The sequence below is a fragment of the Salinivibrio siamensis genome (genome assembly GCF_001996005.1).
GTDB classification, from domain to species: Bacteria; Pseudomonadota; Gammaproteobacteria; order Enterobacterales; family Vibrionaceae; genus Salinivibrio; species Salinivibrio siamensis.
This window is the reverse complement of the sequence record NZ_MUFB01000008.1, coordinates 56,546-114,216: the sequence shown is the minus strand read 5'-3', so window position 1 is coordinate 114,216 and position 57,671 is coordinate 56,546. Positions and strand designations below refer to the sequence as shown.

Annotated in this window: 56 protein-coding genes and 3 tRNA genes (2 of these 59 running past the window's edge); 33 read left to right on the top strand and 26 right to left on the bottom strand. The window is 50.0% G+C overall.

All coding sequences use genetic code 11. The features are described from left to right. Positions 1–1,042, top strand: partial view of a peptide MFS transporter gene (locus tag BZG73_RS06225; protein ID WP_077667847.1) — the 3' portion only. It extends 347 nt beyond the left edge of the window; 1,042 of the gene's 1,389 nt are visible here — the last part of the coding sequence; its start codon lies beyond the left edge, outside the window; its stop codon occupies positions 1,040–1,042. Between the two features lie 64 nt (positions 1,043–1,106). Here the strand turns inward: BZG73_RS06225 and BZG73_RS06220 are convergent, their stop codons facing one another. The 6 genes from BZG73_RS06220 to thrS form a co-directional block, all read right to left on the bottom strand. Next, a complete protein-coding gene (locus tag BZG73_RS06220) occupies positions 1,107–1,910 on the bottom strand; it encodes a PhzF family phenazine biosynthesis protein (protein WP_077667856.1) in 804 nt (267 codons plus the stop codon). Beyond that, positions 1,910–2,197, bottom strand: a complete 288-nt coding sequence (locus BZG73_RS06215) for a hypothetical protein (RefSeq protein ID WP_046073259.1) — start codon at positions 2,195–2,197, stop codon at positions 1,910–1,912. Before BZG73_RS06215 ends, BZG73_RS06220 begins: the two co-directional genes overlap by 1 nt. Before the next feature lie 168 nt (positions 2,198–2,365). Then, entirely contained in the window at positions 2,366–2,719 is a 354-nt protein-coding gene (gene rplT, locus BZG73_RS06210) for a 50S ribosomal protein L20 (protein ID WP_025673305.1), read from the bottom strand. 36 nt (positions 2,720–2,755) lie between these two features. Beyond that, complete coding sequence (rpmI, locus tag BZG73_RS06205) at positions 2,756–2,950, bottom strand: 50S ribosomal protein L35 (protein ID WP_025673304.1); 195 nt, start codon at positions 2,948–2,950, stop codon at positions 2,756–2,758. 96 nt (positions 2,951–3,046) lie between these two features. Beyond that, on the bottom strand, positions 3,047–3,592 hold the full coding sequence (gene infC / locus BZG73_RS06200) for a translation initiation factor IF-3 (RefSeq protein WP_077459463.1): 546 nt from the start codon (positions 3,590–3,592) through the stop codon (positions 3,047–3,049). Positions 3,593–3,595: 3 nt separating this feature from the next. Further along, positions 3,596–5,524 (bottom strand): threonine--tRNA ligase, encoded by a 1,929-nt coding sequence (gene thrS / locus BZG73_RS06195; protein ID WP_046073261.1) that lies wholly within the window; start codon positions 5,522–5,524, stop codon positions 3,596–3,598. Between the two features lie 253 nt (positions 5,525–5,777). Between thrS and hutC the strand changes: the two genes are divergently transcribed. From hutC to BZG73_RS06125, 14 genes are all read left to right on the top strand, one after another. Beyond that, entirely contained in the window at positions 5,778–6,482 is a 705-nt protein-coding gene (gene hutC / locus BZG73_RS06190; protein ID WP_077667846.1) for a histidine utilization repressor, read from the top strand. Positions 6,483–6,537: 55 nt separating this feature from the next. Continuing rightward, a complete protein-coding gene (locus BZG73_RS06185) occupies positions 6,538–7,329 on the top strand; it encodes a substrate-binding periplasmic protein (protein WP_077667845.1) in 792 nt (263 codons plus the stop codon). Positions 7,330–7,473: 144 nt separating this feature from the next. Further along, positions 7,474–8,697, top strand: coding sequence for an imidazolonepropionase (gene hutI, locus BZG73_RS06180; protein WP_077667844.1), 1,224 nt, complete (start codon positions 7,474–7,476; stop codon positions 8,695–8,697). Next, positions 8,694–9,704, top strand: coding sequence for a formimidoylglutamase (hutG, locus tag BZG73_RS06175; RefSeq protein WP_077667843.1), 1,011 nt, complete (start codon positions 8,694–8,696; stop codon positions 9,702–9,704). Before hutI ends, hutG begins: the two co-directional genes overlap by 4 nt. 2 nt (positions 9,705–9,706) lie before the next feature. Next, the gene (gene hutU / locus BZG73_RS06170) at positions 9,707–11,395 is read left to right on the top strand and encodes a urocanate hydratase (protein WP_046073266.1); all 1,689 of its coding nucleotides are present in this window, start codon (positions 9,707–9,709) and stop codon (positions 11,393–11,395) included. A gap of 10 nt (positions 11,396–11,405) precedes the next feature. Then, positions 11,406–12,950, top strand: coding sequence for a histidine ammonia-lyase (gene hutH / locus BZG73_RS06165; protein ID WP_077667842.1), 1,545 nt, complete (start codon positions 11,406–11,408; stop codon positions 12,948–12,950). 159 nt (positions 12,951–13,109) lie between these two features. After that, positions 13,110–13,979 (top strand): fructosamine kinase family protein, encoded by an 870-nt coding sequence (locus tag BZG73_RS06160; RefSeq protein WP_077667841.1) that lies wholly within the window; start codon positions 13,110–13,112, stop codon positions 13,977–13,979. Between the two features lie 35 nt (positions 13,980–14,014). Continuing rightward, a complete protein-coding gene (hxpB, locus tag BZG73_RS06155) occupies positions 14,015–14,668 on the top strand; it encodes a hexitol phosphatase HxpB (RefSeq protein ID WP_046073269.1) in 654 nt (217 codons plus the stop codon). A 172-nt stretch (positions 14,669–14,840) separates the two neighbouring features. Further along, positions 14,841–15,044 carry a CPXCG motif-containing cysteine-rich protein gene (locus BZG73_RS06150; protein WP_046073270.1) on the top strand — a complete coding sequence of 68 codons (204 nt, stop codon included), beginning with the start codon at positions 14,841–14,843 and terminating at the stop codon, positions 15,042–15,044. A gap of 162 nt (positions 15,045–15,206) precedes the next feature. Beyond that, positions 15,207–16,577, top strand: coding sequence for an MATE family efflux transporter (locus BZG73_RS06145; RefSeq protein WP_046073271.1), 1,371 nt, complete (start codon positions 15,207–15,209; stop codon positions 16,575–16,577). A gap of 119 nt (positions 16,578–16,696) precedes the next feature. Next, on the top strand, positions 16,697–17,701 hold the full coding sequence (locus BZG73_RS06140) for a DUF3080 domain-containing protein (protein WP_077667840.1): 1,005 nt from the start codon (positions 16,697–16,699) through the stop codon (positions 17,699–17,701). Positions 17,702–17,880: 179 nt separating this feature from the next. Further along, positions 17,881–17,957: transfer RNA gene (locus BZG73_RS06135), tRNA-Val, on the top strand. A 23-nt stretch (positions 17,958–17,980) separates the two neighbouring features. After that, positions 17,981–18,057: transfer RNA gene (locus BZG73_RS06130), tRNA-Val, on the top strand. 13 nt (positions 18,058–18,070) lie between these two features. Next, positions 18,071–18,147 (top strand) — tRNA-Val (locus tag BZG73_RS06125). Between the two features lie 169 nt (positions 18,148–18,316). Here BZG73_RS06125 and BZG73_RS06120 read toward each other — a convergent pair. From BZG73_RS06120 to BZG73_RS06105, 4 genes are all read right to left on the bottom strand, one after another. Next, positions 18,317–19,141 carry a Cof-type HAD-IIB family hydrolase gene (locus BZG73_RS06120; RefSeq protein WP_077667839.1) on the bottom strand — a complete coding sequence of 275 codons (825 nt, stop codon included), beginning with the start codon at positions 19,139–19,141 and terminating at the stop codon, positions 18,317–18,319. Positions 19,142–19,208: 67 nt separating this feature from the next. Next, positions 19,209–19,682 (bottom strand): NYN domain-containing protein, encoded by a 474-nt coding sequence (locus BZG73_RS06115; RefSeq protein ID WP_077667838.1) that lies wholly within the window; start codon positions 19,680–19,682, stop codon positions 19,209–19,211. 141 nt (positions 19,683–19,823) lie between these two features. Then, positions 19,824–21,572 carry a formate--tetrahydrofolate ligase gene (locus BZG73_RS06110; RefSeq protein WP_077667837.1) on the bottom strand — a complete coding sequence of 583 codons (1,749 nt, stop codon included), beginning with the start codon at positions 21,570–21,572 and terminating at the stop codon, positions 19,824–19,826. A gap of 155 nt (positions 21,573–21,727) precedes the next feature. After that, positions 21,728–23,392: a methyl-accepting chemotaxis protein gene (locus tag BZG73_RS06105; protein ID WP_197075719.1), complete on the bottom strand. Its 1,665-nt coding sequence runs from the start codon at positions 23,390–23,392 to the stop codon at positions 21,728–21,730. Between the two features lie 273 nt (positions 23,393–23,665). On the opposite strand from BZG73_RS06105, the gene BZG73_RS06100 reads away from it, so the two are divergent. Then, on the top strand, positions 23,666–25,006 hold the full coding sequence (locus BZG73_RS06100; protein ID WP_201247888.1) for an ABC1 kinase family protein: 1,341 nt from the start codon (positions 23,666–23,668) through the stop codon (positions 25,004–25,006). Positions 25,007–25,032: 26 nt separating this feature from the next. Here the strand turns inward: BZG73_RS06100 and BZG73_RS06095 are convergent, their stop codons facing one another. Continuing rightward, positions 25,033–25,974, bottom strand: a complete 942-nt coding sequence (locus BZG73_RS06095) for a Gfo/Idh/MocA family protein (RefSeq protein ID WP_046073278.1) — start codon at positions 25,972–25,974, stop codon at positions 25,033–25,035. Between the two features lie 100 nt (positions 25,975–26,074). On the opposite strand from BZG73_RS06095, the gene BZG73_RS06090 reads away from it, so the two are divergent. Together BZG73_RS06090 and BZG73_RS06085 are read left to right on the top strand one after the other, a co-directional pair. Next, positions 26,075–26,407: a DUF3392 domain-containing protein gene (locus BZG73_RS06090; RefSeq protein ID WP_046073279.1), complete on the top strand. Its 333-nt coding sequence runs from the start codon at positions 26,075–26,077 to the stop codon at positions 26,405–26,407. 157 nt (positions 26,408–26,564) lie between these two features. Then, the gene (locus BZG73_RS06085) at positions 26,565–27,842 is read left to right on the top strand and encodes a DASH family cryptochrome (protein WP_077606229.1); all 1,278 of its coding nucleotides are present in this window, start codon (positions 26,565–26,567) and stop codon (positions 27,840–27,842) included. An 18-nt stretch (positions 27,843–27,860) separates the two neighbouring features. Here the strand turns inward: BZG73_RS06085 and BZG73_RS06080 are convergent, their stop codons facing one another. The 3 genes from BZG73_RS06080 to BZG73_RS06070 all read right to left on the bottom strand — a co-directional run bounded on the left by BZG73_RS06080 (position 27,861) and on the right by BZG73_RS06070 (position 31,240). After that, the gene (locus BZG73_RS06080; protein WP_077577835.1) at positions 27,861–28,502 is read right to left on the bottom strand and encodes an esterase/lipase family protein; all 642 of its coding nucleotides are present in this window, start codon (positions 28,500–28,502) and stop codon (positions 27,861–27,863) included. 185 nt (positions 28,503–28,687) lie between these two features. After that, complete coding sequence (locus BZG73_RS06075; protein WP_227486463.1) at positions 28,688–30,058, bottom strand: YjiH family protein; 1,371 nt, start codon at positions 30,056–30,058, stop codon at positions 28,688–28,690. Positions 30,059–30,403: 345 nt separating this feature from the next. Next, positions 30,404–31,240, bottom strand: coding sequence for a hypothetical protein (locus BZG73_RS06070; protein WP_131826186.1), 837 nt, complete (start codon positions 31,238–31,240; stop codon positions 30,404–30,406). Positions 31,241–31,446: 206 nt separating this feature from the next. Here BZG73_RS06070 and BZG73_RS06065 point away from each other — a divergent pair, with 206 nt between their 5' ends. Next, positions 31,447–31,782 carry a DUF440 family protein gene (locus BZG73_RS06065; protein WP_046073283.1) on the top strand — a complete coding sequence of 112 codons (336 nt, stop codon included), beginning with the start codon at positions 31,447–31,449 and terminating at the stop codon, positions 31,780–31,782. An 89-nt stretch (positions 31,783–31,871) separates the two neighbouring features. On the opposite strand, the gene emrD is transcribed toward BZG73_RS06065, so the two are convergent. From emrD to BZG73_RS06040, 5 genes are all read right to left on the bottom strand, one after another. Beyond that, positions 31,872–33,080 carry a multidrug efflux MFS transporter EmrD gene (emrD, locus tag BZG73_RS06060; RefSeq protein WP_077577838.1) on the bottom strand — a complete coding sequence of 403 codons (1,209 nt, stop codon included), beginning with the start codon at positions 33,078–33,080 and terminating at the stop codon, positions 31,872–31,874. Positions 33,081–33,271: 191 nt separating this feature from the next. Further along, positions 33,272–33,733 (bottom strand): methyltransferase family protein, encoded by a 462-nt coding sequence (locus tag BZG73_RS06055; protein ID WP_046073285.1) that lies wholly within the window; start codon positions 33,731–33,733, stop codon positions 33,272–33,274. A 106-nt stretch (positions 33,734–33,839) separates the two neighbouring features. Further along, positions 33,840–34,445, bottom strand: coding sequence for a GTP cyclohydrolase II (locus BZG73_RS06050; RefSeq protein WP_046073286.1), 606 nt, complete (start codon positions 34,443–34,445; stop codon positions 33,840–33,842). A 157-nt stretch (positions 34,446–34,602) separates the two neighbouring features. Continuing rightward, positions 34,603–35,160, bottom strand: coding sequence for a sugar O-acetyltransferase (locus BZG73_RS06045; RefSeq protein ID WP_046073287.1), 558 nt, complete (start codon positions 35,158–35,160; stop codon positions 34,603–34,605). Positions 35,161–35,165: 5 nt separating this feature from the next. Next, positions 35,166–36,440: a patatin-like phospholipase family protein gene (locus BZG73_RS06040; protein ID WP_235606020.1), complete on the bottom strand. Its 1,275-nt coding sequence runs from the start codon at positions 36,438–36,440 to the stop codon at positions 35,166–35,168. Positions 36,441–37,193: 753 nt separating this feature from the next. On the opposite strand from BZG73_RS06040, the gene BZG73_RS06035 reads away from it, so the two are divergent. The 5 genes from BZG73_RS06035 to BZG73_RS06020 all read left to right on the top strand — a co-directional run bounded on the left by BZG73_RS06035 (position 37,194) and on the right by BZG73_RS06020 (position 42,261). After that, on the top strand, positions 37,194–38,462 hold the full coding sequence (locus tag BZG73_RS06035) for a sodium-dependent transporter (protein ID WP_077667834.1): 1,269 nt from the start codon (positions 37,194–37,196) through the stop codon (positions 38,460–38,462). Then, a complete protein-coding gene (locus BZG73_RS15950; RefSeq protein WP_100297978.1) occupies positions 38,459–38,560 on the top strand; it encodes a MetS family NSS transporter small subunit in 102 nt (33 codons plus the stop codon). The genes BZG73_RS06035 and BZG73_RS15950 overlap by 4 nt, the downstream gene beginning before the upstream one ends. A 269-nt stretch (positions 38,561–38,829) precedes the next feature. Continuing rightward, the gene (locus tag BZG73_RS06030; protein WP_046073289.1) at positions 38,830–39,549 is read left to right on the top strand and encodes a response regulator; all 720 of its coding nucleotides are present in this window, start codon (positions 38,830–38,832) and stop codon (positions 39,547–39,549) included. Beyond that, positions 39,539–40,987 (top strand): ATP-binding protein, encoded by a 1,449-nt coding sequence (locus BZG73_RS06025; RefSeq protein WP_046073290.1) that lies wholly within the window; start codon positions 39,539–39,541, stop codon positions 40,985–40,987. Before BZG73_RS06030 ends, BZG73_RS06025 begins: the two co-directional genes overlap by 11 nt. Continuing rightward, on the top strand, positions 40,987–42,261 hold the full coding sequence (locus BZG73_RS06020; protein WP_077667833.1) for an ABC transporter substrate-binding protein: 1,275 nt from the start codon (positions 40,987–40,989) through the stop codon (positions 42,259–42,261). The genes BZG73_RS06025 and BZG73_RS06020 overlap by 1 nt, the downstream gene beginning before the upstream one ends. A 47-nt stretch (positions 42,262–42,308) precedes the next feature. Here BZG73_RS06020 and BZG73_RS06015 read toward each other — a convergent pair whose 3' ends face one another. Together BZG73_RS06015 and BZG73_RS06010 are read right to left on the bottom strand one after the other, a co-directional pair. Next, the gene (locus BZG73_RS06015; RefSeq protein ID WP_077667832.1) at positions 42,309–43,112 is read right to left on the bottom strand and encodes a DeoR/GlpR family DNA-binding transcription regulator; all 804 of its coding nucleotides are present in this window, start codon (positions 43,110–43,112) and stop codon (positions 42,309–42,311) included. Between the two features lie 60 nt (positions 43,113–43,172). Beyond that, positions 43,173–43,907, bottom strand: coding sequence for a glycerophosphodiester phosphodiesterase family protein (locus BZG73_RS06010; protein WP_077667831.1), 735 nt, complete (start codon positions 43,905–43,907; stop codon positions 43,173–43,175). Positions 43,908–44,186: 279 nt separating this feature from the next. Here BZG73_RS06010 and ugpB point away from each other — a divergent pair, with 279 nt between their 5' ends. The 7 genes from ugpB (at position 44,187) to panP (ending at position 51,826) form a co-directional block, all read left to right on the top strand. Beyond that, positions 44,187–45,491 carry a sn-glycerol-3-phosphate ABC transporter substrate-binding protein UgpB gene (gene ugpB / locus BZG73_RS06005; protein WP_077667830.1) on the top strand — a complete coding sequence of 435 codons (1,305 nt, stop codon included), beginning with the start codon at positions 44,187–44,189 and terminating at the stop codon, positions 45,489–45,491. 79 nt (positions 45,492–45,570) lie between these two features. Next, on the top strand, positions 45,571–46,452 hold the full coding sequence (gene ugpA / locus BZG73_RS06000; RefSeq protein ID WP_046073295.1) for a sn-glycerol-3-phosphate ABC transporter permease UgpA: 882 nt from the start codon (positions 45,571–45,573) through the stop codon (positions 46,450–46,452). After that, positions 46,452–47,300, top strand: a complete 849-nt coding sequence (ugpE, locus tag BZG73_RS05995; protein WP_046073296.1) for a sn-glycerol-3-phosphate ABC transporter permease UgpE — start codon at positions 46,452–46,454, stop codon at positions 47,298–47,300. The genes ugpA and ugpE overlap by 1 nt, the downstream gene beginning before the upstream one ends. Beyond that, the gene (ugpC, locus tag BZG73_RS05990) at positions 47,301–48,404 is read left to right on the top strand and encodes a sn-glycerol-3-phosphate ABC transporter ATP-binding protein UgpC (protein ID WP_077667829.1); all 1,104 of its coding nucleotides are present in this window, start codon (positions 47,301–47,303) and stop codon (positions 48,402–48,404) included. It abuts the gene before it with no gap. 21 nt (positions 48,405–48,425) lie between these two features. Then, positions 48,426–49,247 carry an HAD family hydrolase gene (locus BZG73_RS05985; RefSeq protein WP_077577845.1) on the top strand — a complete coding sequence of 274 codons (822 nt, stop codon included), beginning with the start codon at positions 48,426–48,428 and terminating at the stop codon, positions 49,245–49,247. Between the two features lie 194 nt (positions 49,248–49,441). Next, positions 49,442–49,963, top strand: coding sequence for a hypothetical protein (locus BZG73_RS05980; protein WP_046073298.1), 522 nt, complete (start codon positions 49,442–49,444; stop codon positions 49,961–49,963). 216 nt (positions 49,964–50,179) lie between these two features. Then, positions 50,180–51,826: a pyridoxal-dependent aspartate 1-decarboxylase PanP gene (gene panP, locus BZG73_RS05975; protein WP_046073299.1), complete on the top strand. Its 1,647-nt coding sequence runs from the start codon at positions 50,180–50,182 to the stop codon at positions 51,824–51,826. Positions 51,827–51,917: 91 nt separating this feature from the next. Here panP and BZG73_RS05970 read toward each other — a convergent pair whose 3' ends face one another. The 5 genes from BZG73_RS05970 to BZG73_RS05950 form a co-directional block, all read right to left on the bottom strand. Beyond that, positions 51,918–52,361 (bottom strand): hypothetical protein, encoded by a 444-nt coding sequence (locus BZG73_RS05970; RefSeq protein ID WP_046073300.1) that lies wholly within the window; start codon positions 52,359–52,361, stop codon positions 51,918–51,920. A 145-nt stretch (positions 52,362–52,506) separates the two neighbouring features. Then, a complete protein-coding gene (locus tag BZG73_RS05965) occupies positions 52,507–52,977 on the bottom strand; it encodes a DUF2947 domain-containing protein (RefSeq protein WP_046073301.1) in 471 nt (156 codons plus the stop codon). Positions 52,978–53,114: 137 nt separating this feature from the next. Then, positions 53,115–53,684 (bottom strand): heme utilization protein HutZ, encoded by a 570-nt coding sequence (gene hutZ / locus BZG73_RS05960; RefSeq protein ID WP_046073302.1) that lies wholly within the window; start codon positions 53,682–53,684, stop codon positions 53,115–53,117. Between the two features lie 2 nt (positions 53,685–53,686). Further along, a complete protein-coding gene (gene hutX / locus BZG73_RS05955; protein WP_046073303.1) occupies positions 53,687–54,220 on the bottom strand; it encodes a heme utilization cystosolic carrier protein HutX in 534 nt (177 codons plus the stop codon). 76 nt (positions 54,221–54,296) lie between these two features. Then, on the bottom strand, positions 54,297–56,354 hold the full coding sequence (locus BZG73_RS05950) for a TonB-dependent hemoglobin/transferrin/lactoferrin family receptor (RefSeq protein ID WP_077667828.1): 2,058 nt from the start codon (positions 56,352–56,354) through the stop codon (positions 54,297–54,299). A gap of 200 nt (positions 56,355–56,554) precedes the next feature. On the opposite strand from BZG73_RS05950, the gene BZG73_RS05945 reads away from it, so the two are divergent. Both BZG73_RS05945 and BZG73_RS05940 read left to right on the top strand, forming a co-directional pair. After that, positions 56,555–57,397, top strand: coding sequence for a heme/hemin ABC transporter substrate-binding protein (locus BZG73_RS05945; protein ID WP_077667827.1), 843 nt, complete (start codon positions 56,555–56,557; stop codon positions 57,395–57,397). After that, positions 57,397–57,671, top strand: the 5' portion of a protein-coding gene (locus BZG73_RS05940; protein ID WP_077667826.1) for a FecCD family ABC transporter permease. It continues 760 nt past the right edge of the window; only the first 275 of its 1,035 coding nucleotides appear in the window; the start codon lies at positions 57,397–57,399; its stop codon lies beyond the right edge, outside the window. The genes BZG73_RS05945 and BZG73_RS05940 overlap by 1 nt, the downstream gene beginning before the upstream one ends.

The following is a 57,671-nucleotide window of genomic DNA, read 5'->3' as shown; positions in this document are numbered from 1 at the left end:
ATACGCCGGTCTCGCGTTGCTCATCACCGGTTGTGGCCTGCTAAAACCCAACATTTCGACGATGGTTGGTGACCTTTATGATGAAGGCGATCATCGTCGTGATGGTGCGTTTACCATCTTTTATATGGGCATCAACATTGGCTCATTGTTAGCAGGCTTCGTCTCGGGCTCTGTGACCAGCGCTTACGGCTGGCAATATGGCTTTTTCGCCGCCGGTGTAGGTATGGTGATCAGCCTGCTGATCCAGCTAACCATGGCCAACTCTTGGTTAGGTGAAATAGGTCGAGTCCCAGCCGCACAGCAAGCGCGAGACGCCAATCACTCCAAGACCAACGCTCCATTGACGAAGCAAGAAATCGATCGCCTTAAAGTCATCTTATTAATGGGTTTGTTTGTCATTATTTTCTGGGCTGGCTTTGAACAAGCCGGTGGCTTGATGAATATTTATACCCAAGAGTATACGGACCGTATGGTTGGTGGGTTTGAGATACCGGCGGCTTGGTTCCAATCACTTAATCCTTTCTTCATCATTGTCTGTGCACCCATCGCAGCCTCGCTGTGGGTACGCCTAGGCCCTAAAGAGCCCAGTTCGCCCGTGAAGTTCGCGATGGCGCTATTTATGTTGGCACTGGGGTTTGTGTGCATGATTGGCGCGGTGTTAGAGCAAGGTGGCGATACCACAGTGAAAACGTCAATGTTTTGGCTGGTGGGCGCGTTCTTCTTCCACACTTTAGGCGAACTTTGTCTCTCGCCTATCGGTTTATCCTTGGTCACTAAGCTCGCGCCGCTACGCTTGGCTTCATTGATGATGGGTGCATGGTTTGGCTTTAACGCGATTGCCAACTATGTGGCGGGTATCATAGGCTCGCATGTGGGTGATTATGGCGCTATGGCCATCTTCGGCGGTATCGCGGCAACCGCTGCGATTTCCGGTGTGATCTTACTCGCGCTATCCGGCACGCTGATTCGTTGGATGCATGGCGCTGAGTCCGGCGCCACACCAAGTGAAGAAATCGAACAACAACAAGTACAAGTTGCGTAATACACCCACTTCACTACTGAAAAAGAGGCCGTTTGGCCTCTTTTTTTAGTTGCGCTGATTATTGCTAGGTCTTACTTAAATCCAGCTTTCCGCTAAATACGGTTACTGCTTGGCCTTGTAGCAACACATGGTCTTCACTAAGCGTCATCTTGATACACCCACCGCGTGCGGATGCTTGATAACCGATAAGCTGCTTTTTACTCAACGCTTGTGACCAATACACTGCCAACGCGCAATGCGCCGAACCCGTCACAGGATCTTCATTCACCCCCACCCAAGGGGCGAAGTAGCGAGAGACAATATCGACCGTATTATCAGAGCTTGCCGCAGTCACCACCACGCCACGTCCAGGGTGCGTATTTAACGCGGCAAAATCAGGAGACAGCGCTTTTACAGCGTCTTCAGAATCAACCACCAATAGCTCTTTTTCGCCAAAAGAATAACTCGTGCGGATATCAGAGCCACGTAAACCTAAACCTTCTAGCCGCGATGGATTTGGCGTTATTTCTGTCAGCTCAGGAACAGGAAAGGCCATGGCTATACCCTCGCGTTGAATCGTCACATCAAGAGGCCCAGACTGCGTATAAAAAGTGACATTGTCACCTATTTTGACGTCACCACGCTCAGCTAAAATATGAGCTGTGGCGAGTGTGCCATGACCGCAGAGTGCGACTTCAACTTTCGGTGTAAACCAGCGTAAGGACATGGTATCTAAGGCAAGAAATGCGGTTTCAGAGACCGCCATTTCCTCGGCAATGGCCAACATGGTTGCTTCATCCAACATGGACGCCGAGATACACACCCCTGCCGGATTACCCTGAAACAATGACGCGCTAAAGGCATCAACTTGATAGATATCGACAATCATCATTTAGCTCCAAGACGACGACGCAGCGAATGATACATTTCCATAATAAAGGTCGTAAAGCCAACGGTAGGATCGTGCTGTATGTAATCTTCAATCGCATTGAGATTAATCTGACGAAATTTTTCAATCGCGGTCTCCGCACAATCAGCAACAATCACATCCCCTTCAATGATCATTCCCTGCTCTAACAATGTGCCTTTTTCAACAAGGTAGCTGGGGGCTTCCTTGACCAAGTAAGTAAACTGGTCACAGTGGTTAGGCTGACAAAAGAAGACGTATTGGTTCATCGTTATGTCCCTAATGGTATTTTCAGACACTATATCATGATACGAGTAATGGGTAGGCGTTAGCAGTGCACACTTTTGTATGCTCAGAACTAAATTACTTAGGCAGGGGTAAATAATAAAAAAGGAGAGCCGAAGCTCTCCTTTCTCAGCAATTCTTTACTGTAAAAATTACAGTGAAGCTTTCGCTTTTTCTACCAGCACAGAGAATGCTGCTTTGTCATATACCGCGATATCGGCAAGGATCTTACGATCGATTTCGATAGATGCCTTTTTAAGACCGTTAATCAGACGGCTGTATGACATACCGTTTTGGCGAGCCGCAGCGTTGATACGTGCGATCCACAGTTGACGGAATTGGCGTTTCTTGTTGCGACGGTCACGGTAAGCATATTGACCAGCTTTCGTTACCGCCTGAAAAGCTACGCGGTATACGCGTGAACGCGCACCATAGTAACCTTTCGCTTGCTTCATTACACTCTTGTGACGTGCACGAGCTTGTACACCACGTTTTACGCGAGCCATTGTCTCTCTCCTAAACTAAATAATAAAACTAAAAACTTATGCGTATGGCAGCATGCGAGCTACTTGCGCGTTTTCGCACGCAGGAAGAACCGCATTTGGACGAAGCTGACGCTTGTTCTTAGTAGTACGTTTAGTCAGGATATGACGCTTGGTTGCACGCTTGTACTTGAAGCCACCAGCTGTTTTTTTGAAACGCTTAGCAGCACCTTTGTTGGATTTCATCTTAGACATGATGAATAACTCCGCATTGTATTAATAACATAGCAATTTGGCGAACAAAGCGGCTGCACCCAACGGGCGCAGCCGCATGTTACTTGGAAGCCAGAATTACTTCTTCTTTGGGGCCAGAACCATGATCATCTGACGGCCTTCGATGCGTGAAGGGAAGCTTTCTACTGAAGCAATTTCAGCAGTGTCTTCTTTCAAGCGGTTCAGCACGTCAACACCGATGCTTTGGTGCGCCATTTCGCGACCGCGGAATCGGATAGTGACCTTGACCTTATTGCCCTCTTCAATGAAGCGAACCAGGTTGCGTAGTTTTACCTGGTAGTCGCCTACATCTGTGCCAGGACGGAATTTGACTTCCTTAACCTGAATAGTCTTTTGTTTTTTCTTCTGCTCTTTCGCAGCTTTACTCTTCTCGTAAAGGAATTTGCCGTAATCCATAATACGACAAACCGGCGGCTCAGCGTTCGGACTGATCTCTACCAAGTCAAGAGTCGCCTCTTCTGCTTTGGCGAGTGCTTCATCAAATGGGACAATACCCACTTGTTCACCGTCGGCGTCAGTCAGACGTACTTCCTTAACACCACGAATTTCGTTGTTTAGACGATGAGCGTTCTTCTTTGCCGGGGCTTTTCTTGCGCCTTTAATACCTTATTCCTCCACAATATTGAGTGTTCGATCTTGCACTTCTTGCTGCAACTGCGCTAAGAAGTCATCAATCTTCATTTTACCCAAATCTTTACCTTTACGGGTCCGTATTGCGACTTCGCCAGCTTCCATTTCCTGGTCACCACAAACCAACATATACGGAACACGCTTCAAAGTGTGTTCGCGGATTTTAAAGCCAATYTTCTCGTTTCTCAAGTCCGCAGAGGCTCTAAATCCAGCTTTTTGCAGTTTTTTCGCAATCTCTTGCGCGTAATCTGCTTGTTTATCCGTGATATTCATCACAACGGCTTGTTGTGGTGATAACCACGCGGGGAAGTGTCCCGCGTATTCTTCGATAAGAATACCGATGAAACGTTCTAGTGAGCCCAAGATAGCACGGTGGATCATGACCGGTGTGTGCCGCTCATTATCTTCCCCTACATAGGTCGCGCTTAGGCGCTCGGGCAACGCAAAGTCAAGCTGCACTGTACCACATTGCCATGCACGATCGAGACAATCATGCAAGGTAAATTCAATCTTAGGTCCGTAGAATGCGCCCTCACCTTCTTGAATTTCAAACGGAATGTCCATTGCCGTTAACGCTTCATTCAAGGCTTGCTCGGCTTTGTCCCACATTTCATCGGAACCAACACGTGTTTCAGGGCGTGTCGACAGCTTGACTTCAATGTTGTTAAAGCCAAAGGTCTGATAGGTCTCATAGACCATCTCGATACACGCACTGACTTCTTGCTGCACCTGTTCTGGGGTACAGAAAATGTGCGCGTCATCTTGGGTAAAGCCACGAACACGCATCAGACCATGCAATGCGCCTGATGGTTCGTTACGGTGACAACTGCCGAACTCAGCCATACGTAACGGCAGGTCACGGTACGACTTAAGGCCTTGGTTAAAGATCTGGACATGACCGGGGCAGTTCATTGGCTTGAGTGCGTATTCACGATTCTCAGAATTCGTCGTGAACATGTAATCCGCATACTTGTCCCAATGGCCTGAGCGCTCCCAAAGCACGCGATCCATAATGAGCGGCCCTTTGACTTCCTGGTAATCATACTCAGCCAGTTTGTCACGAATAAACTGCTCTAGCTCACGGAAAATCGTCCAGCCATTGTGATGCCAGAAGACCATACCCGGCGCTTCTTGCTGCATATGATACAGGTCAAGTTGCTTACCCAGTTTACGATGGTCACGTTTGGCAGCCTCTTCCAAGCGCACCAAGTGTGCTTTAAGTTGTTTTTTATCCGCAAATGCTGTGCCGTAGATACGCTGTAGCATTTTGTTGTCGCTATTCCCACGCCAGTAAGCGCCAGCCACATTCAGGACTTTGAAGTTCTGACAAAAGCTCATGTTTGGCACGTGTGGGCCACGACACATATCAATGTATTCTTCGTGGTGGTACAAGCCCGGACGGTCGTCACGTGATACATTCTCATCCAAGATTTCTATCTTGTATGACTCACCACGCGCTTCAAACGTGTCGCGCGCCTCTTGCCAGCTCACGTTTTTCTTCACGACTTGATATTTAGTTTTCGCCAACTCTTTCATACGCTTTTCAATGGCGTCCAGGTCATCCTGGGTGAGCGAGCGATCCATGTCTATGTCGTAATAGAAACCGTTGTCGATGGTTGGGCCAATCGCCATCTTAGTGTCAGGGAAAAGCTGCTTAATCGCATGACCTAAAAGATGCGCACATGAGTGGCGAATAATTTCTAACCCGTCTTCGTCTTTCGCAGTGATGATTTCCAGTTGGGCGTCTTGCTCGATAAGATCACACGCGTCAACACGTTCACCATTTACACGGCCGGCAATGCAAGCTTTAGCAAGGCCTGGACCAATATCGTTGGCGACATCGTAAGTAGAAACCGGATGGTCAAAAGCACGCTGACTGCCGTCAGGGAGAGTAATTAGAGGCATTGATAACAATCCTTCTCAGTGGTGCCACACACCAAGTGGCACATGAAGTGTATTTTGGCGATTAGTAAGTAACCGCACAGTGCGAGTAGGATGACGATTATGAAGATCCCGCATTTGTGATGCAAGTCATCCCAACAATAATTTCTGCGCGAGAATCAGCGTGATAAACAATCAAGTTTTCTATCATTCACTTGATTTTACGCGAGACTTCATCAATGCTGATTTGTATACACAATTTTGACAAGGAAACCGTATGGCCAACGCGCCTCGTTATCAACAAATCAAAGCCTACATTGAAGAAAAAATTGAGACACGGGTTTGGCCGGTTGGTACGCGTATCCCCACTGAATACGAGCTGTGCGATCTATTCAACGTTAGCCGGATGACGGTCAATAAGGCGGTTCGTGACTTGGTGACTGATGGGCTACTCGAACGCACGCCGCGGCTAGGGACGTTTGTCACTGAACCCAAAGCGGAATCACCGTTGATGGACATTCGCAATATTGCCGATGAAGTCACTGCACGCGGTCAGCACTACCACAGCGTCATCCATGCATTGAAACGCCTCTCTGCGCCCGTTGATGTGGCAATGCGCTTGGGTGTGATGTTAGGCACCGACGTCTACTACAGCGAAATTGTCCACTACGGTGATGAGATACCGCTCCAGCTCGAGCAGCGCTGGGTGAACCCGGCGCTTGCGCCTGCCTATCTGGAACAAGACTTCAACCAGACCACCCCCAATGAGTACTTGTCTTCAGTGTGCCCAGTTAACACCATTGAGCATAGTGTCGAAGCGATTAACCCATCATCAGCAGTCAAAGAGGCATTGGCGATGAAGTCTGATGAGCCCTGCCTTTTACTCCACCGCCGCACCTGGAGTCAGCAAACGCTGGTCAGCGCCGCATTACTCTACCATCCTGGTTCACGTTATAAGCTAACATCACGTACAGACAGATAGCCGACCTGCGTCGGTAGGCTATGCTTGTTGAAAGGTCGTGTATCGGGGTAAAGAGATGTTTGCGCGTGTGTTAACGCTATTCAGCCGCCATTGTCTATTCATCGTGATCGTTTTGATGCTGATCACTCCCACCGCTGGCGCCACAGACAAAATCATCCGCCTTACTAGCGGTGAATTCGCCCCGCTAATGTCAGTGAAAATCAAACACAGAGGCCTTATCAGTCATATTGTTGAAGAAGCGGCGGCGCTAAGTGGTTATCGCGTTCACTATGGTTTTTTCCCGTGGAAACGCGCCTATGTGATGGCAAAAAGTGGCTACTGGGATGGCTCTGTGGCTTGGGGCTACACAGAGGAACGTGAGAAATACTTTGCCTACTCGGCGCCCATYTTTCCTGAGCATGTTTACCTTTATCACCGAAAGCACTATGCATTTGACTGGCAAGAAGAAGCAGATCTGGAAGGTATAAAGCTTGGTGTTAACCGTGGTTACCTTGACGAATACATGCTGCAGCAAATGCAAAAACGCGGATTGCAAATTAACTATCAAGCCACGACCACCGAACTACAAAACTTTCGTGCCCTCATTGGAGGCCGGGTCGATATTGTCATCAGTAACCGCCTCATTGCCGAGCGAATACTCAGAAAGCATTTCGACGAACAAGCGCGTGGTAACATCGTTCGTCATTCACGCCCTTTTCGTGTCACCTCATTGCATGTACTGATCAGTCGAGAAATCGAACAGACGGATGAGTACATCTCCGCGTTCAATCAAGGGCTAGAGCGCTTGCATCAATCCGGACGCTACGATGAACTGATCACGGATTTTGAAAACGGCGCTTACGACTAACGGTTCGCTTTCCGCGCCATTAATCTCTCTAATCTCGCCAAAACGATCGAGCCGATCACAAAACCTTTACAACCCCTCTTGTGCTCGCGCCCTTATTTGTCTATACATTTGTATAGACATTTATGAAGCAGTAAGGTATTCGCCATGAAGAAAGTATTTACCGACGCAAATGTGGTCAGTATGGCGAGCGATATTCGTGACAGTACCGGCTACCAGTGCCAACCCAATACAGCGATCGCCGTCGAGAACGGCAAAATTGTTGCGGTAGGACAGCAAGCCAAGCAGCTCGATTGGCCTACGCAGTCGTTAAAAGGGTGTCTCGTCACCCCGGGACTGATCGACAGTCATACCCACCTCGTGTTTGCAGGTAACCGCGCCGGTGAATTCGAGCAGCGCCTCAACGGTGTGCCCTATCAAACCATTGCAAAACAAGGTGGGGGGATTTTATCGACCGTGAATGCTACCCGTGCGGCCAGCGAAGAGACATTACTGGCGCTTGCTCYCCCTCGGGCAGAGGCGTTAATGCGTGACGGTGTCACAACAATCGAAATCAAATCAGGCTATGGGCTTACCCTCGAAGACGAGCTCAAAATGTTGCGTGTAGCAAGAGCCATTGAACAGCACTTGCCTATCAATATCTCAACGACTTTGTTAGCGGCGCATGCATTACCGCCTGAGTATCAACACGATGCCGACCATTATATTGATTATGTTTGTCACTCGGTGATCCCCGCCGCGGCAGAACAGCAACTGGCTGACGCCGTAGACGTCTTTTGTGAAAAAATAGCCTTTAGCGTCGACCAAGCAGAAAAGGTCTATGCCGCGGCCAATGCCTATGGCTTAAACATTAAAGCCCACACCGAGCAGCTCAGTGACCTTGGCGGTAGTGTGGCAGCCGCAAAGGCAGGCGCCTTGTCCGTTGATCATATTGAATACTTGTCAGAAGCTGATGCTCAGCTTTTGGCCGCGTTCAGCACGGTTGCGACCTTGCTTCCTGGCGCGTTTTACTTTTTGAGAGAAACCCAGAAACCACCTATTCAAGCACTCCGTGATCATCATGTGCCAATGGCGATCGCCACCGATTTTAATCCGGGCACATCACCGTTTGCGTCTTTAACCCTGATGATGAATATGGCCTCCACCTTTTTTAGCTTGACGCCCAAAGAGAACCTTTACGGCGTAACCCGCCATGCCGCGCAAGCGATGGGGTTGAGCCAAAAAGGCCAAATAGCACCTGGCTTTGACGCGGACTTTGCTGTTTGGCACTGCGACTCACCGGCTGAGCTTAGCTACATGGTGGGCACCGCGCCACTTGCCGGGCGCATCGTTGGCGGAACATGGTACGACAATCAAGGGGTACGAGGATGAAACATCTACCTGCAGACATGAGTGTGTGGCAAGGGCGCGTTGACCCAGAGGACGGCGAGCGCGGACTGCGCTTGCACCAAACGGTTACCTCGTACACGCCGTCGTGTGAACAAGGCGGCGTGGTGATCTACGGCTTTGCTTGTGATGAAGGTGTCGCTCGTAACAAAGGTCGTCAGGGGGCAGCTCTGGCACCGGATACAATCCGGCAGGCATTGGCGAATTTAGCTTGGCACAACGCCCCTGCCCTCTATGATGGCGGCAACATTGTCTGTGATGACACCGACCTCGTCCTTGCACAGCAAGGGCTAAGTCAACACATTCACCAAACACTATCACAGCATAATGTCTTGGTGCTGGGGGGCGGGCACGAAACGGCGTGGGCAAGCTTTCAAGGCTTATCCAGTTATGTTTCTCGCCACACGTCACCAACACACGCACCAACAATCGGTATCATTAATTTTGATGCGCACTTTGACTTGCGCACGCCACAAGGGATCAGCGAAGCCGGTAGCTCAGGGACACCCTTTGCGCAAATCGCCCAGCTTTGTCAGCAAAAAGGCTGGCCATTTCACTATGCCTGCCTAGGCGTAAGCCGAACCAGCAACACCCAGGCACTCTTTGATAAAGCCGCACAACTTGGTTGCTGGGTAGAAGAAGATACCGACATGCAGGTGGCTGCGCTACCGGCACTCAAAGCGAAATTAAGCGAATTCATCCAAGGATGTGATTACTTATACCTCACGCTCGATATGGATGTTTTTCCCGCCAGTGCCGCGCCAGGTGTGAGCGCACCAGCGACAATCGGCGTCCCAGTGCAAGTCATTGAACCACTGATTCAATCCATTTTTAGTGAAGCCGACCGGCAGCGCGTTCGTGTTCCCGTGTGCGACATCACTGAAGTTAATCCTCACTACGATCGCGACCAGCAAACCAGTCGATTAGCAGCTCGCATGGCTTGGACCATGCTACACGCCGCATCGCACCATATTCACCAACAAGGAGAGTAACCATGACGGATCCACGTTTTGATTCACGCACGGTTAAAGCCCCAACCGGGCCAGAGCTAAATACTAAAAGCTGGCTAACCGAAGCCCCCCTTCGCATGCTAATGAATAACCTACATCCAGACGTGGCCGAACACCCTAATGGCTTAGTTGTCTACGGAGGTATTGGTCGGGCCGCCCGTAATTGGCAATGTTTCGATAAAATTGTCGAGGTGCTTAAACGTCTTGATGACGACCAAACCTTGTTGGTGCAATCCGGTAAGCCTGTCGGGGTATTCCCGACCCACAAAGATGCACCCCGTGTGCTTATTGCCAACTCAAACTTGGTGCCGCACTGGGCAAACTGGGAACATTTCAATGAGCTCGATAAGCAAGGGTTAATGATGTATGGCCAAATGACCGCGGGGAGCTGGATTTATATCGGCTCTCAGGGCATTGTTCAAGGCACTTACGAAACCTTTGTTGCCGTCGCTAAGAAGCATTTCGATGGTGAAGCCAAGGGACGTTGGATCTTGACCGGTGGTCTAGGTGGCATGGGCGGCGCACAGCCGCTAGCAGCCACCATGGCTGGCTTTTCAATGATTGCGGTTGAGTGTGATGAAAGCCGCATCGATTATCGCTTGCGCACCGGCTATGTCGATCGTAAAGCCACCTCGCTTGACGAAGCCCTAGAGATGATTGAGCAAGCCAATCAAGCTGGTAAGCCCGTTTCCATTGGGTTACTGGCCAATGCGGCTGATATTTTCCCAGAGCTGGTGAAGCGCAATATCACCCCCGATGTGGTCACCGACCAAACCTCAGCCCACGATCCCCTTAACGGTTACCTACCGCAGGGCTGGACCATGGAACAAGCCGCTGCTCAGCGCAAAGAAAGCGAAGCAGAGGTCGTGAAAGCGGCGAAAGCGTCAATGGCCGTACAAGTAAAAGCGATGCTTGATTTGCAAACGCGCGGCGCGGCGACCTTGGATTACGGCAATAACATTCGCCAAATGGCACTCGAAGTGGGGGTTAACAATGCCTTTGATTTCCCAGGATTTGTCCCTGCCTACATTCGTCCGTTATTCTGCCAAGGAATTGGTCCGTTCCGCTGGGCGGCCCTGTCGGGCGATCCGGAAGATATCTATAAAACCGACCAAAAAGTCAAAGAGCTGATCCCGGACGACCCACACCTGCACAACTGGCTTGATATGGCCAAAGAGCGCATTCAATTCCAAGGCTTACCGGCACGTATTTGTTGGGTGGGTGTCAAAGACCGTGCCCGCTTGGCCCTTGCCTTTAACGAAATGGTGAAAAATGGCGAACTCAAAGCGCCCGTTGTGATTGGCCGTGACCACTTAGACTCAGGCTCAGTGGCGAGCCCGAACCGTGAAACCGAAGGCATGCTTGATGGCTCAGATGCGGTGTCAGATTGGCCATTGCTCAACGCGATGCTAAACACAGCATCAGGGGCCACCTGGGTATCTTTGCACCATGGTGGCGGTGTTGGTATGGGCTTTTCACAACACTCTGGCGTTGTCATAGTGTGTGACGGTACCGACGATGCACACCAACGTGTGGCACGCGTGCTGCGCAACGATCCTGCGACAGGCGTCATGCGCCACGCCGATGCCGGCTATGACATTGCCATTGATTGTGCCAAAGAAGAACAACTCGATCTGCCGCTGTTGGACTTACCTAACCAACCGCTGCGCTAAGGAGAGCAAGATGTACACATTAACGCTACAACCTGGTGAGCTCACCCTGGATCAACTGCGACAAGTTAGCCGAGAGCCCGTTCAACTGGCGTTTGCTGACGGCATTGAAGCCACTATGAAAACCAGCACCGACACTGTCACCAACGTCCTTGAGCAAGGACGGGTGGTCTACGGCATCAATACGGGCTTTGGCTTATTGGCCAATACCCGCATTGAGCTTGACGATCTCGAAACGCTCCAGCGCTCGATTGTACTGTCTCACGCGGCGGGCATTGGTGAGTTTATGGACGATGCCACCGTGCGCTTGATGATGGTGCTCAAAATTGCGAGCTTAGCGCGAGGCTATTCAGGGATCCGCTTTGAGGTTGTCAAAGCACTGGCAGAATTGGTCAACCGCGAGGTGTATCCCTGTATTCCTAAAAAAGGCTCCGTTGGCGCTTCAGGCGATCTTGCCCCGCTGGCTCATATGAGCACGGTACTATTGGGAGAAGGCCAAGCGCGTTATAAAGGCGAAGTGATTTCTGGTGAAGCCGCGTTAAAAATCGCTGGGTTATCGCCTATTACACTGGGGCCAAAAGAAGGGCTGGCGCTACTTAATGGTACGCAGGCGTCTACGGCCTTTGCCCTCGAAGGTCTGTTCGAGGCCGAAGATCTGTATGCCGCCGCCACGGTTTGTGGTGCATTATCAGTGGAAGCGGCACTCGGCAGTCGCCGCCCCTTCGATCAACGCATTCACGCAGTGCGCGGCCACCAAACCCAAATGGATGCCGCTGCCGCTTATCGGCATCTACTGGGTGAAACCAGTGAAATTGGTGACAGCCACCAAAACTGTGAAAAAGTGCAAGACCCTTACTCACTGCGCTGCCAGCCACAGGTGATGGGCGCCTGCTTACAGCAAATTCGCCAAGCAGCCGACGTGCTTACCACTGAAGCCAATGCAGTGTCGGATAACCCCTTGGTGTTCCCAGAAGATGGCGACATCATATCTGGGGGGAATTTCCACGCTGAGCCCGTTGCCATGGCCGCGGATAACCTGGCATTGGCGATTGCAGAAATTGGCAGCTTATCGGAACGCCGCATGGCACTGCTAATCGATAGCAACCTCAGCAAACTCCCGGCGTTTTTGGTTAACAACGGTGGCGTTAACTCTGGGTTTATGATCGCACAGGTCACTGCTGCCGCGTTGGCAAGTGAAAACAAAACCCTGGCTCACCCAGCGTCAATTGACAGCCTACCCACCTCAGCAAACCAAGAGGATCATGTTTCCATGGCCACCTTTGCCGCTCGTCGCTTGCATGATATGAGCAGCAATACACGCGGCATCTTAGCCGTCGAACTGCTATCGGCCAGTCAAGGCATTGACTTTCGCGCGCCCGATAAAACCTCGGAACGACTGGAGCAAGCCAAAGCAGAATTGCGTGGCGTGGTGCCGTTTTATGATAAAGACCGCTACTTTGCCCCTGATATTGAAAAGGCCAACGCACTGCTCAGAACCGGGACCTATAACCGCTTAATGCCAAACGGTATCTTGCCAAGTTTGACATCCGTCTCCTAACATCGGTAACGCGTTCCAAACTTGACAGTTAAACGGCTCTTTATGAGCCGTTTTTTATCTAAACTGTCGTCATATCCACAGATATTGGGCGACATCATAGGCTAATATATAACCAGTTGCTGTTACTTCCCTCTTTACCTCGATGTAACGGAGTCGCTTATGTGGCATGCCCTGTCTTTACACCTATCCGAACAACTCGGGATTGATTTCGAGATCACCGAAAAACAGGCTATCAGTGGTGGCGATATCCATGATGCCTATTGCATTAGCGATGGCGGTGATCAGCGCTTTTTCGTCAAGGTAAACGAGCGTGCACTACTCCCCGCCTTTGAAGCCGAGGCGGAAGGGTTGCGTCAACTCGCGATGAGCGGCCATATTCATGTTCCTCGGGTGTATTTTATTGGCCCCGTGAAAGACAGTGCTGTCTTGGTGCTCAACTACCTGCCCATCAAACCGATAGATGACACGCAGGCTTATTTGTTGGGGCAACACTTAGCGCGTCATCATCGCTGGGGAGAGCAAGCAGAGTACGGCTTCGATGACGATAATTTCATCGGCACCACGGAGCAGAGAAACTGTTGGCACCGCAAATGGTGTCGTTTTTTTGCCGAACAACGCATTGGTTGGCAATTGCAATTGGCGGCTGAGCGCTCGCTGCATTTTGGCGACATCGATACCATTATCGAGAATGTTAAAGCCCAACTTGTCGGCCACACGCCCAAACCTTCGTTACTGCACGGGGATCTTTGGTCTGGCAATATGGGCCTGTCGGTCAATGGTCCGGTGGTGTTTGACCCTGCCTGTTATTGGGGCGATCGAGAAGCCGATATCGCGATGACAGAGCTCTTTGGTGGTTTTCCATCAAGCTTTTACAACGGCTATCAAGCCGAGTGGCCGTTAGATGAGGGTTATCAAAATCGAAAAGATATTTACAACCTTTATCACGTACTTAACCATGTCAACTTATTCGGCGGGCCCTACCTCACACAAGCAGAACAATTGCTGACAAAACTCACACTCACGGTGTAGGATGCGGTGCACACAAACTGAGAATGAGGTTGGCGATGTTATCTGCCGCAATATTTGATATGGACGGCCTGTTGGTTGACTCAGAGCCGTTTTGGCAACGTGCACAAATTGACGTCTTAAGCGAGCTGGGTGTTTCCATCAGTTTACAAGATACGCGTGACACCACAGGCGTTCGAATTGACGAGATAGTCAAATACTACGCTCGTACTCAGCCTTGGCAAGGTCCCTCCAATGCGGATGTGCAGGCGCGAATCGTCGACCGCGTGGTTGAGTTAGTGAAAGACGAAAAGCCGATGATGCCAGGCGTTAAAGACGCGTTAGCAATTTGCCATCAAGCAGGACTAAAAGTGGGCTTGGCATCGTCGTCGCCACTCACGCTTATCCATCCTACTTTGGATGCATTGGGACTCAGTGATCAATTTGCCATCGTGGAGTCAGCCGGTGCACTTAAACACGGCAAACCTCACCCAGAGGTCTATCTTAACGCCGCCAATGCCTTGGGTGTGGAGCCCGATCACTGTGTAGCTTTTGAAGATTCATTTACTGGCCTACTTGCTGCCAAAGCGGCCTCGATGAAAACCATTGTCGTGCCTGCAGCCCATGAGTGGGAGGATCCTCGCTTTGTGATAGCCGACCAAAAGCTTGCGAGCCTTCGAGCATTTAGCGCAGATAATCTCGAATCGCTCTAGCCGTCGACATCATGATAGCAATATAAATGGCATTCACCGGCATCAAGGTGATATGCCATTTGTCGCGACGCATAGCCCAGTTTATCGATCATATTATCCCCTACGTTTATCCCCTTAGCATCCTCATCTATACTGATTTTGAGTACAGAGAATCAAAAAAAGGTGTGTAACCATGGATGATATGACTGACCGGATCGTAAATTGCCCGCACTGTGGTCATCGCTTTGATATCACATTGGATCTAAGTGGTGGCAACCAGGAGTTTTATGAAGACTGCCCAAACTGCTGCAATGCCATTCATTACGATATGCAGATCGATGAATCTCATCGAACCATTCATTTGTTTATTGATGCGGATGATGAGCAAATTTTCTAACCGTTAAGCGCGATGCCGCCGCAACGCGCCTGTTCTAAAGACTTTGCATCGCCGTGGGTGCGAAATTGATAGTGCTTTCGCTTTCCTTTCTCTTCCCCTAGCACGTATAATTGCGCGCGATTCCATTCCCCTTCCGTTCAATCACAAATTATTGAGGCCGACGTGCAGCAATACCATGATGAAGCAAGAGCCATTATTCGGCTCAGTGTGCCTGTTTTTATTGCCCAAATAGCTCAAACCTCAATGGGGTTTGTCGATACCGTAATGGCAGGTGGCTACAGTGCCACAGATATGGCTGCCGTGGCGGTTGCCTCAAGCATATGGATGCCCGCCATTTTATTTGGCATCGGCTTGTTAATGGCGATGGTCCCGGTGATTGCCCAGCTCAACGGGGCTGGCAAAGAAAATCAGATCCCCTTTCAATTTCAGCAAGGTGTATACATGGCACTGCTATTAAGCGTGCCGATTGGGCTCATCTTGTATAAAGCCGGCTTTATTATTGACTTGATGGATGTCGAAGCGGCGCTCACACTTAAAACCATTGGTTACTTGCATGCGGTGATTTGGGCCGTCCCGGCCTTCTTGCTTTTTCAGGCGATTCGCAACCTGTGCGAGGGGATGTCGTTGACCGTCCCAGCGATGGTGATTGGCTTTATCGGCCTAGCCGCCAATGTGCCGCTTAACTGGATGTTTGTCTACGGTAAGCTAGGGGCGCCAGAACTTGGCGGCGTGGGATGTGGCGTTGCCACCGCGCTGGTTTACTGGTTAATGGCGGGACTGATGGGCGTGTATGTCATGATCAGCAAAAAGCTCAGTGGCCTACACCTATTTGCAACGCTCTACACGCCGATTATTAAAGAGCAAATCCGCTTATTTAAACTCGGCTTCCCCGTGGCGGCCTCACTGTTCTTCGAGGTAACGCTGTTTGCGGCCATTGCTATTTTAATCGCCCCACTTGGGCCGATCACCGTGGCCGCGCACCAAGTGGCGATCAACTTCTCCACCATGATCTTTATGTTGCCGATGAGCCTTGGCGTAGCGGTCAGCATTCGTGTCGGCCACCTATTGGGCAAACGCACCACCGAAGGGGCGGCTAATTCCGCCAAAATCGGTATTTGGCTGGGTGTCAGCACCGCCGTGGTAACCGCCTTACTCACCGTGTGGCTACGCGACCCAATTATCGCCCTGTATTCTGATAATCCCGATGTCGCCACGCTGGCATCATCATTGATGTTATTAGCAGCTGTCTATCAGATCACCGATGCGATTCAAGTGGTTGCTGCCGGTGCTCTGCGTGGCTACAAAGACATGCGCGCCATTTTCCAACGCACCCTGATCGCCTACTGGGGGCTGGGCTTGCCACTCGGCTATGTGCTTGGCATGACAGACTGGTTGGTACCGGCCATGGGCGCGCACGGTTTTTGGGTTGGCATTATTATCGGTCTATCCAGTGCCGCGGTATTGTTGGGCCTACGCTTACGCTGGATGCGCCAGCAATCTCCTGAGTTCCAACTGGCTATGGCAGAGCGGTAAGTGTCTTACATAGCCCCAGCAATACGGATAAACTAATATTACGCAGAGCGATCGCGGGTCAGATCGCTCGCGTAACATCAGGAAGTGAGTCTAGAAAGCCAAAGGATAAAAACGACATCATGCGCCGAATACAAACTGCAATACTCGTGATATCGTTAGCAGCACTAACAGGTTGCCAATCAGATGATCCGGCCAAGGATATGATGGCCGACTATTACCAGCGACTTGGCAATGTATTGGATGCACCCACCCCCGATTTCACTTCCCCCGAACTGCCAGCGTTGCCGCGTAAACGCGATCTGGTTCAGCCGCTTGATGAACTGCGAATGGGGGTGCTCGATGCCTATGAGCTTCGCCAGTGTGGCTTATTCAACCTTATCGCGGAGCGCAATTCATCCTTGGGTAAAGTCGCGGATCGCTTTCGCCAACTTGACTACGAGCTCAAATTCATCGATACCGCGGCGCAGTGTTTGCCGCAAGTGAAGGATCCGAGCATTCAAGCTGAATTGAAACAGGCACTAACACTTAAACGCCAGCAACGGGAGAAAGTGATCTGGAATACGCTGATTGATAGTGACGCCTGGCGCAAACAACTCAGCTTACCCGCCTTTACACTTCCCATCGAACTGCCGGCACACAGTAATGCGGTTAACACTATTGAGCAGTTTAGCCAATTGATACCCTCAACCCAAGCGCCCACAGAGCCTGTTACGACTTGGCAAGAAAGTATCGAGAAACAACCCATCTTAGGCGATTTGTTTGTGAGCTTGAGCTATCACACCGCGTGGCTTAACCAAATCAGTGAACTGATCGCTAATCATCAACAGACAGTGCGTTGCGGCGGTAATTTCAATACTACACGTTTAAAGCGCCTGCAGACTGTCTTTTACAAGTTTTATGTGGGTGATGTGCAGCCATACCTTGCTCGGGTAGACGGACTTTATCGTGATCTCGCCCCCGCGCTTTCGCGCCTCGCGAGCTTAAACACCCCAGATATATTTAACGATTATAAAAAAGCCTACTGGGAGGGAGAAGCATATCAGGCGTATAAAGCGGCGATTAAGCATCATGCTGATGTCTGGCAGCAATTGTTCCAGCGCTGTGAGGTTAAGCTTGGGCAATAAAGCACCAAAAATCAGTAAGTCAGTGCAATCGCTTAGCGATATAAGCAAGATGAATACTGAAAATACCGCCATATTGACGATCAAATCGCCAAACAGTCGTTTCTGCGCAAAAATATGCGCTTAAGCGCTTGCGTGACACAGATGAACTCGCTACTATTCACCCCGCTTTCAAGCACTGTGCGTCCGTAGCTCAGCTGGTTAGAGTATCGCCTTGACATGGCGGGGGTCGGTGGTTCGAGTCCACTCGGACGCACCACTTTGCTTGAAACACTAAATTATGCGTCTGTAACTCAGTTGGTTAGAGTGTCACCTTGACATGGTGGAAGTCGGTGGTTCGAGTCCACTCAGACGCACCACATTTTGAAATTTGCGTCCGTAGCTCAGTTGGTTAGAGTACCGCCTTGACATGGCGGGGGTCGGCAGTTCGAGTCTGCCCGGACGCACCATTTCCAGAGAGCCTGCTTAAAAGCAGGCTTTTTTGTTTTGCGCAAAGACCGCTATCTGTTCTTTAAAGCAAGATAGGCTCACGCCACGTCAGTAAACGATGCCATCAGTATCATGAAATAAAACGAGGCAGGCACAAACACCCACCCCATTTGTTCATGCTTGTTCGTTTTACGCTACGGCGCTATCCGCTGCTAACACAAACTTTTCAATCGCTTTGGCCACACCGTGCTCATCATTGCTCTCGGTAATGTAATCCGCGATTTGCTTGGTTGCTTCCATGGCATTCGCCATCGCAATGCCAAGGCCTGCGTATTCCAACATTGCGTGATCGTTTTCAGCATCGCCCATGCAAATCACTTCATCAGGTTGAATGCCTAGATGCGCTGCAATGGCAGCTACCCCCGCCCCTTTATTACTAGCAGGATTTAAAAACTCGAGGAAGAAAGGCGCACTTTGCACGACCGTAAATTCCTCGCGTAGCGCGGATGGTAACGCACTGATCACTTCGTTTAACTTGCTTGGCTCTGCCACCWTCAACACTTTGATAATCGGATGATCATCGCTTAGGGCCTCGAAATCCATCACGGTAATATCCAGCCCGTTGATCTTGCCTTCAATCTCGGTATACGGATTCTGTGCTGGTGTAATCAAACCGTGCTCAGTACTAAATGCATGCACGAAGGCACCCAGTGCCTCGGCATGCTGAGCCAGCGCTTTGGCGGCTTTGCCGTCAAGCCCTTTTTGCAAGATAACTTCATCAGTACCTAGGTTTTTTACCATTGAGCCGTTGTAATACAGCACAAAGTCTTTATCCGAGCCAATTCCCAGTTCGTCTAGCTTAGGCTGCATGCCCTCAAGCGGCCGACCAGACGCCAATACCACAGTCACGCCTTTCTCACGCGCGCGGGTAATGGCTTGTTTATTCTCAGCAGATATTGCTTTCTCGCTGTTTAACAAGGTGCCGTCCATATCTAGGGCGATTAATTTGTACATCGTTTACTCACTTCAACATCAAAATAAAATCAGAAACTGTCCCAGAACTGCAAAATAAACGCCGTGCCTACAACAACATATCGTCTTCAATCGCAATAAAGCGATCGACACTGTTCACCAAGGAATTAGCCGTTAGGGAAGGCACACCAAGCACTACCGCTTCAGTGTGATAGCGCGCGCGGATTTTGTTCATCAGCAAGTCAAAATCCCCGTCACCGGATAACAGCACCACGGTATCAACCTCGGGGGCTGTTTCCATCACATCAATGGCAATCCCCACATCCCAATCCCCTTTGGTGCTGCCATCAGCGCGTTGAATATAGGGTTTTAGCTTGACGGTAAAGCCAATGTAGCGCAGGGCATCTTGAAATTTGATTTGCTGATCGTCATCGCGGCGAATGGCATAGGCATACGCAGTTACCACCTCACCCATATTATTGAGGGTTTGCCACAACTGGCGATAGTTAAACTGACGCCCGTAGGCTTGCCGTGTGGTGTAGTAGATATTTTGAACGTCGACAAAAACCGCGATTTTTTTCAAGTCAGGCTCACAGTCGGTGGGAGAATTGAAGTCAGAGAGGATACCACATCACACGACCGTGAAGACAATGACGAGCGTGGCCGCATGTAGCACAAACAAAAAAGCCGCTGACAACAGCGGCTCTCACGAGGGTTAGGATCATTAACTCAACCCAATAATATTACCTTCATCATCGAGGTCGAGATTCATAAACGCCGGTTTTTCCGGTAGACCGGGCATAGTCATCACGTTGCCGCATAAGGCATAGATAAACCCAGCACCCGCGCACAGTTTTAACTCGCGGATCGGTACATCAAAGCCTTTTGGAGCACCTTTTATCGCACCATCGGTTGAAATAGACAGCGGCGTTTTCGCCAAACAGACTGCCAAACCGTTATACCCTTGCGCTTTAAATTGTTGCAGTTGCTGTTTCGCGGTCTCACTTAACGTCACGCTTCCCGCGCCATAACCAACTTCCGCAACCGCCATCAGTTTTTCTTCCAAGCTTTGCTGGGCATGATACAAGGGCGAGAATGATGCATTGGTTTCACATTGCGCGACCACTTGTTCCGCCAGTTTACGCGTACCCTCGCCACCTTGGGCAAAGCCTTCACTGATCGCTACTCTTACTTTGTTGGGCAGCGCTTCAATCATCGCCTTGAGTGTCGCTAGCTCAGCATCACTGTCTTGTGGAAAGCGGTTAATCGCCACTACCGCCGGCACACCATATTGAGTCACGTTATTGATATGCCACTTGAGGTTTTCAAACCCTGCTACCAATGCTTCATCATCATCCGCAAAGAGCGCGTCGGGCATAGACTGACCGGGCTGTAAGTTGTAGTGACCCGAGTTAGCTTTTAAGCCGCGCAATGTCGCCACAATCACCGCACAGTCTGGCGCTTTACCGGATGCTTGCGCTTTGATGTTACAAGCTTTTTCAAACCCCATGTCTGAGCCAAAACCGCCCTCGGTGACAGTATAATCACCCAACTTAAGCGCAATATTATCGGCGATAATCGACGAATTGCCATGAGCAATATTGGCAAACGGGCCGGCGTGAATCATTGTCGGCACGCCTTCTAGAGTTTGCATCAAGGTGGGTTCAATCGCTTCTTTCATACTGACCGCCATCGCGCCGGCCACTTGCAAATCTTCGGTGGTGATCGGCTCACCGGTATGGCTATAAGCCAATACTATGCGGCCGATGCGCTGACGCAGATCGCGAAGATCGCTCGCCAACGCCAGAATCGCCATTAGCTCAGAGGCAGCCGAGATATCAAACCCGCCCTCACGCTCGTAGCCGTTGATGGTTTTACCCGGTTCGTTTTTACCCACAGTCACCATACGCAAGGCGCGATCGTTATGATCCATCACCCGCTTCCACACCACGCGACTTGGGTCAATTTTTAACGCTTTTAAGCCACTGCGCGCCTCAAAATCGTCATAGCCTAGACGTTGCTCGTGATAAATTCGCGCATCAATGGCCGCAGCGGCCAAGTTATGCGCCGCGGTCACCGCATGAATATCTCCCGTCAGGTGGAGGTTGAGCTCCTCCATCGGAGCCACTTGCGAATAACCACCGCCAGCTGCGCCACCTTTCACACCAAATACGGGCCCCATCGAAGGCTGACGAATACAGGCCGTTACAGAATGATTCAGCTTGGCCAAGCCTTGCGCCAGACCAATGGTGGTGACGGTTTTGCCTTCACCCAAGGGCGTGGGAGTTATAGCGGTGACCAGGACTAACTTTCCGGTTGGGTTGGGCGCAAGACGCTTTAAGCAATCGAGAGAGATTTTGGCTTTATAGCTACCTTGCGTTTTAAACTCTGAGTCAAGGAGGCCAACTTGTTTGGCTATGGTGGAAATGGGGGCGAGTGTGGTGTTACGACAAATCTCGACATCAGGCAGCATGAAACCCTCTCAATGGCGCACAATATGTTCAAAGCAAACGTTTGCGTGAGCATAATACCGCTAAAATAGCTATTGTAAAGCGAAAGGACGCTTGCGGTAAGCGTCCTTTATGACTTTTTATCCCATGTGCCGAGAATAGTGATCATGCTATTGGCTTAGGCGACTTTAAATTGCCCCACCAAGGTATCGAGATCTTGACCCAGTGAGCTCAGCTCTTCCGCCGCGTGTGACGATGCCTCACTCGAGTTCAATAAGCTAGCGACAATGTCACGAATCGATACCAGATTACGATGAATATCTTCCGTGACCGTGGTTTGCTCTGACGCCGCACTGGCAATTTGCGAGGTCATATCGTTCACTTGCGAAAACGCCGCACTCACCGAGGTGATTCGCTCGCCAATTTGCGCTGAAATCGTTGCCATGCTTTGGCACTCTTGATCGCTGTCGGCAATGGTTTTCACGGCACTATCCACATGCACGTGTAGACCATCAAGCATGTCACGGATCTCATGGGTACTGGTTTGAGTGCGACTGGCCAAGGTGCGCACTTCATCGGCCACCACCGCAAAGCCTCTCCCCTGCTCACCCGCGCGAGCGGCTTCAATCGCCGCGTTCAGCGCCAATAGATTGGTTTGCTCAGCAATCTCACCAATCACGGACAGTACCGAGGTAATTTTATCCGACTGAGCTTTAAGTTGATCCACCTGCCCGCTCGACTCGCTCATTTTCGCTACCAACTTCTCGACCGATGCCTCTGATTCACGCACTTGCGCCTGAGCATTTTGCGCATCTTGGGTGGCAGAGGTGGCGGCATCAGCCACCTGTGTCGTGTTTTGTGCCACTTCTTGCGCAGCAGAGCTCATCTCTGTCACCGCGGTGACCACTTGCTCGGTCTCGTTATCATGGGTTTGTAGTTTTTCAGCCACTGCGGATGTTTGCTGAGCCATATCACAGGCGGTGCTGTTTACTTGCGCCGTGACTTGCGCGACGCGCTGAATGGTGTGCTGCAGCTTCTCTACAAAGCGATTAAAGGCATGACCGAGTTGGGCGATTTCATCATAGCCATGTACGTGCAAACGCTGAGTGAGATCGCCCTCACCGCTAGCAATATCATTAAGCTTATCAAGCATGTTTTTCACCGGCTCACCAATACGCTGCGCAAACCAGCTCACCAGCAACACCGTGATAATCACTGTGCTTATCCCCAACAGGGTTAAACGGAAAATTTGTGCATCCAGGGTTTGCTCTGCGTCGGTGCGATAGGCAGCAACCTCTTGCTCAATGTCATCGGTGTAGGCGCCAGTACCTAATAGCCATTGACCATTATTCACCATTACCGCATAGCCGATTTTATCAATCAGCGCATCGGTACCCGGCTTATCAAACATAAAATTAAAGTAGCCATCGCCACGTTGTGCCGCCTCGAGTAACCCTTGAATCACCTTATTGCCTTTAGGATCGGTAAAATCAATCAGGTTTTTTCCTTCAAGCGCCGGTTTAACAGGGTGAAACACATTGATCCCCTGTTTGTTGTAAATAAAAAAGTAACCCGTCTCGCCAAACTGCACATCAGTAAGCGCCGTTTTCACCTCAGCCAAGCGAGCCTCACTGGTGCCTGGGTTAAGACGCTTAACGATATTCTCCGCTACCTGAGTCACTTCTTTGAGTTGTTTTTTACGCTCGTTGACCAACTTCTCCCGAAACGTGGCAATGTTTTCTTCTATTAACGCCTGTTCGTTATAGGCCGTGACCGCACTCATAATCAGCATTGAGGCGATCAGTGGCACGATGGCAAGTAGCAGTATTTTCGTTTTAAACATCAGCTTCATTGGCAATTACCCTACAGACTAACTTTGTAAGCAAATGCTACTACTTAACTAGACAGTCAAAAATATAAACTGCTGTTTTATTTGATCTAAACGCGATTTCACCCCCGAGGCTGTGACCCGGGTTGGAATGTCATGTAAATGGAAAGGTCTTTGCCATATCGTGGTGTGGATTTGGCTCGTTAACTCGCATCTTTGTGAGCGCGAGCAACTCGTCCCACCAAACCATTCCGCTGTTCGTCGCGTATTCTTAGGAGGATTCAGGAGGTGGCTATGAAAAATCGTAAAGTGCCGCATGGTAAGTTTTCTCGCTTTGGTGCACTGGCTTCGTTGGCGGGGCGTGTGGCGTCGAATGTGGCGTGGGAAGGTACCAAACAGTTTGCCCAGGGCAATCGGCCGAGTCGTAAGGATTTGATGATGTCGCCGGCCAATATTGCCCACGTGGCGGACAAACTGGCGGACTTACGTGGAGCGGCGATGAAGGTCGGTCAATTGTTGTCGATGGATGCGGGGGATTTGATTCCGCCAGAGCTCAGCGATCTGCTCGCCCGTTTGCGTAATAATGCCACTCCCATGCCACCGGCGCAGCTCAAAGCGGTGCTTAATGAAGAGCTGGGCGACAATTGGCAGGCTGAGTTCACCCACTTTCGTTTTTCGCCCATCGCGTCAGCGTCGATAGGCCAAGTGCACGAGGCCTATACCGATGCCGGTGAAAAAGTAGCGGTAAAGGTGCAATACCCGCGCATCAAAGACAGCATTGATAGCGATGTGGATAATGTGATCACCCTACTGCGCTTAAGTGGCCTGATCCCCAAAGAAGCGAATTACCAAGCCTTACTCGATGAAGCCAAGCAACAACTGCATGATGAAGCCGATTACGGCAAAGAGGCACAAGCATTGACTCGGTTTGGCGACCATTTGAAAAATGCCAACGGTTTGGTGGTGCCAAGGGTTCACTCAGCCCTTACCTCAGATCGCATTCTCACCATGAGCTATATGGCAGGAGAGCCGATTGAGCAACTCAACAAGGCTTCAGAGACGATTCGTCACCGCGTGATCAGTCGTTTATTCCAGTTGCTGTTTGAGGAAGTCTTTGTGTTTGGCGAGGTCCAAACCGATCCTAACTTTGCCAACTATTTGTATCAGCCCGATACCGGACGCGTCGTGTTGCTCGATTTTGGCGCCACCCGTCAGTATGCCCCGACGTTTACCGATGGGTATCGCAAGCTATTTTTAGCGGCGATTGAAAAAGACAAGGCAGGGATTGAGGCGGCACTGACCCAAATTGGCTTTTTTGCCGACCACATCTTGCCAGAGCAAAAAGCCAGTGTGCTGGAGCTTGTGAACACCGCTTGTGAACCGATTGCGACGGATGCGCCATTTAACTTTGGCGACGCCGATTTGGCAACGCGTTTACGTAACCGTGGGATGGCGCTGAGTATGGAACAAGGCTATTGGCACACACCACCGGCGGATGCACTGTTTTTACATCGTAAAATAGCAGGGTTGTATTTGCTGGCGGCCAAGTTAAACGTGAGCTTTAATGTCCGCCAGTTGTTATTGCCCTATTTAATCCACTCGCATACGGATAATCCGGTCGAAGCGTAAACAGCCACAGCGTGCTGCGCGTGGGACTAGGGGCTATCGCGCAGCGCTTCACAATAGGCGACCAAATCTTCCGCGGCCCAGTGGCTCGCCACATTACGAGCGGTGAGAGCAGCATCAACCCGCCCTTCGCTGACCACCTCAAACCAATGGCTGAGCATAGCCGCAAAACCTTTGCTCGCTTGCATACCCGTCCAATCTGGCAAGGTAAGCTGTGTGGTGACGTTGTCTTGCATGCGCGCACCACGGGTAAAGCCATCAAAGAAATAGCACTCGTTACGATAAGCCGCCGCAATGGTTTCTTTGGTGACCCCATACTGGCGGTTCATGCTGGCCTCAAACAAGCTATTGTCGCGGTGCCAACGCACGTCTAAGCGGCCTAGCAAGCCTTCGCTAAATTGAGCAAACACGTCCAAATCATCAATATTAATGTCACCATGAACGTTTATACTGTCGAGTGGATGAATGAAATCATCAAAAATAAAACGACGCGGTGCATCGGGCAGCGCATGACGGTGTTTTTCCCAACGCAGCGATAAAAGGGGTGTGCCCAGCTCGTCTTCGGGGCGCTGGCCATTGAGATGAGTGTTGAGCAAAGGCAAATAACGCCGGTTAAAGCCTGCAAACAAGGGGGTTTGCTGTTGTTCTGCCAAGTTGAATAAGGCTTCAACCTCCGCGCCTGATGGGGCGACAGGTTTATCGACAAACACCGGCACACCTGCTTGCAAGCAGGTACGAATCAAGGCCGCATGCGAGTCGGTGGCGCTGTGAATCATCACTCCATCCACCCCTAATGCTAAGCATTGTTGGATATCACTTGCGGTCTCACTCACTCGGTATTGCGTGGCGAGCGTCGCCAGCTTAGCGTCATCACGGCTGCACAATACCCATTCGAGCCCTGGCCAATTTACCATCAATGGCAAGTAGGCTTTTTGCGCAATGTCCCCTAACCCGATCGATGCGATTTTCATGCCTTCTCCTTACATCGTGCGCTCCCGCGGGCTAAGTCCGCGCTGGAAGTCGCCAGCAGAAATCAGTACTCTAGCCGCATTCTACACAGTGTAAATCGTTATGAATATTTTAATCTCTTGGTTTTCTCAGGCGGGTGCGTGGTTAACGCCATGGCTCAGTGATATTGCAGTAGCAATTGTGGCGTCACTGTTGGTGGTATTTGGCAATGATATTAATCGGACGCTACGCCGTTTATTGACCGGTCATCATTTTATCGTTCGCACTCTGGTATTTGTGGCGATCAATGCCTTTGGTTACGGCGCTTTTATCATTACCGTCTCTCCGTGGCTGGCGCGACAAATGCGCGGATGGCCAGATCATTGGCTCTTTGCCGGTTTGGTCGCCACCTTTGTTTTTATTGGAATGTGGGCGCAACGCCAGCGACAGATCTAGTCTTCGTCCATAACACTCATTCACACCCCCAGCGCGCACTTAGGCGGATGTGAGAGCCCGCATTCATGCTCGTGGTTGGCGAATAGTCACCCAGTTGATCCAATCAAGCAATCCGCCCGCAGCCTGTGAGCGTATTGGAGGGAAAAAGGAGATAGGTATGCAACGCGGATTAATGTGGTTTCGTCACGACCTTCGAATACATGATAACCCTGCACTCGCCAATTTAGCCTCGAGCTGCGATCAGCTGACCTGCGTCTTTGTGATTGACCCCAGCTGGTATCGTGCGGATCACTTTCAAAGTAAGCACCTCGGTGCCCCACGGGAAGCGTTTTTGTGGCAAAGCCTAACCGAACTGCATCGCGCCCTGGATGCGATGGGGCAAAAATTGATTATTCGCACCGGCAAGCCGCTAGAGGTGGTGGCAAATCTGTGTATGGATCATGAGTTTGACCTTATTGGCGTCACCGACCACCCAGGGACACGTGAGCGTCACCAGGTTGATACGCTGGTTGAGCGCTTTCCGCAGCGGGTGGTTGTCTCGGATGCTCACACCTTGTTTACCCAGCATCAGCTGCCGTTTGACTTACCTGAGATCCCGACGACCTTTACTCAATTCCGTAAAGCGGTGGAAAAGCGCGGGATCAAACCACGCTTGCCGTTACCAGTACCTGAGTCATTGCCAGCCCCCATCACAGCGATTAAGTCCGACCCAGCGCCCCTATCTGATCGCCGAATAGCCCCTTATCAAGGCGGTGAAATCGCCGGGCGTGCGCAACTGAATCATTACTTATGGGATACCCATCGTATTCAGCGCTATAAAGAAACGCGCAACGGCCTTGATGGTTGGGATTTCTCGTCACGCTTATCGGCTTGGCTCGCAAACGGCAGTTTGTCCGTACGCTGGGTCGCCGCAGAGCTCGATCGATATGAGCGCAATGTTGAAAAAAACGAGTCAACCTATTGGCTATATTTTGAGCTGTTGTGGCGCGAATATTTCCAATGGATGCTGTATCACTATGGTGCCCGCTTTTTTGCGTTCAAAGGCATTACCAACAAACGGCCACTCACCACTTTTTATGCCGAAGCCTTTATGGCATGGCGTGAAGGCACGACGTCCTTTCCTATTGTCAATGCGGCGATGCGCCAGCTTAAACAAACCGGATGGCTCTCGAATCGCAGTCGTCAATTGGTGGCCAGCTGCTTAGTCCATGAGTTAGGTGTTGATTGGCGCTATGGCGCAGCATACTTTGAGCAGCAACTGATTGATTTTGATGTAGCGGCTAATTATGGCAATTGGCAATACTTAGCAGGCGTTGGTGCCGATCCGCGCGGCAGCCGCCGGTTTAACCTCGACAAACAAGCCGCGCAATATGACCCCGATGGGACGTTTGTTAATACTTGGGTGGGAACACACGAATCATCCGAACTAAAGTGACCTTATCAAACCATCACTTTAGCCCTCGGCGGCTGGCACAGCCGTCGGCTCATATTGAGCGACTAACTGAATCACACGCTCACTGACCCGCCTTGAAAACAGTAATGCAATGTGGGTCACCGAGTACAGATCGTGACTGGTCATGCCCTCGATTTTGGTTTCTTCGACCAGCACAGTGCCATCGCAGACTTGGTTCTTTAACAACAGCGCCGCGGGTCCCCAGGGGCAATCGCCGGCAAGGCTATGTAACGGCGGAAGATTCTTCCAAGGCCTGACCTTGTCAGGGATAAGCATGTCTTCGCTACGTTGAAACAACCAGCCGCCCCACCCCAGATCGCCAAAAATACTTGCTAACTTAGCGCCTTGATGCGGCGTGCCCAAAGTGATCACCGCGCGAACATCGAGAGGCGGTCTATCACACCGCTTTGTGCTCTGTTCCAAGTAACGGCGAATAATGAGTCCGCCCATCGAATGGCCAATCAAGATCGCTGGCTGGTCGCCAACAAACGCATCGATTTTGGCGGTGATACCCTCTAGGTCCGGATTGAGCGTATTATACGAAACATTCAGCACCTGGTGCCCATGTTTTTCTAAGCGCTCGCACAGCGGAATCAAAAAAACACCGTGCATGTATAACCCATGAAGAGTGACTATTTTCATCCCGCCTCCCATTAGCCGCTGCGTTCAGCATACCAATATATGTCCCTTTCTGCCCATAGGTGGTTGATACAACCGAGGGCTTGCATCACAACAACGAGGACGCGTTAACAAAAAAACGCCCCACAAAAAGTGAGGCGTTGATGATGTAAGGAGGACGCGCATAGCGGCTTATGCGTAGCGCCTAATTAGAAAATCAGGTGAGCAATCCCTGCGATAACAGGCAGAGTGACTAGCGTACGTAAAATAAAGATCACGAACAGCTCCCACAGCTTGACTGGGATTTTGCTTCCCAGTAATAAGGCACCCACTTCCGAGATATAAATCAACTGGGTCACCGATACCGTAGCAATCACAAAACGGGTCATTTCACTGTCGATTTCTGCGGCTAAAATGGCAGGAATAAACATGTCTGCAAAACCAATCACCATGGTCTCAGAGGCTTTCACCGCATCAGGGATATGCAATAGTTCAAGCAGTGGCACAAAGGGCGCCCCTAGGATGCTAAACACATCGGTGTACTCAGCGACCATCAACGCCGCCGTACCAATTGCCATCACAACTGGCAACACACCTAACACCATATCGACGGCGTTTTGTACGCCTTCTTTTAGCACACTGCTTACCGAGCGAATTTTCTCGGCACGTGTCAGAGCACAGTGCAGTCCATAGCTCAGCGTATTGTGGCCAGCCGGTAGGACTTCATCATTGGTTTCACGCTCAGAGTTATCGATAAGCGCATCTTTTTTCCAGCTCAGAGGAGGAAGACGAGGAACGATGATCGCCGCCGCAATCCCAGCTAAACAGACGGTGAGATAGAACCAAGCAAACATGTGCATCAAGTCGACTTGCGCTATCACCACCAAACTAAAGCTGATTGAAACCGCAGAGAACGTCGTGCCAACCACTGCCGCTTCACGCTGGGTATAAAAACCTTGCTCATATTGTTTACTGGTCATCAAGATACCGACGCTGCCATCGCCCAACCAAGAGGCGGCACAGTCGACCGCAGAGCGCCCCGGCAGACCGAATAACGGACGCATTACCTTGGTGAAAATAGCACCAAGCAGCTCGAGCAAGCCGAAACTTGTCAGTAGCGGCAGTAATAGACCAGCGAAAATAAACACGGATAACAAGGTAGGCAATAGCTCATTGAGCACAAAGGCTCCCGTTGTTTCACCCATGATGACTGGCGAGCCAAAACCATAAAACGCCATTACGATGAAGGCGGCACCGAAAACACGGGTGACAAGCCACACCGGAGAGACATTAAACAAACCATTAAGAAAGCCATTTCGCATGATAACGGCAGGCTTGGTCAGCGTAACCAACACTGAAACGACGGCACTCAACACCACTAAGGCAGTGACGACCGCTGTTGCACTGTTACCTAGTAAGTCCAAGACACTGCTCGCCATTACCGCAATCGGGATAGTGACGCTGTCACCGAAACTGACTGGCGTCATAAAAAGGAACAACCCCAATAATGATGGGATTGCGAACATCAGAATATTTCTCATCGAAGGTGACTTCGTAGAGAGAGTGTCAGTTTTTTGCATACGTCTGAATCCTGAATTTTTATTTATCTCACCGCGAGCATCAACGCCTTTGCTGATTAATTATTCACTCACTGTGACTAACTGGCATGCAGATTATCGAATCATACACAGGATGTAAATAATTATTTAGTCATAAATACTGAATAAATACACCCTAAAAGCAGATTACACATGCCTACTGGTGGTTTTATAGTTCAACAAACCATCTTTTGTGAAAAGTTTGTTACACCGTTTTATTGACCAAGATCAGATTCTGTTACTCACTTGTAGGGAATGAGGCGGGTTAACTCACAGAATACGCTTAATGTTCAAGCGTCCAACGCCAGCATCGTTGCCAAACGCTAGTTAACCAATTTTAAAGTCAATGCGCGCATATTCTTTGATCAACCAATCGCCAAAGTCATTGAGGAGGGTCATGACAGCACGTTTTTTTACCGGTTTGCGCTCTAGCAGGATAAAAAGCCGCTCAATCGCCATTTTTTTATCCGGGTAGTGTTTAATAAAAGCATCCGCACACTCGTTGAGTGATTCACTCCACTGCGCTTCTTTATGAAGTACCAAACCAAATGCACCGCGTATCAAGGTGTCTGCAATCGCTTGTGCGGTATTGAGCTGGGTATTCCATGTGGTGGCGGCGGTGATTTTTTGTTTGGCACGCGCGAGTTTGTCAGAGATATCCGGATTCATCGCCTTCGCCACTTCCCAGCTGGCTTCAAATAAACCAAAACTGGCTGACAAGTCTTGGCCATAGAGGCAAATGGCTCTGTGCTTAAAAAAGAATCCCCAGTGAAAGATTTGTGAGAGATCTCTAACATGTGACACGGTCACGATATCGATATGGCAATCACTGATCACCTTGCTATGACTGGTTTTTAATCGCCAGAGCAAGGTGTTTAATGCGTTCGATTGATCAAGCGTCAGGGCGTGTTGGCACACCACCGTCAGCGATAGCACGCTGTCTTTCACCACGGCTCGCCGCCAAACAATATCTCCACTCACGTAGACGCTGTGAAGCCGCTTGCCGAGCAAGCCACGTAGTTGCTTCACCGCTTTAATCATCACGGGGATAAATTCAGATTGAAACGGGGCACGCCGGTCGGGCTCCGGTAAATAAGCGTTTCTGGATTGCAACTGAGTCACGACTTTCACACAGGTTTGAGTACGCGCGCTATTGTTGGTCATCTGCATAAACAAATCAACGCTCTAACTGTGGGTCTGCTTTTATTTTAGCCAGAGGTTGTCTATTTGACCATGAGAGCCGTCGGTTGAGAGGACAAACACGGATACACTTTAGATACCTCTTTGTGCAGGTCAACCGATACGGCGCGGCTGAGATACCCCTTACAGCATGGTATAGTGAGCATACATACAGACAACGAGAGCTTACCATGACGCAAGAGAATCAACTCAGCTTGGAGACCGTGCTAGAGATCGCGTTCGAGATTTTTGCCGAAACGGCCCCAGACAACTTGGAGTTTGACGATTTAATGCTCTATGAGTCACGCTTTGAAGAAGAAGGGGGCGCTGTGGTGGTTGAAGTAAACAATGATTGGCCAGAGCATGTGGGAGCGGATGTTGACTTATCTCAGTGTGCCGAGGTGCAAATGGGTATAGCTGGCGCTGAGGTGTTAGATGAAGTCTTTGTTCGTATGCTCATCAGCCGAGACCCAGATAATAAATTCTGTCATTTATTGTGGAAGCGCAGCCCAACACAGATCCACTAGCCCTGCCCCACAGAATAACGGCAGCGATAGGTGCTGCCGTTGTGGATGCGAACTGGCGCCGACTTCATTGGATAATACCGGTTGAATGATTACAGTACGGTCACTGAGTCCGCGTCATCATGGGCGTGAGCGCGATAACTGATGACCAGTCCCAAGCTTGCCAGCGTCGCCAATGTCAGCATGATTACCCCTAATGATAATTGGCTAGCCACACCGAAACTACTGGCGACGAGTGTTACCAGCCCTGCCAATAGATTTTGCGCGCCGCCAAGAATTGCCCCTGCCGTGCCAGCATGGTAAGGAAAAGGACTAATCGCTCCTGTACTGGCTGCCGGAAAGAGAATACCTGCACCAGCAAAATAGACACAGCCGCCACCCACTAACGCATAGAGTGAAACATCACCGAGCATACCGGGTAATCCTATGATGCCTGCCCCCAACAACGCTAAGACACTGCCCAATGTCAGGGTGGGATAATACCCCATACTTTCGGAAAGCCGGCTCGACAACCCTGACCCGACTAAGTATGCCGGCAGAGGGACAACAAACAGCAAACTGATCACACTCGGAGACAACGCTAACGCATCTGACATGATCACACCTGCCGCCGCCTCGAATAAAGATACACCGGAAAAAACGGTAATTAAGCACAGCAAATATCCTTTAAATTGATGTGATCGCATAACATGACGATAGCGCGCACCAAAATGACCAGGTTGGCGTAAATCGGCAGGCAAAGTCTCGCTAAACCGCCAAGCCATGACTGTATAAACCAAGACACCGAGTAACAATAAAAAGAAGTAGCTGGCACGCCAATGTAGGGCCTCGGTTAACCCTCCTCCTAGAAGCGGAGCCACTAAGGGAGAAAAGATCAGTCCCATACTAACTAGGCTATTGGCGCGGTGCAGTTTGGCCCCGGAAAAACAATCTCGGGTTAAGGTGCGCGCCATGGCGCCGCCGCAGCCAATGCCCGCGCCTTGAACCATACTGCCCAGTAAAAATACGGCAAAGGAGGTGGCCAACAAGGTGATAGCCGTCCCGACTAAAAACAATGCCAACCCAAACAAAATAACCGGCTTACGACCGATGCGATCGGAGACAGGGCCATAAACAAACTGCGATAAACCATAAGGAATAAGATAACAAGCCATCACCGCTTGTAACCAAGCGGGTGATACAGCGAAGTCGTCTGCCATTGCACCGATGGATGGGACATACATGGTTTGGGTCATTTGCCCAACAGCCGCTAATAGAACGATCAATAGCAATAGCTTGCCCATAGGCATTGCCGAGGACATACCAGCACTCCTAAAAATAATTATGCGAAAATAAGTAAGAAATAGGTATCGAGGTTGAGGGTAAAGGCCTAGCCCACCTAGCCACCTAATGATAGACAGGCGAATGATAGGCTTTAAGAGAGAGTGTGGCAATCAGAGTTGAGAATAACGATCCCGATTCTTTATTATATTAAAGATTAATTTTTCTAATCCTAAAGCCAGCGTCGGACACGAGCTACATAAGCGTCAAAATCATCTGGCCATTGGCGTGATAAACGGGCTTCTTCAGCAGGAATAAATGTGGCGGATAGGTAGGCCATAAAAGCGGGAATCATCCCCCAGCACCATAGCGCATTAAAATAAAGCCCAGCTGCGGCGATAATGAGTACCAACGCCAGATACATAGGGTTGCGGGTATAGCGATAGATCCCAGTCGTCACCAGCGCTGAGGGCATTTGCAGCGGATCAAGCGTGGTGTGATGGCGATGAAACGCCCATTTAGCGGCGGCTAATAACCCCACGGCTAACCCCAGAGGCAAGGCAGCCCACATCGGGGCACCCAGTACCAGCGAAAAAGGAAAGAAATGGCTCAGTGATAAACCAATTGCAATCGCAATGAGCATCGCCACGGGAGGCAATGGGGGAAAGAGATAATGCCATGTTTGCACACGCATGACTCGTCCTTGAGCAATGACTGATATAATGGCAATAATGTAGCGAATATAGACAGTGATTGTCACTGCCTGGCTGGCAAATTAGCCAATTTTTAGCGACGAATGTTTAATCTTGCTCAATATTGAGACGGTGCTTACCATGCTCAATCTTTGCCTTAAGATAGTTACGGTTGCCGTCTTTAAGGTGGGCTTTGGTGCCAATCACTTCTTTGAGGGTAACCCCTGCCGCTTGCAGCTCTTCAATCTTTTTGGGGTTATTGGTGATCAAGCGAATACAGTGAGCGTCTAACGCTTTTAGCATCTGCGCCGCTTCGGCAAAATCACGCAAATCATCCGCAAATCCCAAATGGTTGTTCGCTTCATACGTCGTCATCCCTTCGCTTTGTAGCTTGTAGGCATCCAGCTTGTTATACAGCCCTATCCCCCGCCCTTCTTGGCGCAAATAAAGAATAATACCGCCATCTTCACCCATCTTTTGGATRGTCTCTTCAAGCTGCTCGCCACAATCGCATCGAGAGGAATGGAAAACATCACCGGTTAAACACTCGGAATGCATGCGAACCAAAGGCGGATCGGCTTTCTTATCGGCTTGTTGGAAAATTAGCGCGACGTGCTCTTGCTCAGACTCTAAACCATGGAAGGAAAGGATCTCTGCTGGGATCTGGCTTCCCACCCCGACTTTCAACGGCACTCGGGCCCTAACTTTAACCATTCTGCGTCTATCTCTTACTGCTGATACCCGATTGAGGGCGATAACATTACTACACCCACATCAGTATGCCAATTCAAAAATGTTATATTATAACATTTATCGGGAGGATGCGATAAAATCGTATTGGGAGGTATCTGCCACCTTGTCTCTATCCTCATCACTGCAAGCGCCGTACCACCGCAGCCGGATTGCCAGCCACAATAGAAAAAGGTTCGATATCCGTATCAACCACTGATCCGGCTTCAATCACTACCCCTTCACCGATTGCCGTGCCTGCTTTTATCACGGTATTTCCCTCGATGATAACGTTATTACCGATGATGACATCCTGAGAGGACTCACATTCACCGCGGGCAATGTCTAGCGGTAATACGCGATGACGCGTGGTATAGATCCCAACGTTGGGGCCAATACTCACGTTATCGCCAATACTGACATGCGCCCCGTCTAAAATGGTGCAATTTGGACCGACGCTAACATTGTTGCCAAGATGAATATTCATCCCATAATGGCAAAAGAAAGGCGCGTCGATTTCAACGTTATCGCCAATACGGGCGAATAGCTTGGTGGTTACCACCGCTAAACTGGCCGCATCTTCAGGATCGAGCCGGTTAAACTGTTGGCAAAGTCGGCGCGCGGCATATCGAAACAAAGTCAGCTCTTCATCCGCAGGACAATAAGGCAAGCCACGTTGCATTTTTTCAAATTCTGTCATCGGCTCTACTCTTGATGCGGCATTCTTACTGACGTTGGCTCAAAGCTAGGGTTATCTAAAGTCGACATAGAAACCAGCGAGTCACCGTATTCACGTAAGAATTGGTTCCCCAGCGAGACCCCTAGCTGATAATCGGCTTCCAATGCCTCCGGCTTACTCAGTAAGGCACTACTTTGCAACGGAGCGCTCGGCGCAATTTGCACTATCTGAGCACGCGCAGGCGGTGACGCCAAAAATTGCAGTTCACTTTGGTAGCTTTGATAATGCGTGGTCAGCATCTTGAGCATTTCAGTGTTTAGCGGCTTGCCGGATAAAGACTGGAGCCGATAAATCGTGTCGCCACCAAAAAGCCAACGACCACCATTTTGCATCGCTTTCTCTTTCATACTGTCGCGCACACGATTAACCAATTGCTCGCGGCTGGACTTATAGCGATCTGACAGTTCACCGATTTGCTTACTGAGCTCTTTCTGGAAGGTTTCAAAGCGTGCAAGTCGATATTTGGACTCAAAGTTTGATAAATAGTCGGAGAGCTTAAATTGCGGCCTCTTCGCCTCAAAGCGTTCGCGTAGTGTTTCAAGAAAGCGCCGGTTCTCATCATCACGTTTATCTTGTTCAACCACTGGCTCAGTGCGAACCACGACGATAATATCCGCCCCGCGCGCAAACGCTTCTTTTGCCGGGATCGCCGCTGTTACCCCACCGTCCACATAACGGTGCTCACCGATGTTCACCGGATGCGGATAAAGCAGCGGAATCGCACAGGTCGCTTTCAGGGCATCTGGCCAGGTGTCTTCTGTCAGTGAGAAGAAGGCTGGTTGCAGCGTATCTGTGTCAGTCGCGCATGCATAAGCATAACGGTTTTGCAGATGGTGCCGCGCCGCTTCCATATCCAGAGCCGTTTCTTTACCAGGTAACGCCGTGTCTAACGCCCAATCCAAGTCCATGTAATGCTGCCGGCGAACATACTTCATTAAATGGAAGAAGCGCTCCTGCGTGGTGAGTTGGGTAATAAAGCGGTAACCATATTGGTACTGTTGGCAGACATAGGCACTCATATTGAGCGCCCCCGCCGATGTACCAAAATAAAGCTCAAAGGGGTCAAATCGGTGGGTTAAAAACGCATCCAGCACACCTGCTGTAAAAATACCTCGTTGTCCGCCCCCTTGAAGCACAAGGGCTATGCGCTGCGGCCGCGCGTGAGTCCCGCTCTGTGCGCCAGCGGTCAGCGCGTTGTCGGTCAACACCGTGGGCTGCACGGCTTGATTGGTTTCTACCACGTTCGCCCCTTACCATCACATTTAGCGTTATGCTTATGTTTTATTGACTATTTTTAATTAGCTAAGTCCCACAGTTTAACGCGTCGTGTGACACTGTGCTAGCGCTACCGTGCCGTGGCATCGTCATCAAACCGGAAGCCACCGAACCAAGTGTTGTCTATGCCATTACCGCCACGGCGGCAAACGTAAAAATAAGGCCGAGTGCGCAGGCTGTCGTGACCAGTGCATAAGTGAGTGTCGTATTCATGAGGTCCTCCTAGGTGATAACGCTGCTATAACAAGTATAAACCACATTTAGTGTGCGTCTTTGTTGTCTAAAATTCTGCTAATGAGATCATGTTTTCTGGCGCTGTGGCACGCGCTCAACACGTCTTGGCGTTGTTTTTTTCATCAATTGACGAGCGAACAAAAATAACCATTAATCACCACTTATTGATAATTATGATAGTTTTTATCACTACATAGGGTTAACAAAACATGATTTATATCTACCTCACTCTACCAATAGCAGGTTAACCCCCATTTTTTTGCTAACTTGTTGGTTTTAAGGCTATTGATTTAGCCTCACGCTGTGCTTAATGTGCAATGACTGCCCGCTTTAGATAAAAAATTCAACATTCGGGCAACAGGAAGTTAAAAATCAATATTGCGGGAATGTGCTATTTCTTTCATATCGACCAAAAAACGCAGCCTCACAACACTGCATATTTGGATGGGCGTAAAGAAAGGCGATTCGCAAAGGAGTAAGTAGATATGAAAAGAGAACAATGGGGCTCACGCGCTGGGTTTATCCTGGCTGCCGTGGGGTCAGCAGTCGCCATCGGGATTTACTACGTCGCCGTTATTGGCTGGGCCATTTCATACTTTGGCTTTTCGTTTGGCCAAGATTGGGGCACAGACACCAACGCCTTCTTCTTCTCCGATTACCTAAAATTGGGGGAAAACTCTCCCACCAGCTTGGGTGATTGGCAGTGGCACATCGCGATTCCAATGATCATTGCTTGGGCCATCACCTATGCAGCCGTTTTCCGTGGCGTAAAAGGCGGCATCGAAAAAGCCAGCAAAATCATGATGCCTTTGCTGTTTATCATGGTGTTGTTACTCATTGGCCGTGTGGTGATGTTGCCAGGGGCACTGGATGGTTTGAACTATCTGTTCTCGCCTGACTTTAGCAAATTGGCCGATGCCAGTGTGTGGTCCGCCGCTTATGGGCAGATCTTCTTCACGCTGTCGGTGGGCTTCGCCATCATGCTTGCTTATTCTAGCTACTTGCCAGAAAAGTCCGACGTCAACAACAATGCTTTGATGACGGTATTGATCAACTGTGGCTTCTCAATTGTTGCCGGCGTGCTGATCTTCTCGATTCTTGGCTATATGGCGGCGGAACAAAGCAAAGGGATCACCGATGTCGTCAGCGGGGGCGTTGGCCTAGCGTTCGTCACGCTACCTGCCGCGATTAATTTGCTCCCTATCCCTTATATTCTTGGTCCATTGTTCTTCCTCGCATTGGTTGTTGCTGGCTTGAGTTCGCACATTTCCATCATTGAAGCCGTGACGTCGTCAATTATGGATAAGCTCAATGTGACTCGTCAAAAAGCGGCGACAGCCGTATGTGGTGTGGGCTTTGTCGTATCAATGGCGTTCGCTACCAACGGCGGTCTATTGCTGCTTGACTTGGTTGATTACTTTGTTAACAACGTTGCACTGCTCACAAGCTGTTTGCTTGAGCTGTTGCTGGTCGGCTGGCTAGTTAAACTGTCAGACATCCGTCAGTATGTTAACCGTGTCTCTGAATTCAGCGTGGGTCAGTGGATGGAAATTTGTATCCGCTTTATCAGCCCCATTATGCTGGCGGTGATCTTGGTGAAAAACCTGATTGACACCTTCAACGAAGGTTATGGCGGTTACGCACAATTCGAATTACTGACCCTGGGTTGGGGCTTGGTCGCTGCCATGCTGGTGGTTGGTATTATCGTTAATAGCACCACGACCCCTGCTCGCGATATGGAGACAGACGCATGACAACAGGCGCAATCATCATGATGCTTATCGGCTTTGCCGTCACTTGGGGTGGCGCGGCCTTGTGTATTCGCAAAGCGATGCACAGCAATAGCGAATAGCTCGTCACGGTTCATAACACACTGTGATGTCAACCAAAGCCCTCTTATATGGAGGGCTTTGTCTTTTTCACGATCTCGCGTCGTCAAGCGATGAACTATCTGCCTTTTTATACCTTTCCCCCTCCTGGGTGTCTGCTCTGACATCATCACCAAAACGGTTATCAACAAGTCGCTGATTAATTACACAAAGTGCGGCTTTGTTTGTAGCATCTCAACGATAAAGCACCGATAATGGAGGAACTGACTTTAGCAACGAGGACAATGGCGATATGGCTTCAGCCAAACGCATCTTAGTGGTCGACGACGATGTCGAAATCCGTGAGCTTCTCCAAGCTTATCTCACCAAAGCCGGTTACGAAGTGATGACCGCGCAAAACGGTCATGAGATGCAAACTAAGCTGGCTGTCCAATACCCGGATTTAATTTTACTCGACGTGATGCTCCCAGGGGATGATGGCTTTACGCTATGCAAAAGTATTCGTAAAGATTCGAGTGTGCCTATCATCATGCTCACCGCTGTATCAGACGAAACGGATCAAATTGTTGGGCTAGAGCTAGGCGCCGATGATTATATCGCCAAGCCCTTTAGTCCACGCCAATTGATCGCCCGTATTCGTGCATTATTACGTCGCACCCAGCAATTGCAGGAGACCACGCTGTCCCGACCTAAAGCGATTCGGTTTGGCCAGTGGCGCCTAGAGCCTGCCACCCAGCAATTGCACCAGGTTGTCACCGGCATGGAGATAGAGTTGTCGGCGTCTGATTATGCCCTGCTGATGCTGTTTATCGATCACCCACACCAGTTGCTCGATCGTAATGCGATTAGCCAAGCGACGCGCGGCCGCGATGCACAGGCACAAGAACGTGGCATCGATGTACAAGTTAGCCGCTTACGCCAGCGCTTACGTGACACAGGCAAAGCGAACTTGATTAAAACTGTGCGTGGTGCGGGTTATATGTTTGTCGCTGAGATCCAATATGAATCATGAATGGCTAGAAAAGCTGATCCCTCGCTCTTTGCTATCACGCACCTTGCTGCTGACCTTGTTATCCGTGGTATTGGCGCAGGGCATTGCCACCTCAATTTGGTATACCCAATCAAAACGAACCCAGCTTGCGGGGCTAGAGGCGGCGTCGGCGAGTTTAGCTAACATGTTTGCCTCAACCACCACCTTCTTTCAATCGTTGCCCGTTGCTTATCGGCATGTGGCGCTTAATCAATTACGTAACATGGGCGGGACACGGTTTTTTGTCTCCTTTAACAAAGAAAAAATCCAAATCACGCCTATTGAAGAGACACAGGCGAAAAAGGTCGCCACCCGTACCGTATCAGGCATTCTCCACGAGCAGCTCCCGTCATTGAATACCATTGATGTTGACTTTTCGCGCCCTGAAACCTTACGCGTGCTCAACAACGACATTTTATTGCAAGACTTGCCCAAATCTTGGGCACATCACACGTTAAGTTTAGAGCCATTAAATCCCCCCATTTTGGTGGTACAAATGGAGCTGAAAAAAGATGAGTGGATCTATATCGCTGCATTGTTACCCGCGCCCTATGTCACGCTCGATGATACCTTGATTACCGCCGATCAAGTGGTCTTTATCGTGGTGATCACTGCGCTATTACTGTTCTTTACTTACACCTTGATTCGTCAGCAAGCACGCCCCTTAAAACGTCTGGCCAAAGCAGCGAACTTGTTTAGCACCGACATTGAGCAACCTCCCCTGAAGGAGGAAGGCGCGGCAGAAATCGCCATTGTGACACGGGCGTTTAACCGTATGCAGCGTCGCCTACAACGTCACCTACGTGAGCGCGAAACCTTATTCCGCTCCATGTCGCATGATTTAAAAACGCCTATCACCCGCTTACGTTTACGGGCCGAATTAATTGATGACGACCTGCAAGCCGCGAAGCTCAATAAAGATTTAGATGATCTTGAAATTATGGTTAAAGGTGCCGTACAAACGGTCAGAGACACCGATATCCATGAGAACATGGCGGCTATTGATGTCATTGATTTCTTAGCGATGATTGTCGAACCACACAACCAAAACCGTATTCGAGTCAGTATTGAAAGCGACGCAGTACCTCCGTTTACGTGTAAGCCACTCGCCTTCAAACGCTGCTTATCCAATTTAATTGATAATGGTGTGAAATACGGCGATAAAGTGACGATTTATGTGATGGACGCAAAACACACGTTAGATATTACCCTGATTGACGAGGGGCCAGGTATTCCTGAGCAAGAGCTCGACTCGGTGTTTGACCCTTATGTACGCTTACATGATGATAACGACGGTTCGGGGCTCGGTTTAGGGATTGCGCGCGATATCATCCACGCGCATGGCGGGGATATGGTGCTCAGTAACCGCAGTGAAGGCGGCCTGCAAGTTGATATCAGTTTTCCTCGGGTAGAAGAATAATGGCACGTTTAACACGCTTAAATAGATACCTCTCTCAATGGATCATCGGTGGCATGCTCGTCACCTATAGCCTTGCAGTGTCCGCAAGTGATGTTGAAGTTTTACACTGGTGGACATCAGCAGGTGAAGCCAAAGCCGCCTCTGTCTTGCGAGAAGGCATTGAGCAACAAGGCCATCAATGGCAAGACTTCGCGGTCGGTGGCCGCGCAGGGATAAGCGCGATGAACACTTTGAGGATCCGTGCCATCAGTGGTAACCCGCCCCTTGCGGCACAAATCAAAGGGCCGGAGATCACCGAATGGGCCCGTTTAGGCTTTTTACGCAACCTCAATGAGATTGCTGAAGCGGAAAGTTGGGAAGATAAAATCCCTGCCCCACTACGTGATGTCATGCAGTACCAAGGTAACTATGTGGCGGCGCCCATCAATATTCACCGCGTAAATTGGCTGTGGGWCAACTTACGCGCCTTTGAAGCAGCCAATGCCGACATCCCTACCGACTTTGATAGCTTTTTTGCTGCCGCCGATAAACTGCAGCAAGCAGGTTATATCCCACTCGCGTTGGGAGGAGAGCCATGGCAAGTCGCGACGCTTTTCGACAGTCTGGCGCTATCAGTTCTGGGGCCACAAGATTACCAACGTGCCTTTTTAGACTTTGATCGCCAAGCACTCCTTAGTGACGATGTGGTCAAAGCCTTTACTCTGCTGGCGAAGATGCGCCAATATGTGGATGACTCGGGTCAAGGACGCAACTGGAGCGATACCACTCGTCTACTCATTGATAACCAGGCGGGGATGCAAGTAATGGGTGATTGGGCCAAAGGGGAGTTTTTTGCCGCCAACCAGCAAGAAGGCAAAGCCTTTACCTGTGTCGCCTTCCCTGGGACGAAAAAAGCCTTTAGTTACAATGTCGACAGCTTTGTATTTTTCAAGCCCAATAGCCAAAGTGAGCGACAAAGCCAAACAGACATGGCCTCTTACCTCCTCACACCACAGTTCCAGCGTGACTTTAACCGTTACAAAGGCTCGTTACCTATCCGATTTGATGTGCCCCTCCCCAAGGGAGACCGGTGCGCGCAACAATCACGTGATGCGTTTACTTACGCGCAAGAGAATGGCACCTTAAGCCCCAGCATGTCACACGGCCTTTCCACCACACGTTATGTACAAAGCGCGGTGTTCGACGTGATTAATGAGTTCTTCTACAACCCTGAGCAAACGCCGCGTGAAGCCACCGAGGCACTGTATCGCGCTATTTTATCCGCGCAAGCTTGACGGTCGTCATGCAGGCTTTTTCATCACACAGACTTAGCCAGCCCTTCTCACTTGGCAGTTGGCGCTTGCGTGGGGCCGAGATCGCGCGAGTCACAAGGAATAAAAGCAATATCTGCCGGCAGCGTCGAGTAGTTGCTCAATACATCGTTGGTGAACACATAATCAAACTGACTTAACGTTGTCACTTTCACCGGCGCACTGCGCTGCCACTTTGAACCGTCTGCCACCAACCACCTTGCACTCGCGGCACTAAGCATGGTGTCACTGACATCCGCTTCGTCGGGGGAAAACTCACACACCCATCCCTCTTCATTAACCGCCGCACAGCCAATAATGGCGATATCCGGTTGGAAACGCGACAGGAACTGAAGCACCGAGTGTCCAACCATATCTTGGTCATTGGCGCGCAGCTTCCCCCCTGCCAGCCAAATATCGAGGTCGGGATTAGCCCCCAGAATATGCGCGATCTGAACGTTATTGGTGATTACGCGAAGGTCGCGTCTTGTTAATAGCTGCTCAGCAATCGCAGAAACCGTGGTCCCTATCCCGAGCATCACGGTCGCCCCCTCAGGAATGTGCTCGGCCACCGCGCGTGCAATCGCCGTTTTAACGCCACTGTGCCTTTGCAAACGACGTTGGTAATCGCTATTGACATGCGCGGAGGGCATATTAATGCCGCCATGGTGACGCCGAGCTAAGCCAAGCGCACAGAGCTGATTAATATCACGACGAATAGTCTGCGTCGTGACCGAAAACTGCGTGGCCAAATCATCCGTTTCTAGGTGCTCTGTTTTTGCTAATTGCGCTAATATTTCGCGCTGGCGCCAATTTAACTCTGCCTCTTGTGACACATAAGCTCCTTGTTGTATGACATTATCGACTGCTCACCTAACGATTCGGTTGACTTCGTGTCAGTACGGGTGTGCTAAGTATTTACTTGGGTCGTCGGTGATCATCATGTCTACGCCCCACCCCCACAAGGCTTCGACCTCAACAGGCTTATTAGGGGTATAACACTTAAGCGCTAAACCTGAATCTTTAACGGCTTTGGCTTTCTCTTGGGTGAGGTGGCGATAGTTGCAGTGAATGCTAAACGTGGCTAAGTCCCGGAACTCACGCCAATTATCAGGGATCGTTTCCCATAAAATCGCCCGCGCTAACTCAGGCATTTCATCACGAACAATCGCGAGTGCCTCAAGAGAAAAAGATGAGACTAATACCTTCTCGGTGCTGATAGGGCTTGCCGACAAGCAAGCAAATATCGCACGGCATAAGGCAGGTATATCGCTATCCGGGTAAGTTTTGATCTCAAGGTTGATATGAAGCGCATCGCGGTGCGCTTGGGCTAAAACGGCCATGAGCGTGGGTACCCTTTCATACCCAAACTTTGGCGAAAAGTGCCCACCTGCATCGAGCTGCTGTAAATCGGCCAAGGCGGTGTCTTTTAACGCCCCTGCACCATTGGTGCACCGTTGTAAGCTATGGTCATGAAACACCACGGGAACACCGTCTTGGGTCAGTTGCACATCGACCTCGACCCAACTTAACCCCATCTCTCGCACCTTTGCAATAGACGTTAACGTGTTCTCAGGAGCATGAGCAGCGACACCTCGATGCCCACATAATTGCTGTGGCGCGATTTTCATTTGAACAGTCTCATCTCAATCAGTTATTTAGGTATTGTAGGACAGCGCGAGCCGCATTGTCTCGTGTAAATATGACAGAGTGTTTACGAGTAAATCTTTGCGCTTGCAGGATTTTCATCATCAAAACACGCTCTAATTAACAATTTTTTCACATGCCATGCGACCGCGGTCAAAAGTCATACAATTGTCATCTCCCTTTTCGTTTGGGTTCATATTATGTTCATTTTTGTTCATTAAGTTGCCGAATGAACATTACCCCATCCTCAAAAGGAGTGACGCATGAAAACCCAACGCTTAACCGCGCTTTCTTCGGCCCTGTTGCTGGCCTCTTTTTCTGCCAACGCGACAACCGAAATTGAATGGTGGCACGCAATGGGCGGAAACCTTGGCGAAAAAGTGAATGAAATTGCTGAGAAGTTTAATGCCAGTCAGGATGACTATTCCGTCAAACCCGTCTACAAGGGTAACTACACCGAAACCATGACAGGCGCTGTGTCGGCATTCCGCGCCAACAAGCAACCTCATATCGTCCAGGTGTTTGAAGTAGGCACCGCGACAATGATGTCAGCAAAAGGGGCGATATACCCGGTTTATGAGCTAATGGAAAACGCGAACGTCCCGTTTGACCAATCTGACTACCTCTCTTCTGTGACGGGTTATTATTCAGACGAAGACGGGAATATGCTGTCGATGCCATTTAATAGCTCAACGCCCGTGCTGTATTACAACAAAGATCTGTTTGCTAAAGCTGGCGTTAACCCTCCCAAAACCTGGGAAGAAGTTGAGCAAGTGTCTGAGAAACTGCTTGCCAATGGCGCTCAGTGCGGCTTTACGACTGGCTGGCAGTCTTGGGTACAAATTGAAAACCTCGGTGCTCGCCACAATGCGCCCATTGCCACCAATGACAATGGCTTTGGCAGTGTCGATAACAAGATGGTAATTAACCAGTCTCCGTTTGTGGATCACATTGCCAAAATGGCGGATTGGCAACAGGCTGGCATTTTTGAATACGGAGGCCGCCGCTCTGACAGTGCGCCGCTGTTTTACAGTGGTGAATGTGCCATGTACATGAACTCTTCAGCGTCTTACGCCGGTGTGCGCGAAAGCGTAAAAGATTTCGAGTTTGGCGTTGCCAAGCTGCCTTACTGGGATAAAGCCGTTGAGCAGCCAAGAAATACCATCATCGGCGGGGCCACGCTTTGGGTTCTACAAGGCCACGAGTCAGAAGAGTACAAGGGCGTCGCCCAGTTCTTCTCCTTCTTGTCTCAACCTGAAATCCAAGCGGACTGGCACCAGTTCACCGGTTACTTGCCCATTACCCACGAAGCCTATGAGCTAAGCAAGAAGCAAGGCTTTTATGCTCAAAACCCAGGCACAGACGTCGCGATTAAACAAATGACCGAGGTCGAGCCAACGCCTGCCTCTAAAGGGATCCGCTTAGGTAATTTCGTTCAAATCCGTGATGTGATTAACGAAGAGCTTGAGACCGTATGGTCCGGCGATCAATCGGCTCAAGAAGCGCTGGATGAAGCAGTTGAGCGCGCCAATGGCTTGCTTTCAAAGTTTGCGAAAGCCAATCAATAAGCGGTTTAGTTCCATTCAGTAAAAACCATGTTGTATGACGGAGCGGTATAGACTGCCGCTCCACTTTTTGAGAAAGCCTATGTCCAATAAACCCACATTTAATCATTGTGCGTTTCCCATTTTATTGCTCGCGCCTCAATTGCTGATCACCTTTATCTTTTTTATCTGGCCCGCGGCGCAGGCTGTATGGCAATCCACCTTGTTGGAAGACCCTTTCGGTCTTAGTACCGAGTTTGTCGGTGGCGAAAATTTCACCGAGTTATTGGGAGACACCAGCTATTATCGCTCTTTTTTGACCACCTTATTCTTTAGTTTTTCTGTTGCAGGCATCGCGCTTCTATCGGCGCTTGTGCTCGCGGTGATGGCTGACCGTGTCATTAAAGGGGCGACAGGCTATAAAACACTCTTGGTGTGGCCCTACGCGGTCGCTCCCGCTGTCGCAGGGGTGTTGTGGTTATTCATGTTCAATCCCACTGTCGGTGTATTGGCCCACGCGCTAAAAGCCATTGGTTTAGACTGGAATCCGTTTATCCATTCTGGCGATGCCATGACCATGGTGATCATTGCCGCTACATGGAAGCAGATTAGCTACAACTTTCTGTTCTTCCTCGCCGGGCTGCAATCTATCCCACGTTCATTGGTTGAAGCGGCAGCTATTGACGGCGCAGGCCCAGTAAAACGCTTTTTGACCATCATTTTTCCACTGCTCTCTCCGACCTCTTTTTTCCTGCTGGTTGTGAACTTGGTCTACGCCTTTTTCGAAACCTTTGGGGTGATTCATGCCATGACGCAAGGTGGGCCCGGTCAATCCACCACAACGCTGGTTTATAAAGTGTATGCAGACGGTTTTGTCGGCCTCAATATGGGATCGTCCGCCGCGCAATCCGTCGTGTTGATGATCCTCGTGGGCGCATTAACCGTGATTCAGTTTAAATATGTTGAAAAGAAGGTGGCTTACTAATGGTTGAACGTCGCCCTTGGCTTACTGTGTTCTCGCATTTGGTGTTGATTTTAGGCGTCGCCTCGGTGGCGCTCCCTGTGTGGCTTGCGTTGACCGCCGCCACCCATGACAGCAGCGCCTTTGTAAGTGGTGTCACGCCGTTATGGTTTGGTGACAAAGGATTATCTGTGTTCGAGGAGGTATTAACCGAAGGCACATCACGCGAGTTAAACATTTCCGTGGCCGGCATGCTGTGGAATTCATTTTTAATGGCAATGGGCATCGCCATTGGCAAGCTCGCGATTTCCATTCTTTCAGCCTATGCCGTGGTGTATTTTCGCTTTCCCGGTCGAATGTTGGCATTTTGGGTGATTTTCATGACCCTAATGCTACCGGTGGAGGTGCGCATCATGCCAACATTCCAGGTCATTGCCGACCTGAACATGCTCAACTCGATGTCGGGATTGACCATTCCACTCATCGCCAGCGCTACGGCGACCTTTCTATTCCGTCAGTTTTTTATGACGGTCCCAGGTGAAATGCTTGAAGCCGCGCGAATTGATGGCGCGGGCCCGTTCAAGTTTTTCAAAGACATTCTGCTGCCTCTTTCGCGCACCAATATCGCCGCACTGTTTGTGATCACCTTTATATATGGTTGGAACCAGTACCTTTGGCCGATTTTGATCACCACCGATGATGAGTACTACACCATTGTGATGAGTATTCAGCGCATGCTCTCTGTTGGTGATGGTGAGGTGCAATGGAACCGCGTAATGGCAACAACTCTAATGGCGATGCTACCCCCGGTGATCGTGGTGCTCGGCATGCAAAAACTCTTTGTAAAAGGCTTAGTGGAAACGGAGAAGTAAATGGCAACGGTAACCCTAGAACAGATGGCAAAGACCTACCCTAATGGGTTCAAAGCCATTCACGGCGTCGACTTATCAGTGAAAGATGGCGAAATGATTGTATTGGTGGGCCCCAGTGGTTGTGGCAAATCAACCTTACTGCGCATGATTGCCGGCCTAGAGGCGATTTCCAGCGGACAATTAGTCATTGACGATAAAAAAGTGAATGATCTTGAGCCTGGCGAGCGCGATATTGCCATGGTATTTCAAAACTATGCGCTTTACCCACACATGAGTGTATTCGACAACATGGCCTATGGCCTTAAAAATCGCGGGACACCAAAAGAGACCATTCAACAGCTTGTCACCGAGGTCGCGACCATGCTCGAGCTAGAGCACCTACTCGACAGACGGCCCAATCAATTGTCCGGCGGACAACGACAACGGGTGGCAATGGGCCGTGCGATTGTGCGTCGTCCCAAGGTTTTTCTCTTTGATGAGCCGTTATCCAACCTTGATGCCAAACTGCGTGTACAAATGCGCCTGGAAATCAAAGGTTTGCAGAGAAAGCTGAATACCACTGCTGTGTATGTCACCCACGACCAAGTTGAAGCAATGACTCTCGCGGATCGCCTCGTGGTATTAAATGGTGGTAACGTTGAACAAATTGGTACGCCTTTAGACGTCTACGATGCCCCGGCTAGCTTGTTTGTGGCCACTTTTATCGGCTCACCAGCGATGAATATCGTTGAAGGTCGTATCGACAATGACGTCCTCTCGATAGGTCAACACGTATTGGCTGAGTGTCAGGGCATTGACACACAATCCGTGTCCGTCGGATTACGTCCCGAGCACTTAAAAGTGGTACCGGCCGATCAGGCCTGTTTCACACTGTCAGTTACCTTAACCGAGTCTTTGGGAGCTGATTTGCTGGTCTATGGGCATATAAGCGATACTGACAGCTTCATCACACTGCGTTTAGAGGGGCACAGTAAGGTCGTAGAAGGAGATAACCTACCCTTGGCGATTGCCCCTGAGAACCTCCACGTGTTTGACCATGAGCAGGGAAAACGGCTGGCGCTCACTCTGCGTCAAATGAATCATCGCCATGTGGCAGCTATTTAATTAGTGAGGATCGCAATACCTATGCCGAATCAGTGTTTGCCCATATCGTCAATGCATGACCACGCCATACGCTGGCGTAACGTGCAATGGCTGTTTACCGACGTCGATGACACCTTGACATGGAAAGGTGAGCTCCCTTGGCAAACACTGAAGGCAATGGCCGATCTCCGTGAAGCCGGCATTCACGTTGTCCCTGTTACTGGCGCGTGCGCTGGCTGGGGCGATCATATGATTAACGCCTGGCCTGTCGATACGGTGATAAGCGAAAACGGTGGCGTGATCCTATGGCAAGAAAACGGTCAGCGCTTCACGAAAATCAATCACGCCGCCCATCAACAGCAAGCTGCGCTACTTGACTGGGTAAACCGCTTACTTCAGCGCTATCCAGCTCGCGCACTTGCTGCCGATCAGTCCTATCGTCTCTGTGAAGTGGCGATTGATATTGGCCAGCATACGCCACGCGCATCCGCAGACGAGATCAATGCATTACTCGACGAGCTTCATGGGCAGGGAGTCAATGCAACGGCCAGTTCGATTCACATTAACGCCTGGTTAGGTAACCACAGTAAAAGACACGCGGCGCAAGAATGGTTAGATCGTTACAGTGTCACAGGAAAGCAAACTCAGCAACGCGCAGCGTTTATTGGCGATTCACCGAACGACAGCGAAATGTTTGCCCACTTTCCTCTGAGCGTCGGCGTCGCGAATATCTCCTCTCACCTTCCGACATTGGCCACCGTACCAACTTGGATCACAGATGCACCGGGAGGGTTTGGTTTTGCCGAATTTGCCCACCACTGGCTGTCGGTACTGTCGAACCCACAAGCTATGTCAACGCGCTAACTGAGTGTGACGTCACAGCTTTTCTGCTACAGGGCTTTTTATATCAATGTGTTATTTAACTTTGTCGCTGGCTCGTTCTACAATATCCGCGTTTTATCATTCACAAAGATGCCCAAACCTCAACGTTTGCGCCCCGCACATGGTTGGTGCGTATAATCATAAAGCGCAAACACGATAACGATTAGGATAATGTTATGAAACGCTATGCCCTTGCACTGGTCGCGGCACTATTGCCGATAATGTCAAACGCTGCGCCTGTCAAAAATGCAGATTGCTATTCGGCCAAGTATCATGATTATGTAGATGCATCGATCAATTGGTACCAAGCGTTGGTCGATATGACGGTGAAAAAAGACGCATCGCTCGATGAGGTTGCACAGTGGTTTTTGCAAGGCCGTAAAAATCACTTTAACCTCAATGCAAAAGCGTTTGATTACTATTTAGAAAATGACAGCGCCAAGCTCAATTTGGAAGCGCCAGTGGAATCTTGGTTAAAACTAGGCCAAGAAGACGTAAAAACACTCGCACAAAGCTCGTTGCCCCCCTCTGCGCTGGCCGAAAAAGTGTTTAACTTCCGCCAAGGCGAAGCCATGGACGGGAACTACGCCCTTCGCAGTGCACTTGCCGATCTGCTAAGTCATCCAAAAGAGATTGATAAGGCACTTAACCAGTACAATGACCAAATGAACAGCATTAACCAACGTCAGTGTCAGTAAACAGGCCGCTGTTTGAGAGCCGGCAACCGCTGGCTCTTTTATCGACTCTCTTTCGCGTGTGCTGTTTCAGCTGTCATCTATCAGTAAAAAAAGCCTGATGCTCTCGCTTTTTTTTGCTATGTTGAGGCCTAATTTCAGTCAGTGATCGTGACCCTACTCTCAATGCGCATGAGAGAGTCACTATTTGGACAGCCAAGCAGATATAAGAAGAACGTCATGGCAACACAAAATAAAGCCGCGGACGCCACACCGGAAACCTTGCACCGGATTTTCACTGTCCCCGAAGCCCCAGATTCAACGCTCAGTCAAATTGAGCAAGCGATCTCTCAGAATCTAAACCGGTTTTTACAAAACCATATTACGGCCACCGAACGGTCGCTCGCTGATATTGAGCGCGATTTTAGCGATCCGGCCATCCCTGAAGACCCCACTTTTGTCTCTGATCACACGCAGTTTCTGCTCGATAAGCTCGTCGCTCAATCGGTACATACCGCTTCACCGCGATTTATCGGCCACATGACCTCTGCACTGCCTTATTTTTTGATGCCGCTCTCTAAAATCATGATTGGCCTCAACCAAAATACGGTCAAAATTGAAACATCTAAGGCATTTACACCGCTTGAGCGGCAAGTGCTTGGCATGTTGCACAACCTGATTTATCAGCAAGACGACGCCTTCTATCAAAGTTGGATGCACAGCGCGAACCATTCATTAGGGGCCTTCTGCTCAGGTGGGACGGTGGCGAATATCACCGCGTTGTGGGTCGCGCGAAATAACGTGCTCAAACCTGACGGAGAGTTTCCTGGCATCAACAAGGCTGGCTTGTTTGGCGCGATGCGTCACTATGGCTATCGCGACCTCGCGATCTTGGTGTCAGAACGAGGCCACTATTCATTGGGTAAGGCGGCGGATGTACTCGGCATTGGCCGCGACCAACTGATCTCGGTTCCTGCAGATAGCCAAAATCGTATTTGCATTGATGCACTCGAAGAGACCATTGCCACACTTAACCGGGACAATATTAAACCGATAGCTATCGTGGGGGTGGCGGGCACCACAGAGACAGGCAGCATTGATCCTCTCAATGCACTGGCTGATATTGCGGAACGTGAGGGCATTCACTTCCACGTTGATGCCGCGTGGGGCGGCGCGACCTTGATGTCAAATAATCAGCGCCACAAACTGGCTGGGATTGAACGTGCCGATTCTGTCACGATTGATGCGCACAAACAGCTTTATGTCCCTATGGGGGCTGGTATGGTGTTATTTAAAGATCCGTCGCTCGTGGCGTCGATCGAACATCATGCGGAGTACATCCTGCGTAAAGGAGCAAAAGATCTGGGGAGTCACACACTCGAAGGCTCTCGCAGTGGTATGGCAATGTTGGTGTTTGCTTGTATGAACATCATTTCTCGCCGCGGTTATGAGTTATTGATCGATCAAAGTATTGATAAAGCGGCGACGTTTGCCGACATGATAACCACAGATCCAGATTTTGAGCTGATATCGGAACCCGAGTTGTGCCTACTCACCTATCGCTTTGTGCCCGCAAAAGTACAAACCGCGCTGGCTGTGGCAAGTGAGGAGCAAATTGAGTTGATGCATGATTTGCTTAACGACCTAACCAAGTTCATTCAAAAGCGCCAGCGCGAATCGGGCAAAACCTTTGTCTCCCGTACACGTCTTACGCCTGAGCAATGGCAACGTCGCACCACCACGGTTTTCCGTGTCGTGCTGGCCAATCCCCTCACCACCGCTGATATTTTGCAAGAAGTGTTGGCGGAGCAGGGTGAAATCGCCAAAGAAAGTGAGTTTGCCTACCCACGCCTGATGACACTGGCTGACAGTATTCTCAAAGCCTAAGTCGGTGCGGTTCGAGCAATAAAAAGGCAGCCCCGTTACGGTGGTGGCTGCCCTATTGCGCTAAAAAATGATGACCTGCGCAGTAAACGGGCTACTTCAGCGGCCCTGCTTTTGGTGACGTCGTTGATTGCAAGCAATGTGTTTGGCTCAGTACTGCCTCGCGTTGATGTTCGATATCAATTTGGGCTTGACGCCACTGCATCTGTACCTGAGATGCCGTCATCGTTCGCCCCGGTTCTGAAAACAAAAACCGCTGCAGCGTGTGATCAAACTCTGCACTGTTCTCTTGTTCGCTGTAGACAATGCCCATTAGCTCAAACGCACGTGTTTTCTCACGCGCCGTACCAATCACGGTGTAGCGCTGAGCCGTATCAAGTGTTTTGTCATAGCGGCAATGGACAAGATCTTGTTGCGCGCCACGCAGTGCTTCATTGAGACCAATGGTGCTGTAATTGCGCCATAAGTCCGACATTTTTGGCAGTGAGCATCCGACCAATAACATCGACAAGCACACTGCGGCCATTATCTTAATCATCACTTCTTCCTACACTGTGCACCGAATACAACGCGTCTCTCTATGGCTGGTCACTTATCAAGACGCATCGCACCGTCACCACGCCCGGCTGTCACATTGGCGCATGGCTACCATTGGTAACGGCACTACCGCTGATAACTTGAGGTCAGTCACGCTTGCCAATCACCACTTCGCCTGATTGCTCAAACATAGCGACTTCCTTACGACGACGCCCAAGCAAAATAGGCTTATCATCGTAGAATAGAAAGTTTTTCCAATACCGTTTAAACACGCCCCATTGGGTTTCGACAATATTATGTTTGTCGTAGCAAAAATAGACCGTAATATTGTCTTCCCAAGGAAAGTTAGCGAGAAACTCTACGGGAAGATCATCATCGTCGTCCCAGGCTTGTTGCCAAACCAGTCGCTGGGTCCAAACGCTTTGATGCGTCGGCCAGTCTTGCTTGCCAAAATGATCCGGTGTTGGGCTGTCTTTACTGATAAATTCTTGCCATAACTGCGCCGCGCGTGCCTCAGCCATGGGTTTAATATCAGCGAGATCCTGTTCGGGAATAGGCAAAGACTGGTGGGTGAAGATCCACTTTCTTTTATATTCAGACAACGGGAGATAATTCATGCTAATCAGGTTATACGCTCTATGATGCCGACAACTTTATCATAATCATCACTGGGTTGTTACTAAGTAAACCCGGACTGAAGCGACACAAGAGTGGCGATGCTTCACACATCGCCGTTTGAGGAAAGCAAACTCGGTTAGTCGTTAACCGCTATCTCATCGGTCGATTGAACATCTTGGCTGTCGCCAAGTTTTCGATGACCTTGGTCAAGGTGTACCATATCGACAAAATCATCACTGCCAACCTGAAAGGCCTGACCAAACCCTTTGACATACAGACCATTTTCCGGCTTTAGACGGAATAAATGGAAGTCAGCTAACCCGCTTAAGCTGTCGATAATATCGCCAAAGCGATGGGTCAGCGCCGAAATCCCCGTTTGCCACTCAGTGGTATCACGCATCACTAATTCAGCATTGGCATCAAAACTAAGGCGCTGGCGCGCATAAATCTGTTTTGCCCCGCTTTCGTCTTCGATCATCATCAGCGAAACCTGGGGGTTTTGTTGTAGGTTCCGAGCATGACGAGCAATTTCACTGATTAAAATATAAAAACCGTCTTCCAACTGTGCAAATGGCGCATAACTCACGTTGGGTTTTCCCTGGGCATCGACGGTTGCTAGCTGCAAAGTCCGACAGTTAGCACGAAAGGCTTCGATTTCTGGGCCAAGGCGGTTTTGTAGGCGTTGTTGTTTTGTCGCTTGATCCATGATTATTGCTCCGGGTCTGTTGGTGTTGAGGTCGCTAACTGCGTTTTTAGTTGATTAAAGGCTTCAACCTGATGTTCAAGAAGCTGACGTTTGTCGTCTCTTCCCACGTAAATTTTAAAGATTGAATCCCCCTGTTCGGTGAAAAAGCCGATATAGTGAGTTGTTTTACCGCGAAAAGGCTTGCTGACGAAGGCAATGCCGGTCATGCGCTCTAATTTTAGGTGGCCATGCATTTCACCCGGCTTTCCCATTAAGTTGTAGTAGCCATAAGCGATCTTTCCTTTCGGAAACGGGGCTTTTACTTCAAAAATTGAGCCACCGGAATGCACAATCGCTGTGACTGGGCCACCCCATTCGGCCACCTGGGTGAAAACGGTTTCCGCATGCTGCCCGTCCACCCACGTTTGATACTCAGCCGGCATGGCACGTACTGCCTCGCCTTCACTCACGCCTAGGGTTTTCGCTATATCAGCAGGCAATATAGAGGCATTATCTGCCAATAGTGCGTTTACCTGCTCGTTTAAAGTGGTTGTCATTGATCACTCCAGCCTATTCTTATTGTGGTGTGTCGTCTCTGAGTGGGTAGGCGTTCACCTGCCCTTTATCTTTGGGTTAAAACTGGTACCGAACATTAAACTTAATATCACGCCCGGGTGACGCGGTTTGCGCCCACGCTTGGGTGTATTGTTCATCGGTTAAATTATCGATCGCGAGATCAAACTTCACCCCATCCCAGGCGCCATTCGGGCTATAACTTGCATACAGATCCCACAGGGTATAGCCGTCGTAGGTGTTGGCATTATTCGTGTCGTCTTGATCGGCATAATGAGAGACGCGACCACCAACACTCACTGGTAACGTCGCCAGCGCGTAGTCGGTTTCCGCAACCCATTTATGAGCGGGAATATTATCTAGATAGCTGCCATCATGCTTATTCTTGCCTTCGGTTTGGCTGTAGCTCAGATTATTGGTAAAACCACCAAGTTGGTGATGCAAGCTAATCTCGATGCCTTCGAGTTTAGCTTCGGGAAGGTTCGTCTTCACCGTGGTGCCATTATACGCCCCCCAAGAGCCGTCTTTAATCGATTGATTTATAAAATTATCGACGTCATTGCGAAAGAATCGAGCATCAATATAACCTTGGTCGATATACTGACTAGACGAAAACGTATAAGTAATATTGAGTTCTTTGTTGGCACTTTCCTCAGGTTTCAAATCTGGGTTGGGCACAAACTGGTTCATTCCAAAATGTGTGCCACTGGCATACATTTCTTCTAAACTCGGGGCTCGAAACGCTTCGCGATAGCTGGCAGTCAATGCTAACTGTTCAGTCGCATTCCAAGTCAATGCAGTTGAAGGCGACCACGCCGTATTATCATGGTTACCAATGGTCGATTCGGGTCGCTTATCTTTCGCATCATAGGCATCAAAACGGACACCCGCTTGCCAGTGCCATGCTTGTCCCAGCGGTACATCAACTTGGGAAAATACGCCGACGCTTTGTGCTTCGGCATCTTGGTTGTCTGGGCGAGAGGTATTGCTTTTATCTCGGACGGTTTCAAAGCGATCTTGATAAGCATCTAGGCCAGTGGTTAGTGTTAGTGCTTTAAACGTCGAGCGGTTCGATAAAGACAAACCCAGCGTTTGCATCTGATTATTATCAAACTCACCTTTATCAACCCGATGCTCATTGACCTCGGTGTCGTTCCAATACAGGCGAGTGTCTAAATCCACCCATGACTGGCTAGGGTTATAGTTGTACGTGAGCGACAGGCTTTGGTCTTCGACTTGGCGATACACGAGGGGCGACGAGGTTGACGGCTCTTCTGTCGTCGGATTAGAGGGAACCATGGCGTCACGTTTACCTTGACGCGCGATGAATGACCACTGGTGATCCAAAGAAGGCGTAAACACCAGTTTAGCAAACCCGCCTTTTTCTCGATCCGCAGAATACGACAAGGTCTTGCCATTGCCTAATTGGCTATCGTCGCTATCGTGATAGTAGCTTTGTACTAGCCAATCAACCGTCTCCGTGCGACCAAACACCGCACCGCTTGTACGTGAGGCGTTGTCGTTGCTGTGGAAGCCTTGTTTGACATAGCCACCCAAGGTTTCTGTGCCAGAGAGAAAGTCACTGGCTGATTTGGTGTTTTGTGCGAATACACCGCCTAATGCACCAGACCCCCACAGCGTACTGGAAGGGCCTCGGACCACTTCGACTGAACTGAGCAATTCAGGATCGATGAATAGACTGGAACGATGGCCGACCGAAAAATTCTGACGGGCACCATCAACAAGCTGGATGACGCGGCCGTTGTCACTGCTAAGGCCTCGAATGCTAACAGACTGAGCGGCATCACGCCCTCCTCCGAGTACGGAGACATTGGGTAAATGACGAATCAAATCCGTGACATTACTTCCCTGGCGTTTCTCTATCTCTTCCAATGACACTGTACTCACCGCCACGCCAGCGTTCGCTTTTTGCGTGTCCATACGACTTCCGTAGACAGAGAGCGTCTCTACAGGGCTAGCCTCTTTAGACTGGCTGGCGGCACTCGCGCTCTCAGCGACGGCCTGAGGCGCAACAGTAATCGTACTTAGCACGGCCCCGACTGCCAAGGCGACACGGTGGCTATGCTTTACTGTCCAAATATCCTTTCTGGTTTTCATAACGGTTCTCTATGCCTTACTGCAAATGCGACTTATCATCATTTGAAGGTGATTCTATTGATCGAGAACAGGAATGCAAACGATAATTGATCTTATTTGTATTGGGTAATATATTGTCTGCGTTCATGTCGCACGGTGTGGCGACCTAACCAGCATATAAACCACTCGACACTACTGACACTGAAAAATAAGGATAAAGCATGGCAACCGCTGCTGTTCGACTGATTGCCCTCATGATGACACTCGTTTCATTTTCAATTCACGCATCGCCACGCATAGTGAGTGCGGGGGCAAGTGTTACTGACCTACTGATTGATCTGGGGGCAGAAAAACAAATTGTGGGGATTGACGCCACGAGCCAGCTCGATAGTAAAGATGTTCCCAATATCGGCTATCACCGTCAGCTAGCGGTGGAGGGGGTGCTCTCATTATCACCCACGCTTTTATTGGGCTCTGACGAAATGGGCCCCAAACCTGTATTAACAAAGCTCGACAATGCCGGGGTTAAGGTGGTTGCGCTACCCAGTGCACCGACGGTGGCGGCACTGAAACAGCGCATAACCCAAGTTGCCAACCTCACAGACAAGCAAAGTAAAGCGGCACCCCTGCTTCGTGCGGTCGATGGAAAACTCACGCAACTGAAACGTCGCGCCCTAGCGTCGACACAGCAGGGGGTTTTCTTACTTGTTCACCAAGGTCGTCCCGCGAGTATTGCCGGCGCGAGCACGACACCCAATACGCTCATTGAGCTTATCGGCGCGACTAATCCGGCTGCCAATACGGTTACCAGCTATAAACCCCTCTCACCCGAGGCGTTGCTCGGTTTTAATCCCGATTTTATTTTGGTGATGCAACGTTCTTTGGACCAATTGGGTGGCCTAACGGGACTTGCCAATGCCGTCCCCTTGCTAGAAAACACCCAAGCTTTTCAGCAAAACAAGATCCTCGCGATCGATGGCAGTGTGTTGGTTGGCGGTTTGAGCCTGAAAAGCTTAGATGAGGCGCTTCGTGTGCAATCACAGTTAATAGAGCTTAGCCAGTGATGCCATTACAGATACAGCATCCTTATCAGCGACTCTTTCCCGCGCTGATCATTTTGTTGCTTGCCGTATCGGTGACCTCGATTGCAGTCGGTCAATGGCAGTTAGGTTGGCTCGTCAGTCTACAAAGTCTAACGCCTTGGCAAGACCAGCTTGAGCCTCATGTATTAGCCATCGTGCAGCAAGTCAGACTGCCCCGAACGCTGCTTTGCTTATTTGTGGGCGCTTTACTCGCCGTTTCCGGTGCATCAATGCAAGGACTATTTCGTAACCCTCT

Coding starts and splice junctions, on each gene's coding strand:
- BZG73_RS06220 (WP_077667856.1), bottom strand. CDS start 1,910: ATGATTGTCGATATCTATCAAGTTGATGCCTTTAGCGCGTCATTGTTT.
- BZG73_RS06215 (WP_046073259.1), bottom strand. CDS start 2,197: ATGAACCAATACGTCTTCTTTTGTCAGCCTAACCACTGTGACCAGTTT.
- rplT (WP_025673305.1), bottom strand. CDS start 2,719: ATGGCTCGCGTAAAACGTGGTGTACAAGCTCGTGCACGTCACAAGAGT.
- rpmI (WP_025673304.1), bottom strand. CDS start 2,950: ATGTCTAAGATGAAATCCAACAAAGGTGCTGCTAAGCGTTTCAAAAAA.
- hutC (WP_077667846.1), top strand. CDS start 5,778: ATGGCCAACGCGCCTCGTTATCAACAAATCAAAGCCTACATTGAAGAA.
- hutG (WP_077667843.1), top strand. CDS start 8,694: ATGAAACATCTACCTGCAGACATGAGTGTGTGGCAAGGGCGCGTTGAC.
- hutU (WP_046073266.1), top strand. CDS start 9,707: ATGACGGATCCACGTTTTGATTCACGCACGGTTAAAGCCCCAACCGGG.
- hutH (WP_077667842.1), top strand. CDS start 11,406: ATGTACACATTAACGCTACAACCTGGTGAGCTCACCCTGGATCAACTG.
- BZG73_RS06160 (WP_077667841.1), top strand. CDS start 13,110: ATGTGGCATGCCCTGTCTTTACACCTATCCGAACAACTCGGGATTGAT.
- hxpB (WP_046073269.1), top strand. CDS start 14,015: ATGTTATCTGCCGCAATATTTGATATGGACGGCCTGTTGGTTGACTCA.
- BZG73_RS06150 (WP_046073270.1), top strand. CDS start 14,841: ATGGATGATATGACTGACCGGATCGTAAATTGCCCGCACTGTGGTCAT.
- BZG73_RS06140 (WP_077667840.1), top strand. CDS start 16,697: ATGCGCCGAATACAAACTGCAATACTCGTGATATCGTTAGCAGCACTA.
- BZG73_RS06110 (WP_077667837.1), bottom strand. CDS start 21,572: ATGCTGCCTGATGTCGAGATTTGTCGTAACACCACACTCGCCCCCATT.
- BZG73_RS06105 (WP_197075719.1), bottom strand. CDS start 23,392: ATGTTTAAAACGAAAATACTGCTACTTGCCATCGTGCCACTGATCGCC.
- BZG73_RS06095 (WP_046073278.1), bottom strand. CDS start 25,974: ATGAAAATCGCATCGATCGGGTTAGGGGACATTGCGCAAAAAGCCTAC.
- BZG73_RS06090 (WP_046073279.1), top strand. CDS start 26,075: ATGAATATTTTAATCTCTTGGTTTTCTCAGGCGGGTGCGTGGTTAACG.
- BZG73_RS06085 (WP_077606229.1), top strand. CDS start 26,565: ATGCAACGCGGATTAATGTGGTTTCGTCACGACCTTCGAATACATGAT.
- BZG73_RS06080 (WP_077577835.1), bottom strand. CDS start 28,502: ATGAAAATAGTCACTCTTCATGGGTTATACATGCACGGTGTTTTTTTG.
- BZG73_RS06075 (WP_227486463.1), bottom strand. CDS start 30,058: ATGCAAAAAACTGACACTCTCTCTACGAAGTCACCTTCGATGAGAAAT.
- BZG73_RS06070 (WP_131826186.1), bottom strand. CDS start 31,240: ATGACCAACAATAGCGCGCGTACTCAAACCTGTGTGAAAGTCGTGACT.
- BZG73_RS06065 (WP_046073283.1), top strand. CDS start 31,447: ATGACGCAAGAGAATCAACTCAGCTTGGAGACCGTGCTAGAGATCGCG.
- emrD (WP_077577838.1), bottom strand. CDS start 33,080: ATGTCCTCGGCAATGCCTATGGGCAAGCTATTGCTATTGATCGTTCTA.
- BZG73_RS06055 (WP_046073285.1), bottom strand. CDS start 33,733: ATGCGTGTGCAAACATGGCATTATCTCTTTCCCCCATTGCCTCCCGTG.
- BZG73_RS06045 (WP_046073287.1), bottom strand. CDS start 35,160: ATGACAGAATTTGAAAAAATGCAACGTGGCTTGCCTTATTGTCCTGCG.
- BZG73_RS06035 (WP_077667834.1), top strand. CDS start 37,194: ATGAAAAGAGAACAATGGGGCTCACGCGCTGGGTTTATCCTGGCTGCC.
- BZG73_RS15950 (WP_100297978.1), top strand. CDS start 38,459: ATGACAACAGGCGCAATCATCATGATGCTTATCGGCTTTGCCGTCACT.
- BZG73_RS06030 (WP_046073289.1), top strand. CDS start 38,830: ATGGCTTCAGCCAAACGCATCTTAGTGGTCGACGACGATGTCGAAATC.
- BZG73_RS06025 (WP_046073290.1), top strand. CDS start 39,539: ATGAATCATGAATGGCTAGAAAAGCTGATCCCTCGCTCTTTGCTATCA.
- BZG73_RS06010 (WP_077667831.1), bottom strand. CDS start 43,907: ATGAAAATCGCGCCACAGCAATTATGTGGGCATCGAGGTGTCGCTGCT.
- ugpB (WP_077667830.1), top strand. CDS start 44,187: ATGAAAACCCAACGCTTAACCGCGCTTTCTTCGGCCCTGTTGCTGGCC.
- ugpA (WP_046073295.1), top strand. CDS start 45,571: ATGTCCAATAAACCCACATTTAATCATTGTGCGTTTCCCATTTTATTG.
- ugpE (WP_046073296.1), top strand. CDS start 46,452: ATGGTTGAACGTCGCCCTTGGCTTACTGTGTTCTCGCATTTGGTGTTG.
- ugpC (WP_077667829.1), top strand. CDS start 47,301: ATGGCAACGGTAACCCTAGAACAGATGGCAAAGACCTACCCTAATGGG.
- BZG73_RS05985 (WP_077577845.1), top strand. CDS start 48,426: ATGCCGAATCAGTGTTTGCCCATATCGTCAATGCATGACCACGCCATA.
- BZG73_RS05980 (WP_046073298.1), top strand. CDS start 49,442: ATGAAACGCTATGCCCTTGCACTGGTCGCGGCACTATTGCCGATAATG.
- panP (WP_046073299.1), top strand. CDS start 50,180: ATGGCAACACAAAATAAAGCCGCGGACGCCACACCGGAAACCTTGCAC.
- BZG73_RS05970 (WP_046073300.1), bottom strand. CDS start 52,361: ATGATTAAGATAATGGCCGCAGTGTGCTTGTCGATGTTATTGGTCGGA.
- BZG73_RS05965 (WP_046073301.1), bottom strand. CDS start 52,977: ATGAATTATCTCCCGTTGTCTGAATATAAAAGAAAGTGGATCTTCACC.
- hutZ (WP_046073302.1), bottom strand. CDS start 53,684: ATGGATCAAGCGACAAAACAACAACGCCTACAAAACCGCCTTGGCCCA.
- hutX (WP_046073303.1), bottom strand. CDS start 54,220: ATGACAACCACTTTAAACGAGCAGGTAAACGCACTATTGGCAGATAAT.
- BZG73_RS05950 (WP_077667828.1), bottom strand. CDS start 56,354: ATGAAAACCAGAAAGGATATTTGGACAGTAAAGCATAGCCACCGTGTC.
- BZG73_RS05945 (WP_077667827.1), top strand. CDS start 56,555: ATGGCAACCGCTGCTGTTCGACTGATTGCCCTCATGATGACACTCGTT.